Here is a 57,671-nt window from a genome sequence, read left to right on the forward strand (position 1 = left end):
TGTGCGTAGATCATGATGAATGCCTTTTTTGTTGTGGAGACGCCCTTGGTGCAGCAATGCCTGTACCAACTATAAAAGCTGCTTTTGCGACCAAAGTATTGTCTGACGACAGGCCGCACCAATACTGGCCGGTGCCGGGTGTGACCGGTTATCCGGCAAGGTATTTGTTATGTAAATGTCGACGGGGACTGGGTAAACTGTTCAAAAACCGGCAAACCTGCCTGTGCAGGTGTTCATTTTTTCAACAGGAGTACTCCTTGTGGACGGCTTCCTGCCCGACAAACTTGATGACTCGCTGATAGACAGCTCATGGCGACGCAGCCAGGGCCACGGGCTGCGGGCCGGTAGCCAGGCTGATTTGCGTTATCTGAGTCGTGGCCAGCTCAATAGCCGCAAGCAGCAATACCGGCAGGTGCTGGATCACCTGGAAGATTACACGGGTCTGTTCGAACGCTGGCCGGGCGGCAAGCAGAGCCGGCTGATTTTTGCCGACAGCACCGGCTCTATTCTGCACAGCAGTGGTTGCCGGAGCTTTGGCAGCAAGGCCAGCCGCCTCATGCTGGAGCCGGGCGCCTGCTGGGAAGAGGCAGCCATGGGGACCAATGCCATTGGTACCGCGCTGTTCCGGCAGGCTGACATGCAGGTGCTGGGGGCGCAACACTTTCTGCAGGCCAACCATGGCATCAGCTGCAGTGCCAGTCCGGTATTTGACCCGCATGGCCAGTTGCTGGGCGTGCTGGACATTTCCAGTGACAGAAGCCGGCACGGCCAGAGCATGATGCTGGGGGCGCGATTGCTGGCGCTATGCGTTGAAAACGCATTGATCGCCGACCAGGCAGACACACACTGGTTGCTGAATCTGGCAGCTGTCGGTGTACACATGCAGCAACCCTGGTCCGGGCTGGTGGCGCTAAATGAAGCGGGACAAGTCATAGGTGCCAACCGGATTGCCAGACAATGGTTGCCCGCCCTGCAGACGGAGCGCTTGCTGGCAGAGCTGGTACCTGGCCAGATTACCCGCTGGGGCAAGGGGAGTGCCTTGCTGACCCGCAAGGTTGCCGGGGGCAAGTCACGGCCCGCGCGGCTAGCCGGGCGGTTGCAGCCGGTAGCACAACCCGGCGTGGACTCCAGGGCGCTGGCATTGCTTAATGCTGGTATCAGCCTGCTGGTCCAGGGCGAGACCGGAGTGGGCAAGGATCACCTGATACGCCAGTTGCATGCGCACAGTCAGCGCCGCAAGGGGCCGCTGGTGGCGGTCAATTGTGGAGCATTGCCGGCGGAGCTGGTCGAGGCCGAACTGTTCGGCTATCAGGCCGGGGCTTTCACCGGCAGTGATCGCAACGGTCGGCTGGGTTATGTGCGTGCCGCCGACAAGGGCATTCTTTTCCTTGACGAGGTTGGCGAGTTGCCGCTGACGGCGCAAACCCGGCTGCTGCGGGTATTACAGGAAAAAAGTGTCACTCCGGTAGGCAGCCATGTGGCTGAGCCGGTTGATTTTCATGTGCTGGCTGCGACCAACCAGAATCTGCAGCAGATGGTGGCCGAGGGGCGTTTCCGGGAAGACCTGTATTACCGGATCAACGGATTTTTGTTGCAGTTGCCACCCCTGCGCGACTACGGCTTTACCGAGTTCTGTGCGCTGGCTGAGCGATTGCTGGCGCAAACCGCGAGCGCGCCAGTGATGAAGCCCGGCGAGCAGCTGTTGCAGCAGCTGTTTGCCTGCCCGTGGCCGGGCAACATCCGTCAGCTGAAACAGGCGCTGGAAGTGGCGGTGATACTGGCCGATGGCGCACCGCTGACACTTGAGCACTTTCCCGGCCTACAGCCGGCTGTGCGGCAGGACTCAACCGCAGGGGCGGTGCAGGGCAGCTTGCGGGAAAGAAACATCGCCCATGCCTTGCGTGTGCTCGACAGCCATCAGGGCAACGTCAGCGCCGCCGCCCGCGAGCTGGGCATCAGCCGCACCACGCTATACAGCTACATGAAAGAGTGAGCGGTGTAGGTGTTGGCCCCCTGTAGGTCCGGATTTATCCGGACAGAGCCCGACAACGCCGGGCCACATGGATGTGTGTGCGAATAAATTCGCACCTTGGGGCCGGGTTGCAGAATCCACATGTGCGCACAACAAAACGGCCAGGCACAGGCCCTGCAGGACCCCTCAAAGACTTACCAGGAATAAATCTGCCAGGACGGGATGCGCAGCTCGGGCTTACCGGAGTGGATGAAGGCGTCCTCGCCATCGGCACGCACCAAAAAGTATGGTTTACCCTTTTCCGGGATGACCTTGACCGCATACAGAAAACCGTTGATGCGGTATTCCTCGATGGTTTTGTCGCCCTGCTGGGTAATGGTCACTTCCGGCTCGCCGGCCGGATTGTCATCTGCCGCCAGGGCGGGAGCGGTGTTGAATGCCAGCAGCATGGCCAGCAACAGTGATGAAAGAATATTACGCATGGCAAAACCCTCCGGAGCGGCGAAAGCGCGACAGCCGGTGGCTGCCGGATGAAGGCGGGCAGGTCTGCACGCCGTGTTTCTAGTATAGTCTGCAACCAGCAGGCACGTCAGCAGCGTTTGTTTGCCGCACCCGCTGCGACTGCGCACCTATTCAATACAAGGGGTCAAACTCAAGATGTCGGATGCACCACTGGTTCTGGTTGATGGTTCTTCTTATCTGTATCGCGCCTACCACGCGCTGCCACCGCTGACGACATCGACGGGGCAGCCGACCGGTGCGGTCAAGGGCGTGCTCAACATGCTGCGCAGCCTGCGCAAGGATTATCCGGCCAGCGTCATAGTGGTGGTGTTCGATGCCAAGGGGCCAACCTTCCGCGACCACATGTTCGAGGAATACAAGGCCCAGCGCCCGCCGATGCCGGATGACCTGCGCAGCCAGATCGAACCGCTGCACCAGTGCGTGCAGGCGCTGGGTTTCCCGCTGCTCTGCGTGGAAGGTGTGGAAGCGGACGACGTCATCGGTACCCTGGCGCTGCAGGGCGGCAACAATGGCCAGCAGGTGGTGATCTCCACCGGCGACAAGGACATGGCCCAGCTGGTCACCGAACGGGTCACCCTGGTCAACACCATGTACCGCACCGCCACCGATATTGCCGCCGTGCACGAGAAATACGGTATTGGCCCCGAGCTGATCATCGATTTTCTCGCCCTGATGGGTGACAAGGCCGACAACATTCCGGGCGTGCCCGGGGTGGGCGAGAAGACCGCCACCGGCCTGCTGCAGGGGCTGGGTGACATGGATGCCATCTACGCCAATCTGGACAAGGTGGCGGAGCTGCCGATTCGTGGCGCGAAAAGCCTGGGTGCCAAACTGGAAGAACACCGCGATGTGGCCTATCTGTCACGTCAGCTAGCCACCATCAAGACCGATGTCGAGCTGGAAGGTTGCGCTGCCACACTGGCCATGCAACAGCCCGACTATGCGCAGCTGCGCGAGCTGTACCAGCAGATGGAATTCAGAAGCTGGTTGAACGAGGTGGAACAGGAAGCAGAAGAGGCCGGCGAACCGGTTGTAGCGGCTGAAGAACAGGCCGAGGCCAGCTACAGCACCTTGCTGGAATGGAGCGAGCTGGATGCCTGGCTGGAGCGTCTGCAGCAAGCGAAAATCTTCGCCTTTGATACCGAAACCACCAGCATCGATGCCCAGCAGGCGCAGCTGGTCGGCATGTCGTTTTCCATCAAGCCGGGCGAGGCCGCCTATTTGCCGCTGGCGCACAGCTACATGGGCGTGCCGCAGCAGCTGCCGTTCCAGGAAGCGCTGGAGCGCATGCGCCCGCTGCTGGAAAACCCCGACATCATCAAGGTGTGCCAGAACGGCAAGTACGACATCAACGTGCTGTACCACCACGGCATCAGTCTGCAGGGCGTCCTGCACGACAGCATGCTGGCGTCCTATGTGCTCAACTCGACCGTCACGCGTCATAACATGGACGACCTGGCGCAGCACTATCTGAACCGCACCACCATCCCCTTTGAAAGCATTGCCGGCAAGGGTGCCAAACAGCTGACCTTCGACCAGCTGGACCTTGCGATGGCCGCACCCTATGCGGCGGAAGATGCCGACATCACACTGCAGCTGCACAGCGCCCTGCAGGAAAGACTGGACGAGATCCCGTCGCTGGCCAGCGTCTATCGCGATATCGAGATGCCGCTGATGCCGGTGCTGGCGCGTATCGAGCGTACCGGTGCGCTGGTCGATGCCAACCTGCTGGGTCGCCAGAGCCAGGAGCTGGGCGACAAGCTGACCGCCATCGAGCGCGAGGTGTTCGAGATCGCCGGCCAGCCATTCAACCTGGCCTCGCCCAAGCAGCTGGGCGAAATTCTCTATGACAAGCTGGGCCTGCCGGTGCTGGCGAAAACCGCCAAGGGCCAGCCCAGCACCGCCGAAGCCGTGCTGCAACAATTGGCTGATGACGGCCATGAACTGCCGGTGCTGCTGATGGAATACCGCAGCCTGAGCAAGCTGAAAAGCACCTACACCGACCGCTTGCCCGAGCAGGTCAACCCGCGCACCGGCCGCATTCACACCAGCTACCACCAGGCGGTTACCGCCACCGGGCGGCTGTCATCCAGCGACCCCAACCTGCAGAACATTCCGGTGCGTACCGCCGAGGGGCGGCGTATTCGCCAGGCCTTCATCGCGCCGCCGGAGCACGTGCTGGTGTCGGCCGACTATTCGCAGATCGAGCTGCGCATCATGGCCCATCTGGCGCAGGACTCCGGCCTGCTGGAAGCCTTCCGTAACGACCGCGACGTTCACAAGGCCACCGCTGCCGAGGTGTTCGGCGTGCCGCTGGACGAGGTTTCCAGCGATCAGCGCCGCAACGCCAAGGCGATCAACTTCGGCCTGATCTACGGCATGAGCGCCCATGGCCTGGCCAAGCAGATCGGCACCGACCGTGTGGAGGCGCAGGCCTACATCGACCGTTACTTCGTGCGCTATCCGGGCGTGCTCGACTACATGGAGCGCACCCGCAAGCAGGCCGCCGAGCTGGGCTATGTCGAAACCCTGTTTGGCCGCCGCCTCTACCTACCCGAGATCAAGGCGAAAAACCCGATGATCCGCCGCGCCGCCGAGCGCACCGCGATCAACGCGCCGATGCAGGGCAGTGCCGCCGACATCATCAAGCGGGCGATGATCGAGATCGATGCATGGCTGCAGGGCTCCGGCCTGCGCGCGCAAGTAGTGATGCAGGTGCATGACGAGCTGGTGCTGGAAGTGCATCGAGACGATGTCGAAAAGCTCAAGGAAGGCCTGATCCCGCGCATGAGCGCCGCAGCCGAGCTGGATGTGCCCCTGCTGGTGGAAGCCGGAGTTGGCAATAACTGGGACGAAGCCCACTGACGTCCGGACAATTGGCATTCTGCGCTGTTGTAGGTGCGAATTTATTCGCACAATTGCGCAGCGTGACCGGGTTTCTTGTGGGTGCGAATTTATTCGCACAATAGTGCAGGGTGGCCGGATTTCTTGTAGGTGCGAATTTATTCGCACAATAGCGCCAGTTGTTCGTGTGCGAATGAATTCGCACCTACAGGTGTGGTGTTAAAACCGGCCTGCCCGTAATGCAACCCACCGCCATTTCGCTGTGACGGGAAGCGTGTTCAGGACAACGGTTTACAGGCCGGGCTTTGAATGTGCAGTTTTTCCGTGCCCGGGGTTTTCCGGCTATCTCAGTTTTTTGCAGAAAAATTGAACTTCTCCCGCCGGAGCTGTTCTCATCTTGTGTCTGCTTCTGGCAGACAGTTCTCTCCGAACAGATGCGATGAGTTAAGTTGGCAGATCCGCAGTGTTTTCCCTGTCACTGCGATCCTTGAACTCCGGACCACGCCACTCCCCCGGCGGTATCCGGAGTTTTTTTTGCCTGTGTTGTGTACTTAAGTCGCAGCTCTTATTTATCCCTGTATTTTTCGCTTCGTTCATGTAGTATGAAACACTTTGCACTACATGGCTTCCCGGCCATGTTTTTTGAGGCTTTCATAGCAGTGAGTGAGGCAATAATGACCGAACGCGTACAAGTAGGCGGCTTGCAAGTCGCCAAAGTCCTTTATGACTTCGTGAATGAACAGGCCATCCCCGGCACCGGCCTTGACGCCGGCAAGTTCTGGGAAGGTGCTGCACAGGTGTTCAAGGACCTGGCACCGAAAAATCGCGCCCTGCTGGAAAAACGTGACGCCTTGCAAGCAAAAATTGACGAGTGGCACCTGGCACGCAAAGGCCAGTCCCACGATGCAGCGGCATATAAAGCCTTCCTGCAAGAGATTGGATATTTGCTGCCAGAAGCAGCGGATTTCCAGGCCAGCACACAGAATGTTGACGAAGAAATTGCGAGCATGGCCGGCCCACAGCTGGTGGTTCCGGTAACCAACGCACGTTTTGCCCTGAACGCGGCCAACGCCCGCTGGGGTTCCCTGTATGACGCGCTGTACGGCACCGATGCCATCAGCGAGGAAGGTGGCGCTGAAGTCACCAAAGGCTACAACAAGGTGCGTGGCGACAAGGTCATCGCCTGGGGCCGCAACTTCCTGGATACCGCCGTGCCACTGGCTGCCGGCTCCCATGCCGATGCTGCCGGTTATCGCATCGAGGGCGGCAAACTGATCGTTGCCATGAAAGGCGGCAGCAACAGCGGCCTGCGCAACGATGCCCAGCTGATTGGCTATAACGGCGAAGCAGGTGCACCCACGTCCGTGCTGCTGAAGAACAACGGCCTGCACATCGAGATCCAGATCGATGCCAACAGCCCGATTGGCCAGACCGATGCCGCCGGCGTCAAGGACATCATCCTGGAAGCCGCCATCACCACCATCATCGACTGTGAAGACTCTGTCGCTGCCGTGGATGCCGACGACAAGACGCTGGTCTACCGCAACTGGCTGGGCCTGATGAAGGGCGATCTGGCCGAGAGCGTAACCAAGGGCGACAAGACCTTCACCCGCGCCATGAACCCGGATCGCGAATACACCGGCCTGAACGGCGATAAAGTTGTTCTGCATGGCCGCTCCCTGCTGTTTGTGCGTAATGTTGGCCACCTGATGACCAACCCGGCGATTCTCGACGAGCAGGGCAACGAGCTGCCCGAAGGCATCATGGACGGGCTGTTCACCGGCCTGATTGCCCTGCACAACCTGAACGGCAACACCAGCCGTGCCAACAGCCGCAAAGGCAGCATGTACATCGTCAAGCCGAAGATGCACGGACCGGAAGAGGTCGCCTTCGCCAACGAGCTGTTTGCCCGTATCGAAGACGTGCTGGGCATGCAGCGCAATACCCTGAAAATGGGCATCATGGACGAAGAGCGCCGCACCACCGTCAACCTGAAAGCCTGTATCGCTGCCGCCAAAGAGCGTGTGGTGTTCATCAATACCGGCTTCCTCGACCGTACCGGTGACGAAATCCATACCTCCATGGAAGCCGGTGCGATGGTGCGCAAGACCGCCATGCGTGGCGAGAAGTGGATTGCCACCTACGAAGACTGGAACGTGGACGTTGGTCTGGCCACCGGCCTGCCCGGCAAGGCACAGATCGGTAAAGGCATGTGGGCCATGCCGGACCTGATGGCAGCCATGCTGGAGCAGAAGATCGGTCACGTGAAGGCCGGTGCCAACACCGCCTGGGTTCCATCGCCGACTGCGGCCACCCTGCACGCCACCCACTACCACCAGTACGACGTGTTCGCCCTGCAGCAAGAGCTGAAGACGCGCCCGCACGCCAACCTGGACGACATCCTGACCATTCCGCTGGCCAAGGACACCAACTGGAGTGCCGAGGAAATCCGCAATGAGCTGGACAACAACGCGCAAGGCATCCTGGGTTACGTTGTACGCTGGGTCGAGCAGAGCGTCGGCTGTTCCAAGGTGCCGGACATCAACGATGTCGGCCTGATGGAAGACCGCGCCACCCTGCGCATTTCCAGCCAGCACATGGCCAACTGGCTGCGCCACGGTATCGTTACCGAAGAGCAGATTGTTGAAGCCATGAAGCGCATGGCCGAGGTGGTTGACCGTCAGAACGCCGGTGACCCCGAGTACCGCAACATGGCGCCGAACTTCGACGACAGCATCGGCTTCCAGGCCGGTCTGGAGCTGGTTCTTGAAGGTCGCGCCCAGCCCAATGGCTACACCGAGCCGGTCCTGCACCGTCGCCGCCGCGAGTACAAGGCCAAAAACGGCCTGTAATCGCCGGTTGCACATGCAGTAATCAAAAGCCGCCCGCAGTAATGCCGGCGGCTTTTTTGTGCCCGTGCGCTTTGCACCTGTAGGTGCGAATTCATTCGCACATGCTCTTATGCTGCCCGGCTGCGCCGGGCTTGTTCGAATAAATTCGAACCTACAGATACTCCTCGTACAAAAGCCGGCATGATCCCTGGCGGCACCAATATGATTTCAAAGCCTTGCAACTTACGTCCAATGGGGCGCGCTTTCATTGATGCGTAGCATGTCGTCGTTATGCGTGGAGGAAAGCCAATGAGCCGTCAGGATGCCTTTGCCAAGGCCGGTCGTGATGCTGTGCAACAAAACATTCAGGGTACGCTGGATTTTTTCCGGCAGTTTCCGCCGTTCGACGCCATGGAGCCCGCCGAACTCGGTCTGCTGGTAGAAAATTGCGTGCTGCGGTTTTATGCCCAGGGCGAGAGCGTGATCAGCCCGGCTGACGGCCCGGTCGAGCACCTGTACATCATCAAGCAGGGGCGGGTGTATGGCGAGCGTAGCAAGGGCCAGGACGTCGGTGACGAGACGATCTTCGAACTGGGTGTCGGCGAATGCTTCCCCATGGCCGCCTTGCTGGGTGAACGGGCGACACGCACCCTGCATACGGCGGACGAGGACACCTTCTGCTTTTTGCTGACCAAGGACGCCTTTGTCAAACTGATGTCACGTAGTGACACCTTCCGTGATTTTTGTGTACGTGGCATCAGCAGCCTGCTCGACCAGGTCAACGTACAGGTACAGAACCGCGCAGCAGAATCCCTCGGTTCGCAGATTTCCATGGATACACCACTGTCCCAGCTGTCATCGATGCGCGAGCCGGTCACCTGTCCGGCATCGACTCCGCTGCATGAAGCGGTCCAGACCATGCATGAAGCCCAGGTTGGCAGCATCATGATCGCCAACGAACTGCTACAGCCTCAGGGCATCTTCACCCTGCGTGATCTGCGCCGGGTGATTGCCGATCCCAATACCGACCTGCGCCAGCCGATGCAACAGGTCATGACCCCGAATCCGTTCAGCCTGTCACCGGACGCCACCGCTTTTGATGCCGCCCTGGCGATGACCGAGCGGCACATTGCCCATGTCTGTCTGGTGCGTGACGGCAAGCTGGTCGGCATGGTATCCGAGCGTGACCTGTTCTCGTTACGCCGGGTCGATCTGGTCAGTCTGGCCCGTACCGTGCGTACCGCGCCCAGTCTGGAAAAGCTGGTGCAGATGCGCCAGGACGTGAAAGCGATGGTTGAGCGCATGATTGCCCATGGTGCCAGCCCCGAGCAGGTAACCCGGCTGATCACCCTGCTTAACGATCACACCAGCTGCCGGATCATCGAGCTAGTGCTGGAAAAACACGGCAACCCGGACATCAAATTCAGCTGGATGGTGTTTGGCAGCGAGGGTCGCAAGGAACAGACCCTGCATACCGACCAGGACAATGGCATCCTGTTCGAGGCGGCCAGTATCGAAGAGGCCAATGCAATCCGCCAGAAGCTGTTGCCGATCGCCCGCGAGATCAACGTGGCGCTGGATGATTGTGGTTTTACCCTGTGCCGGGGCAACTTCATGGCCGGCAATGCCGAGTTCTGCCTGTCACGCCGGGAGTGGCTGGTCCGTTACCAGAAAATGATGCGCGACGCGACCGCACAGAACATGCAGTTTGCCGGTGTGCACTTTGACCTGCGCTGTATTTGGGGGCCGGAGCAACCCTGTGTCGAGCTGCACCGCCAGGTGGTTGCCATGGTTGCCGCTGATAGCGTCTTCCAGCGTGTGCTGGCGGAAAGCGCCCTGCTCAACCGCCCGCCACTGGGCGGGCTGTTCCGCAATTTCACCCTGAGCAAGAAGGGTGCCGAAAAAGACAGCCTCGACCTCAAGGTCAAGGGGCTGGCACCCTTTGTCGAAAGCATGCGGGTGCTGGCCCTGAGCCAGGGTATCGAAGCCACCAGTACGCTGGAGCGCATCCGCCAGCTGGTGGGGCGTGGCATCATCGACCGGCTGGATGGCGACGCTTATGCCGAAGCCTATCATTTCATCCAGCTGATCCGCATGCAGCAGCATCACCAGCAGGCAGCCCAGGGGCTGACCTATAGCAACCTGATCTACCCGGACGAGCTCAACACTCTGGACCGCAGGATCTTGCGCGAGTCGTTCCGTCAGGCGCAGCGAATCCAGAACAGCCTGGCGCTCAGGTACCAGCTGTGAGCCTGCTCAAGTGGTTGTTCCGTCGTCCCGAAGTCAACCAGCAGGACCAGCAGCGCTTGCAGGCATTGCCGGCGGCAGCGATGCCGGGCGAGCAATTGTTGACGCAGCAGCGTTTTGTGGTGGTTGATCTTGAGGCGACCGGCCTGCATACCGGGCGGGACAAGATACTGTCGATTGGCGCGGTTACCGTAGAGCACAACGGCATCGCGATGGGCCAGCAGTTCGAGCGTACCCTCAAGCGCCGTGAGGTCAAGGTCAACGAGGCGGTGCTGATTCATCAGATCGCGCCCAGCGAGCTGGCCACCGGCATTCGGCCCAAGACCGCACTGCTGGATTTTCTTGAATTTGTTGATGATTGCCCGCTGGTGGCGTTTCATGCCGGTTTTGACCAGCGTCTGCTGCAGCGGGAATTGAGGGACTTTTTTGGCTACAACTTCAAGCATCCCTTCTTTGATCTGGCCGAGGTTGCACCGCTGCTCAATCCGGATCACTGCATGCGCCAGCCGCGCATGGATGACTGGATCGACTACTTCAAGCTGAACGTGATGCAAAGGCACAATGCAGCAGCGGATGCGTTGGCCACCGCCGAATTGCTGCTGATTTTCATCAACCAGGCACAGAAACAGGGAATCCTGACCCTCAAGCAGCTGGACACAGCCTTGCATAACTGGCGCCGGCGCCAGGGCAGCAGCATGTAATCAGCCTGTATTTTTTCTCCGGCCTGCCGATAACCTGATGCGAGAATGATATCAGGGCAATGCCCCAGAGGTTATGGCAATGCACATAGTTGCCAGTGACGGATTGCAGTTCCGTACCGAACATTCCAAGGTGTTTGGCCGCGAAGTCAGTGAAACGCTGGACTTCAGCAGCGGCAACCAGCGGATTCAATACCAGCGCCACGAGCGGGAAACCTTTGCCAGTGCCGAGTTGCGTGAAGCCTCGGTCAGTTTCGGCGAGCCGAAAATTTCGCGGCAGGCGCTTGAGCGCTATGCCGACAGCCTGCCAGCGGCTAGTGCCAGCACTGAAGAAGAAAATCTGCTTGATTTTGATCTGGATGAGGCCGAGCTGGGAAACCTGCGCCTGTTGTTGGCCGCTCTGGCACGGCTTAATGGCGAGTTTGAGCGCTTTGCCGGCATGTACGAAAGCGCCGTCAGCAGCCATCAGCTGGGAGCCTCACTGGGCTCTGCTGGCAGCACGGCAGCTGTTGCGCCTGCCGCACGGGGTGGTGCGCCAGGCGCATCCCTGAGCTACGACTACCACGTCACCCAATGGCAGGAAGAACAGCTCAAATTCAGCGGCTCGGGGCAGGTAACCACCGCAGACGGCCGCACCATCGATATGAGCCTCGAGCTGCAGATGCAGCACAGCCAGTACAGTCACGAATCGGTCAGCATCCGCGCCGGTGCCCGCCTGCAGGACCCTCTGGTCATCAACTATGGTGGTAATGCCGTCGGCCTGACCAGCCAGACCATGCAGTTCGATCTGGATGCCGATGGCCGCAAGGACACACTGGCGATGCTGGCCAATGGTAGCGCCTACCTTGCGCTGGACAAGAATGGCAATGGCAAGATTGACGATGGCCGTGAACTGTTTGGTGCCATCACCGGCAATGGCTTTACCGAGCTGGCTGGCCATGACGATGACGGCAACGGTTTCATCGACAGTGGTGATGCGGTATTCGAGAGCCTGAAATTGTGGATTCCCGACCAGAACGGCCAGGGCCGGCTGATCGGCCTGAAGGAAGCCGGCATCGGCGCACTGGCGCTAAAGCATGCCGAAGGCGGCTTTGACCTGATTGCCAATGGCGAGCTGCAGGGCCAGGTGCGTAGTACCGGGCTATTCCTCTTCGAAGACGGCCGGGTCGGCAGCATGCAGCAGATTGACCTTGTGATGTGAGATCCGTAGGTGCGAATTTATTCGCACACCCGCACAACGTCATGTGTGCGAATGAATTCGCAGTTGCGTGCGGCTGCCGGGATATTGTTGTAGGTACGAATTTATTCGTACATGAAAGCGGCTCGCCGGTACTGTGCGAAGGCGGCTCGCTGGTATTGTGCGAATGAATTCGCACCTACATTTTTAGCCCCACTGTTCCATGTATTGGTCAAAATCCATCTGTGGCTCGGCCTCGATGGCCTGCTGGGCGGCGATGGAATCGGTTGCCAACTGGTGATAACGGGCCCGAATATCCTCGTCCAGCGGCATGCTGCGCAACCGGTCGGCATGCTCGCGGCTCAGTTGCAGGGCCAGCTCGGCAAAGCTGCAGTTGCGCTGGCGCATGTTTTCCAGCACCTGTGCCGAAGGCGTCAGGCTGGCATCGTCCAGTCGCGCCCGCAGCGGCGCCAGGCTCTGCACGTGCCCGTCGGTGCCATAGGCGCGGTCGAGCAGTTCGGCACAGGGCTGAATGGCATCCAGCAGCTGCTGTCCCCAGTCCGCCAGCGCCACTGGCTGGCCATTGTTGTCCACCAGTTGCAGGCCCGGCTCGCGGCCACGGTTGACCACATCCATGAAGTTCTGGCGGATCTGCGGGCAATCGTTGCCAGCCAGCAGCGGGCTGTCCTCCAGGGCGCAATACAGCAGGAAACTGTCCATGAAGCGTGCCTGCTCAAGGTCGATGCCCAGCGGCAGGAAGGGGTTGATGTCGACGCAGCGGGCTTCCACGTACTGGATGCCGCGCTTGATCAGCGCCTCCACCGGACGCTCGTCACCCTCGGTGATGCGCTTGGGACGGATGGTCGAGTAGTACTCGTTCTCGATCTGCAGGATGTTGGTGTTGATCTGCTGCCACTGCCCGTCGGCATCATGGGTGCCCATGGCGACATAGCCGGGGTAGGGGGTGCTGACGGCCTTGAGCAGGCTGTCGGTGTAGTTCTGCAGGTTGTTGTAGCAGGGCGTGATGCCGGCCTGGGCGTTGCTCTGGTAGCCCAGATCGCTCATGCGCAGGCTGGTGGCCCAGGGCAGGTAGAAGGTCTCGTCATCGAAACGCTCGAGCTTGTGCCCGGGAATGTCGCGTACAAAACTGGCATCCACCGCCGGCGAGGCGCCGAACAGGTACATCAGCAGCCAGCTGTAGCGGCGGAAGTTGCGCGTCATGGCGATGTAGCGTTCGGACTGGTAGTCCTGCAGTGATTGCGCGTCACCGTCGGCCTGCTGCAGGCGCGCCCACAGCTGTTCGGGAATGGAGAAGTTGTAATGGATGCCGGCAATGCACTGCATGGTCTTGCCATAGCGCAGCGCCAGGCCGAGACGGTACAGATACTTGAATTTGCCAACCGTGGAGTCGCCATAACGGGCGATCGGGATATCCGCTTCCGGTGGCAGCCGGCAGGGCATCGACGGGCTCCACAGCAGCTCCTCACCCAGCACGCTGTGAGTGAAACGGTGGATCTGCTCCAGCTCGTCCAGTGTGGTGGCCGAGTCCGGATAGGCTTTGGTGATGAATTCAAGCAGGGGCTCGGCGTAGTCGGTGGTGATGCTGGCGTGGGTCAGGGTGGAGCCCAAGGCGGCCGGATGGCCGGTCAGGGCCAGATCGCCGTTGCCGGTCACGCGCAGGGATTCGCGCTCGATGCCATGCAGGCAGCCGCGCAGCAGTGGGGTGATGTCGCTTTGCTGCAGCAGCTGCAGACGCTGGGAATAGGTGGAATGCAAAGGAACTTCCTCGAATCACTACGGTGCCGGCTGCCACTGTACCAGCGAAGTGCTGCAGTGACAGCCGTGGCGGTTATTTTTTCTTGATTTTTCCGGCGTTGGCGAACAGTGAGGCCATGGTGCCGCCACCACTGTTTTTGTCGCTGGCGGGACGTGTGCGCGGGCTCTCGTTGCGCTGCCGGTTCTCGCGGGGAGGTCGCTGTGACGGGCTGTTGCGCGACTCGCCGGGCTCGTCCGACAGGCGCATGCTCAGAGCGATGCGTTTGCGTGGAATGTCCACCTCCATCACCCTGACCTTGACGATGTCGCCGGCCTTGACCACCGTGTGCGGGTCCTGCACGAAGCGGTCAGCCAGAGCCGAGATATGTACCAGACCGTCCTGATGCACGCCGATATCGACAAAGGCACCGAAGTTGGTGACGTTGGTGACCACGCCCTCCAGCAGCATGCCGGGCTTCAGGTCTTTCAGATCCTCGACGCCATCCTGGAAGGCGGCGGTCTTGAACTCGGGGCGCGGGTCGCGGCCGGGCTTGTCCAGCTCGGCCAGAATGTCGGTGACGGTGGGCAGGCCGAAGCTTTCGTCAGTGAACCGTTTTGGATCGAGCTGCTTCAGAAACGCCGAATCGCCAATCAGCGAACGGATGTCACGCCCGGTATCCTCGGCAATGCGCTTGACCAGCGGATAGGCTTCCGGGTGCACGGCGGAGGCATCCAGCGGGTTGCTGCCGTTCATCACGCGCAAAAAGCCCGCCGCCTGCTCAAAGGTCTTTTCGCCCAGCCGGGGCACCTTTTTCAGCTGGCTGCGGCTGGTGAAAGCGCCGTTGGCATCGCGAAACTCCACTATATTGTTGGCCAGTGTGCTGTTCAGACCGGAAATACGGGTCAGCAGCGCCGCCGAGGCGGTGTTCACATCTACCCCCACGGCGTTCACACAGTCCTCCACCGTGGCATCCAGCGACCGGGCCAGCTGCACCTGTGACACATCGTGCTGGTACTGGCCTACACCAATGGATTTGGGGTCGATCTTGACCAGCTCGGCCAGCGGATCTTGCAGGCGACGGCCAATGGACACCGCACCGCGCAGCGAAACGTCCAGCTCGGGAAATTCCTTCGCCGCCAGCTCGGAAGCGGAATACACCGAAGCTCCAGCCTCGCTGACCATGATTTTCTGCATGCGTAGCTGCGGCATGCCCTTGACCAGTTCGCCCGCCAGTTTGTCGGTTTCGCGGCTGGCGGTACCGTTGCCGATGGCGATTAGCTCCACCTGATGCTGCTGGCACAGTGCGCCCAGCGTAGCCAGACTCTGGTTCCACTTGTTCTGGGGTGCATGGGGGAAAATGGTATCGGTGGCCAGCAGCTTGCCGGTCTCGTCCATCACCGCCACCTTGCAGCCGGTACGCAGGCCGGGGTCGAGCGCCAAAGTGCGGCGTGGACCAGCTGGGGCGGCCAGCAACAGGTCGTGCAGGTTACGGGCGAATACGCTAATGGCTTCGGTCTCGGCCTGCTCGCGCAGGCTGCCGAACAGGTCGGTTTCCAGATGGGTGGACAGCTTGATGCGCCAGGTCCAGCGCACCACCTCGGCCAGCCAGGCATCGGCGGGACGGCCGTGGTTCTCGATACCAAACTGTTTGGCGACCATCGCTTCACAGGGATGCATGATGGCGTCCGGCTCGCCCAGTACCAGCGACAGGCTGAGGATGCCCTCGTTGCGGCCACGGAACATCGCCAGCGCGCGGTGTGATGGCACCGACTTGAGCGGCTCGTCATGCTCGAAATAGTCGGCAAATTTGGCACCTTCCTGCTCCTTGCCGGTAGCCACACGGCTGCTCAGCCTGGCATCGCTGTGCAAGGTGTTGCGCAGGCGCTCCAGCAGATCGGCGTCCTCGGCAAAGCGCTCCATCAGGATGTACTTGGCACCTTCCAGCACGGCTTTCACATCGGCAAAGCCGTTGTCGGGCTGGATGAAGCGTTCGGCTTCGGTCTCGGGGTGCAGGGTCGGGTCGGCAAACAACGCATCGGCCAGCTCGCCCAGACCGGCTTCCAGCGCGATCTGGCCCTTGGTACGACGCTTTTTCTTGTAGGGCAGGTAAAGGTCTTCCAGGCGCACCTTGGTGTCGGCGGCAAGAATGTCGTTTTTCAGCCCGGGGGTCAGCTTGCCCTGCTCGTCGATGCTGGCCAGAATGCTGACGCGGCGTTCTTCCAGTTCGCGCAGGTAGCGCAGCCGCTCTTCCAGCGTGCGCAGCTGGGTATCGTCCAGGCTGCCGGTGACTTCTTTGCGGTAACGGGCGATGAAGGGCACGGTCGAGCCTTCGTCCAGCAATGCTACTGCGGCGGCCACATTGCGGGTGACCACGCCCAGCTCTTCGGCGATTTTGGCATTGATGTCGAGCATGAAAAACCTGTGTGTCAGAACGAAACCGGCAATTATAGGCCAGCCCCGGGGTTTTGAGTAGCAACAACCGGGGCCGGGCAGTTTGCGCAGGGTGGCAACCGGCGGGGCACCCGGGTGACTCAATCGATGCTCCGGGCGAGTGGACATGAGCCATTTACCGGCCTGTAAGATTTGCTAACAAAGGTTGCTGCCGGACACTGCCTGTTTGCAGGCATAATTGTTCCTTTTATAGCCGGAAGGCCGGACGATTTGCGGGCTGGCAGTACTATTGAGGGCGTAACATGAGCGACGGTGAAAAAATCCTGATCGTGGATGACGATGCACGTTTGCGCGGTTTGCTGGAGCGCTTTCTGGACGAGCATGGTTATCGTGTGCGCAGCGTCGAGAATGTAGGGCAAATGGAACGCATCCTGCAGCGCGAACACTTCAATCTGCTGGTGCTGGACCTGATGCTGCCCGATGAGGACGGGCTCTCCGCCTGCCGCCGTTTGCGCGCATCCGGCAACCGCATTCCGGTCATCATGCTGACTGCCCGGGGTGATGAGTCCAGCCGTATCGAGGGGCTGGAGCTTGGTGCTGACGACTATCTGGCCAAGCCGTTCAACCCCCGCGAGCTGCTGGCACGAATCCGCGCCGTGTTGCGACGGCTGGAGAACGACGTGCCGGGCGCGCCGACCACCAGCGAGCAGGAAGTCACCTTTGGCGAATACCGGCTGTCGCTGTCCACACGCGAACTGCACAAGGGTGATGACTCCCCCTACATGTTGACCACTGGCGAATTTGCCGTACTCAAGGTGCTGGTGCAGCACCCGCGTGAAACCCTGAGCCGTGATAAACTGATGAACCTGGCGCGCGGCCGCGAATGGGATGCGCTGGAGCGCTCGATTGACGTGCAGATTTCCCGTCTGCGCCGGGTCATCGAGCCCGACCCTTCAAGGCCGCGCTATATCCAGACTGTCTGGGGCGCGGGCTATGTCTTTGTGCCCGACGGAGACTGACCCTTGGTCGTCTGGTATCCGCGCAGTTTCTTTGGTCGCCTGCTTGGCATGGTGTTGCTGGCGGTGCTGTTTTCCAAGGCGCTGACGCTGATCTATCTGCTGCTCAATGATGATGTGCTGGTTGACCGGCAATACAGTCATGGTGCGGCCCTGACCCTGCGCGCCTACTGGGCGGCACCGGCCAGCGAACAGCAGGGCGTGGCCGAGGCTGCCGGCTTGCAGCTGGTGCGTGAGCACCATGTGCCGGAAGGCGAGCGGCAATGGCCCTATAGCGATATTTTCATTGAGCAGATGAAGGCCGAGCTGGGCGAGGACACGCGTGTACGCATCAGCGTGCAGACGCCGCCCTCGTTGTATGTCAATGCGCCTTCGCTGGGGCCGGACTGGATCCGCATTCCCCTGTATCCGCACCCGTTGCGCGGCCAGCGTTTGTGGAACCTGTTTGGCTGGTTTCTCGGCATCGGCGTGTTGTCCACCGCGGCGGCCTGGCTGTTTGTGCGCCAGTTCAGTGCGCCACTCAAGCGGCTGGTGATCGTGGCCCGGCAATTCGGTGAGGGGCGCAGCGTGCGCTTGCCGGTGGAGGCCGATACCGCCAGCGAGATGGCCGAGGTGTATCACGCCTTCAACCAGATGACCGACAACATCGAGCAGTCCAACCGCGAGCGCGAACTGATGCTGGCCGGCATCTCCCATGACTTGCGCACCCCTTTGACCCGCATGCGGCTGGCTCTGGCGCTGCTGGGCGAGGAAAGCGAACTGGCGCGCGACATGGTTCACGACATCGAGGACATGGACGCAATCCTGGAGCAGTTTTTGGCTTTCATCCGTGACGGTCGTGACGAGGCCAGCCAGGTCTGCGACCTGAGCGCACTGGTGCGGGAGGTGGTGCAGCCCTATCACCAGCAGGGTTACGATATCGGGCTGCAGTTGCAGGACGGCATCACTGCGCCGCTGCGCCGCCTGTCGTTCAAGCGCATGCTGGTCAATCTGATCGAAAATGCCATTCGTTATGGCGGCTCGCGAATGCATATCACCCTTGTTGTGGACCACCAGGATTCATCCGGTCAGGCCGTGCTGACTGTACGTGATACCGGGCCGGGCATTGCCTCAAGCGATCTGTCGGGCATCTTCAATCCGTTCATCCGTGGCGACCAGGCCCGCGGCGGGCAGGGTGCGGGTCTGGGGCTGGCCATTGTGGAGCGTATTATCCGTTTGCATGCGGGGCATATCGAATTGCGCAACCATCCGGCCGGAGGGCTTGAAGTGCAGGTCAGCCTGCCACTTGAAAACCGGCAGCAGCGGCCCAAGCTCAGGTACAAGCCAAAACCGGCAAAGAAATGGAAACGTAATGGATAAGGTTCGTATCGACAAATGGCTCTGGGCCGCCCGCTTTTTCAAGACCCGCAACCTGGCTAAAACCGCCATTGAGGGCGGCAAGGTGCATTGCCGTGGTGAGCGCTGCAAGCCGGCCCGTGACCTGCGCATTGGTGACGAGCTGCAGATCCGCTGCGGCTACGACCTGCGTACCGTGGTGGTCGAGGCGCTGAGCGAGGTGCGCCGAGGTGCACCGGAGGCGCAACTGCTTTACCGTGAAACCGAGGACAGCATCCGCAAGCGCGAAGAGGAAGCGCAATTGCGCAAGGCCGGAGCCCTCGGTATCCAGACCGACGGTCGTCCCAACAAGAAACAGCGCCGCCAGCTTGATCAGTGGCTTGACCAGTGTTGAATGACTGACAACTGTAGGTTCGAATTTATTCGAACAAATCAGGCTGTTGTCAGGCCCACACCTATTTAAACAAGCCGCATATCGTCAGGGGTACAGCGTTTCATGTGCGAATAAATTCGCACCTACATATAATTCATGTCCCGGCACTGTACGCACCCGTTTTTTATATCAAAACTATTCTCCAGGTACCCCATGACTGACACCGACTTCACCCAGCGTTTCATCTTCGACAACCACGATGCCCGTGGCGAACTGGCCACCCTGGAACAAAGCTACGCCCATGTGCTGGCCAAGCACGACTACCCGGAACCGGTGGCGATCCTGCTCGGTGAACTGATGGCCGCCGCCGCATTGCTGGTCGGCAGCCTCAAGTTTGACGGCCTGCTCACCCTGCAGGTACGCGGCGAGGGGCCCCTGTCGTTGCTGGTGGTCGAATGCTCCAGCGAGCGCGAAATTCGTGGGCTGGCCCGTTATGACGCAGGCCGTATCGAAATCGGCGCAACCCTGCAGGAACTGATGCCCAGCGGCGTGCTGGCCATGACCATTGATCCGGCCGGCGGCCAGCGCTACCAGGGGCTGGTTGCCCTCGACGGAGACAGCCTGGCCGACTGCCTGAATGCCTACTTTGCCAGCTCCGAACAGCTGGAGAGCCGTTTCATCCTGCATGCCGACGGTCGCCGTGCCCGTGGTTTCCTGCTGCAACAGCTGCCGGTCGCACAGGTGCCGCAGGGCGAACAGCGCGAAGCCAGCTGGCAGCACCTTACCACCCTGGCCCAGACCCTGAGTGCGGAAGAGCTGCTGGGGCTCGACAACATCACAATTCTGCACCGGCTGTACCATGAAGAGCAGGTGCGGCTATTTGACGCGCAAGGCGTCAGCTTCAGTTGCAGCTGCTCGCGCGAGCGCTCACAAAACGCACTGCTCAGCCTCGGTGAGCAGGATGTTCTGGCTCTGCTGGAGGAGCAAAACGGCCAGATCGAAATGGACTGCCAGTTCTGCAACCAGCGTTATCATTTCAGCGGCGATGATATTCGCCGGATCTTTGGCCTGGATCACAGGAATGATGGTTTATCTACCGTGCATTAATTAAAAAGCTCAGGCATAATAAGCGGATCTTTTTTTAACCTTGTAGTGTTTTGTGCGAAGCACTACATTTTTGAACAAACGGCGGGGCCGTTGGGGATCGACATGACGCAAGCAAACATCAATGTGTACACTGACATCAGTGCTGCTGAACTTATTGAACAGGCCGTTCAGCGCGGTGAGGGCAAGCTGGCCGACAACGGCTCGCTGGTGGTGGAAACCGGTCACCGCACCGGCCGCTCCCCGGCCGACCGCTTCATCGTCAAGGAGCCCAGCACCGAAGCGCAGATCTCCTGGGGTGCGGTCAACCGCCCGGTCGAGCCGACAGTGTTCGACGCCCTGTGGGAGCGTGTCCAGGCCTATGTTGCCGAGCGCGACAGCTTCGTTTCCCATGTACATGTAGGTTCCGATCCCCGCTACTACCTGCCGGTCAAGATGACCACCACCACTGCCTGGCACAACCTGTTCGGCCGCTGCCTGTTCATCACTCCCGAGCAGTACAACCCGTCCAGCAAGTCCGAGTGGCAGATCATCAACGCGCCGTTCTTCGAGTGCGTGCCCGAGCGTGACGGCACCAACTCCGACGGCACCGTCATGATCAACTTTGCTGCCAAGAAAGTCCTGATCGCCGGCATGCGTTACGCCGGTGAAATGAAGAAGTCCATGTTCTCCGTGCAAAACTTCCTGCTGCCAGAGCAGGACGTACTGCCCATGCACTGCGCCGCCAACGTTGGCGAAGACGGTGATACCACCCTGTTCTTCGGCCTGTCCGGCACCGGTAAAACCACCCTGTCCGCCGACGAAAGCCGCTACCTGATTGGTGACGACGAGCACGGCTGGGGTGTTGGCACCGTATTCAACATCGAGGGCGGCTGCTACGCCAAGTGCATCGACCTGTCCGAGAAAAACGAGCCGGTCATCTGGAAAGCCATCAAGTTTGGCGCCGTGCTGGAAAACGTCGTACTCAACGACAAGCGCACGCCTGATTACAAGGACGACAGCCTGACCCAGAACACCCGTGCCGCCTACCCGCTGGCCAACGTGGAAAAGGTCACGGCCGAAAACCGTGCCGGCGAGCCCAACGCCATCATCTTCCTGACCTGCGACCTGACCGGCGTACTGCCTCCGGTGTCCATCCTCAACAACGAGCAGGCGGCCTACCACTTCCTGTCCGGTTACACCGCATTGGTCGGCTCTACCGAAATGGGTTCCGGCGGCGGCATCAAGTCCACCTTCTCCACCTGCTTCGGTGCGCCTTTCTTCCCGCGTCCTGCCGGTGTCTACGCCGAGCTGCTGATCAAGCGCATCAACGCCTTCGGCTCCAAGGTGTATCTGGTCAACACCGGCTGGACCGGTGGCGGCTATGGTGTCGGCAAGCGTTTCGACATCCCGACCACCCGTGGCGTGATTGCCGCCATCCAGAGTGGCGCCATCGCCAATGCCGAAACCGAGCACCTGGACATCATCAACCTGGACGTGCCAACAGCCGTTCCCGGTGTCGAGACCAACCTGCTCAACCCGCGCAACACCTGGGCTGACAAGGATGCCTACGACGCGGCTGCCAAAGAACTGGCCGGCAAGTTCATCGAGAACTTCAAGAAGTTCGAGGTGTCCGACGCCATCCGCACAGCAGGTCCCAAGCTGTAACAGCTGACGACTGCCAAAAAACCGCTCTCCGGGGCGGTTTTTTGTGCCAGTCACAAAAGCTGCTTCGGTGCATTTTACCGTAGGTTCGAATTTATTCGAACATGAAAGCGATCCGCGAGTTTTGCAATAAAGGGGTCAGGTGCATTTTACAGAGGAAATATGTACCTGACCCTTTAATTGCAGATGCTGCTGTGCGAATAAATTCGCACCTACAGTTGGGTCCGTCATTCTGAACATTTCTTCCCTGTCACCTTTTCCAAGCGGGACGCGTCCATGTAGTGTAAAATCCATGCCACTACAGCCAGGCAGCCTAATTGAGAGAGCAGAGTGAACCTGTTAAACCACATCAAGGAAACCCGTCCGGAACTGCGCAAGTCAGAGCTGAAAGTCGCCGAGTATGTGCTCTGCGAGCCGGCTTTGGTGATGCATAGCTCCATGGCGGATGTTGCCCAGGCTGTGGGCGTCAGCGAACCGACCATCGTGCGCTTCTGTCGTGCCATTGGCTGTCAGGGTTTCCAGGACCTGAAACTCAAGCTGGCACAAAGCCTGGTGGCCGGTGCCAGCTTCGGTCAGTTTGCCATTCACGAGGAAGATCGGGTCGCCGATGTCGCCCTGAAGATCTTCGATACCACCCTGCATACCCTGATCGATGTGCGTGAGAGCCTGGACACCAGCGCGCTGGAGCAGGCGATCAGCATGATCGCGGCCGCGCCACGGGTCGAGTTCTATGGTTTTGGCGCTTCGGGCGCAGTGGCGGCGGATGCCCAGCACAAGTTTTTCCGCCTGTTGTTGACGGCGGCGGCCTACAGCGACCCGCACATGCAGGCGATGTCGGCGGTGACGCTGACGGAAGGCGATGTCGCCATCTGCATTTCCCAGTCCGGCCGCTCCCGCGACCTGCTGACCACCGCCAACCTGGTGCGTGAAACCGGTGCCGGCCTGATCACCCTGTGCCCCAGCCAGACCCCGCTGGCCGAGCTGGCTACTGTCAACCTGGCGATCGACGTGCAGGAAGATACCGAGATCTACACCCCGCTGACCTCGCGCATCGCCCACTTGGTGGTGATTGATGTGCTGGCCATGGGTGTGGCCATGGCGCGCGGACCGGATCTGGTTGATCATCTGAAAAGCGTCAAGCGCAGTCTGCGCAGCTTGCGCCTGTCACCCAAGGCTGCTGCCCGCCCGATTGGTGACAAAGCAGACCAGTAAAGGAAGGGTGGACCCTGCGCTGCGCGCCGGGTGAGACATTGAGCTGTAGGTGCGAATTTATTCGCACAGCCGCGCCAGAGATCCAATGTCCGAATAAATTCGAACAGAAGCGGTCACAACAGATATTTGGTTGCGAAGCGATACGTCAAATAACCATCCAGTACTGAGTTTGGCGCAGTCGCAGACTCTATAGTCACCTGCCAGCAGTAAGCCAGCTAACCCCTTTGTCGGCTTTATTTCCCTGCCATAGCTTCCAAAAAATGACCAAAAGTGGCACTATCGCACCTCTATTTTATGCATGCATACCGGCCAGTTGCCTTTTATCCGCGCAAACTGGCCCGGGCCCGGTACGCTAAACGCCTGACCGGGCCGTTTTGACGAGGTCATTTATGACGCAATCCACTCCGGCCGCGGCTACACCGGCCCTGGAAGTGCGCGATCTGCACAAAAGCTATGGCGATCTTGAGGTCATCAAGGGTATATCGCTGGCTGCCCACGACGGCGATGTCATTTCCATCCTGGGTTCGTCCGGTTCGGGCAAATCCACCTTCCTGCGCTGCCTGAATCTGCTGGAAAACCCGCACAAGGGCCAGATTTTCTTCTCTGGCGAAGAGTTGCAGCTGAAAGCCGACAAGACCGGCGCGCTGCAAGCCGTGCGCAACGAACAGATCAACCGCCTGCGCACCCAGGTCGGTTTCGTGTTCCAGAACTTCAACCTCTGGCCGCACATGACAGTGCTCGACAACATCATCGAGGCACCGCGCCGGGTACTGGGCCAGAGCAAGGCCGAGGCCATCGCGACCGCAGAGGCCCTGCTGGCCAAGGTCGGTATTGCCGACAAGCGCCACAACTATCCCAACCAGCTGTCCGGCGGCCAGCAGCAGCGTGCGGCCATTGCCCGTACGCTGGCCATGCAGCCCAAGGTCATCCTGTTTGACGAGCCCACCTCGGCACTCGACCCGGAAATGGTCCAGGAAGTGCTGGGCGTTATTCGTGGTCTGGCCGACGAAGGCTGCACCATGCTGCTGGTCACCCACGAGCTGAGCTTTGCCCGCCAGGTATCCAGCCAGATAATGTTCTTTCATCAGGGACGGATTGAAGAGCAAGGCACACCCGAAGAGGTGTTCGAACGGCCGCAATCCGAGCGTTGCCGTCAATTTATGTCCAGTCACTACCTGTGAGGTCTGACCCATGAAAAACTACAAGAAAATCCTTCTCGCAGCTGCCACCAGCCTGGCTTTGAGCACCGGTGCCATGGCCGCCGACAAACTGCGCATCGGTACCGAGGGTGCCTATCCTCCGTTTAACCTGCTGGATGCCAACGGCCAGGCCGTGGGTTTTGACCTGGATATTGCCCAGGCGCTGTGCGACAAGATGGGCGCCGAGTGTTCGGTAGTCCTGTCCGACTGGGACGGCATCATCCCGGCCCTGAACGCCAAGAAATTCGACTTCCTGGTCGCTTCCATGTCGATCACCGAAGAGCGCAAGATGGCCGTCGATTTCACCGACCGCTACTACAGCAACGGACTGCAATTCATCGCGCCGAAAAGCGTCGACTTCAAGGTTGACGCCGCCAGTCTGAAAGGCAAGGTGATCGGTGCCCAGCGTGCCACCATCGCCGGCAACTGGCTGGAAGACAACCACGGCCGCAACGTTTCCATCAAGTTGTACGATACCAACGAAAACGCCTACCTGGACCTGGCTGCCGGCCGTCTGGACGGTGTACTGGCTGACAAGTTCGTCAACTGGGAATGGCTGGAAAGCGACGCCGGTAAAGACTTCGAGTTCAAGGGTGATCCTGTGTTTGAAGACGACGAAATCGCCATTGCCGTACGCAAGGGCAACAAGCAGCTGGTCGAGCGCCTGAACAAGGCCCTGCAGGAAATCCGTGAAGACGGTACCTACAAGCAGATCAACGACAAGTACTTCCCGTTCGATATTTACTGATCGGGCAGGGTTGTCGCTCTACAGACTTTAAAACCTGTAGGTGCGAATTCATTCGCACAAAAGACGGCGGTAATGTGCGAATGAATTCGCACCTACGCTAATCTGTCAGAGTGGGGAACGAGCGGCATGGCATTGGCGTTACCCTGTAGGTGCGAATTTATTCGCACAAAAAATGACGGTAATGTACGAATGAATTCCACCTATATTAATCTGCCGCCCTGCGTGAAAACGCAGGGCCCATAAAATGCAAAACGACAAAACACCAATTTTTATCAACACCCATACGACCCTGCCGAAAATATTTTCCACATGATTTTTGATTTACACGGTTTTGGCCCCGCCTTGCTGGCCGGAACCTGGATGACCATCAAGCTGGCGCTAGCCTCCCTTGTGGTGGGCCTGATCCTCGGCCTGCTGGGTGCCCTGGCCAAAACCTCCCCCTATCGGGCGCTGCGCTGGCTGGGTGACGCCTATTCCACCCTGGTGCGCGGCGTGCCCGAGCTGCTCTGGGTATTGCTCATCTATTACGGCTCGGTCGGTACCGTGCAGGCATTTGGCGAAATGATCGGCCAGCCCGAGCTGGAACTGAGCCCCTTTGCCGCCGGCGTGCTGGCGCTGGGCCTGTGTTTTGGCTCCTACGCTACCGAAGTGTTCCGTGGTGCCCTGTTGTCGATCCCGCGTGGCCAACGCGAAGCCGGCCTGGCGCTGGGCCTGTCACGCAAGCGCATCCTCTGGCAGCTGGTACTGCCGCAGATGTGGCGCGTCGCCCTGCCAGGTCTGGGTAACCTCTACATGATCCTGATGAAAGACACCGCACTGGTCTCGGTGATCGGCCTCAATGAAGTCATGCGTCAGACACAGATTGCTGTCACCGCCTCCAAGCAGCCGTTCACCTTCTTCATGGTTGCCGCCATCATCTATTTGAGCCTGACCGTGCTCAGCATGCTGGCGCTGCAATGGTTCGAGCGCCGTGCCAACCGTGGCTTCAGCAGGAGCAGGGCATGAACTGGGAACTGATCTGGAAATACCTGCCCAAGCTGGGCGAGGGTGCCTGGCTCACGCTGGAACTGGTCGGCATCGCCGTGGTGGTCGGCCTGGTACTGGCCATTCCGCTGGGCCTGGCCCGCACCTCACGCCACTGGTACGTGCAAGCTGTGCCTTACAGCTATATCTTCTTCTTCCGTGGGACACCGCTGCTGCTGCAGCTGTTCCTGGTGTACTACGGACTGGCCCAGTTTGACGCCATCCGTCAGGGCCCACTCTGGCCCTACCTGCGTGACCCCTACTGGTGTGCGCTGATCGCCATGACCATGCACACCTCGGCCTACATCGCCGAGATCATCCGTGGCGCCATCCAGTCGGTGCCGACCGGTGAAGTGGAAGCGGCCCGTGCACTGGGCATGTCGCGCCTGCAAACCGTCTGGCACATCGTTCTGCCACGGGCGGCGCGCATCGGCCTGCCGGCCTACAGCAACGAAGTGATCCTGATGCTCAAGGCCAGCTCGCTGGCCAGTACCGTCACCCTGCTGGAACTGACCGGCATGGCGCGCACCATCATCGCCCGCACCTACATGCCGGTAGAAATCTTCTTCGCCGCCGGCCTGTTTTATCTGGTCATGACCTTCATCCTAGTACAGATCTTCCGCCTGCTGGAACGCTGGCTGCGCGTAGACATGCTGCAGGGTCGTTGATGCTCCACCCAAAATGTAGGTGCGAATTTATTCGCACAAACCGTACTCATGTACGAATAAATTCGTACCTACAGAAAAATGCAGCAGACAACTGAGCAACTCGACGAGCGCTTCACCGCCCTCGACCAGCTCCTGCTCGACCACCAATCCCTGTGGCACAACCAGCCCTTCACCCAGCAAACCCTGGCCTGGGAAGCTGACCTCCCAGAACTATCCGCCTGGCTACGCGCACAGAGCCTCGAACACGCCGAACAGCACCAGCTGGAGCCATGGAAAGCATTAAAGGCACCATTAAAGGGGTCAGGTACATTTTTCGCAGAAAATATATACCTGACCCCTTTAATGCAGCTACCCCGCCATCCAGTCAAGCGACTCCCCGAAGCCATGTCCCGCGGCATTCCGGGTCGTAAATGGCAACAGATAGAAGCCTTCGCCGCCTGCCTGCCGCCACACTGGCAAGGCAGCCGCTGGCTCGACTGGTGTGCCGGCAAGGGCCACCTGGGCCGCCGACTGGCCTGGCCAAACGACTGCCTGTGCTGCATTGAACACGATGCCCAGCTGATCAAGGACGGCCAGCAGCTCAGCGAGCAATGGCAGGTACAGGCCAGTCACCAGCACTGCGATGCCCTCAGCGAGCAGGCCATTTCTCACCTGGCCACCAGTGACACCTGGACAGCACTGCATGCCTGTGGCGACCTGCACACCAGCTTGCTACGGCACACAACAGGGCAGGGCGTACGCCGGCTGGCCATTGCCCCCTGCTGTTATAACCGTATCCGTGCCGGCCACTACCAGCCGCTATCCGCTCAAGGCAAGGCGTCCAAACTGCGGCTGGACCGCACCATGCTCGGCTTGCCACTGCAAGCTACAGTCACCGCCGGCGCAGCCGAAGTACGCAAGCGCAACCGCAACATGGCCTGGCGGCTGGGCTTTGATCTGCTGCAGCGTCAGTGGCGCGATGTGGACGAATACTTGCCAGTACCCTCGATGGCCAACCGCTGGCAGCACGACAACTTTGCCGGCTGGTGCCAAGCCGCCGCCGAACTCAAAGGTATCGAAACCAAACCGGTAAGCGACTGGCGGGCAGCAGAACAGGCTGGATGGCAGCGACTGGCCGAAGTGCGCAACCTTGAACTGGTACAAGGCCTGTTCCGCCGACCGCTGGAGCTATGGCTGCTGTTCGACATGGCCTTGCTCCTGCAAGAGCAGGGCTTTTCCGTACAGCTGGGCGAATTCTGCCCGCAGGAACTGACTCCAAGAAACCTGCTATTGCTCGCAGAAAGATAGAGGTAATAAAGGGACAGTCGCTGCTCCTGTAGGTACGAATTTATTCGTACATGAGGTAACGCCGGCGCTGTGCGAATAAATTCGCACCTACATCCCACCCCAGGGCAATCGCATGAAAGTAGCGAAGGGTGAAGAAACTGCCCGCAGGAGGTGAAAACCGGTGTAATGTCCCGTTTTTTACCGGGATGCCGCGATGCAACAGGAAGAAAGGCTGAGCCTGTCAGAGGTATTTGTCACGGTCGATGATCCACGCCAGTCAGGCAAGGTGGAGCACGATCTGGTGGAGTTGCTGGTGGTTGCTGTCAGTGCGGTACTTTCAGGAGCAGATACCTTTGTGGAAATCGAGGAGTGGGCCACGGAGAAGCTGCCGTGGTTGCGCCAACACTTGAAACTCGCCCATGGCATTGCCTCGCACGACACGTTTGCACGGGTCTTCAGCCTGATTGATCCGGAACAGTTCGAGGCTGCGTTCCGCCGCTGGGTGGTCTCAATTCTGCCGGTCCTTGATGCCCAGGTGGTGGCTATAGACGGCAAGACCAGTCGACGATCGGGCAAGGCCAATAGCGCGCCTTTACATCTGGTCAGTGCGTTTGCCGCTGGTGCCAACCTGGTACTGGGTCAGCGGGCTGTAGCAAAAAAATCCAATGAGAAGACCACGATTCCTGAATTGCTGGCAGTGCTCTCGCTGCAGGGCTGCATCGTCACACTCGATGCCATGGGTACCCAGGCCAACATCGCTCAGGCGATCCGTGATCGAGGTGCGGACTATGTGCTGGCGGTCAAGGATAACCAGCCAACGCTGGCTGACGCGATCCGGGATTTCTTCGTGCTGTTCAAGCAAGCCCCGCAACACACGCCTCACACGATGTCGGAGACAGTAGAAAAGAATCACGGCCGCCTGGAAATACGCCGTTGCTACGCTTTCGACGCCCTGCAGTGCCTGCCGCGCAAGGAGCAGTGGCCGGATCTGGCCTCATTCGTGGTCATCGAGTCTGAGCGATCAATACAGAACAAAACCAGTATCGAACAGCGTCTGTATATCAGCAGCCTGCCAGCTCAGGCTGAACGCATTGCCACTGCAATCCGCCAGCACTGGTCTGTCGAAAACAACCTGCACTGGTGCATGGACGTGGTCTTTGCCGATGACCAGATGCGCGCAAGGACTGATCATGCCGGCCACAACATGGCGCTACTCAAGCAACTTGCCCTGAACTTGCTGAGAACTGACCCTACCGCCAGAAAGGGAAGCCTTAAGACCAAACGCCTCATCGCCGCGACCTCCGATACCTATCGCGCCGCACTGCTTGGCCTGAGCTGACTTTCATGCGATTGCCCTGCATCCCACCCAAACAGGCCTTTACAAGATAAAATCTGCCGCTATAATGGCGCACATTGCCGGTATAGCTCAGCAGGTAGAGCAACTGACTTGTAATCAGTAGGTCCCGCGTTCGATTCGTGGTGCCGGCACCATAACATCAAAAGGCTCGCAGAATTGCGGGCCTTTTTGTTTTTACAGTTTCGTTCCTGCCTTGAATGTATCGCACTGTGCCATATCTCCGCTATCAAACCCGCGCTTGAACCAGCGCATGCGCTGTTCCGATGTGCCGTGAGTGAAGCTGTCGGGAGTGACGGTACCGGTGGCCTGTTTTTGCAGGCGGTCGTCGCCGATTGCGGCGGCTGCGTTCAGGGCTTGTTGCATTTCGCCCGGGGCGAGCATTTGGCGATGGCGGTCAGCATGATGGCCCCAGACACCGGCGAAACAGTCGGCCTGTAGCTCCTGGCGTACAGATAGCTGGTTTTGCTGTGCTTTGGACAGGCCCTGTTGGGCCTTGCGTACTTCGGCAGAAATGCCGGTGATGGTCTGGATGTGGTGGCCGACCTCGTGGGCGATCACGTAGGCCTGGGCGAAGTCGCCGGGTGCTTTGTAGCGGGTTTTCAGGTCGTGGTAGAACGACAGGTCGATGTAGACCTTGCGGTCGGCCGGGCAGTAGAAGGGGCCGACGGCGGCGCTGGCCGAACCACAGGCAGACTGCACATGGCCACTGAACAGCACCAGGGTTGGTGCCGGGTAGCGCTGGCCCTGTTTGGCGAAGATCTCTGTCCAGGTGTCTTCGGTGTCGGCCAGGATTACCGAGACGAATTCGCCCAGACGCTGCTGTTCTGCACTCAGCTGGGCCGGTGTGCTGCTGGTGCTGACCTGTTCGCCGGTCAGTAGCGGCATCAGGTCGATGCCGAGCATGCGTGCGCCAAAGAAGGCCAGTACGCCCAGCAACAGCAGGGTACGGCCGCCTTTGGTTTTGAGCAGTACCGGTAGTAGGCGCATGGCGATGCCGCCGCCCATGGCGGCATTGATTGGTGAGCTTTTTTGGCCGCGACGGTCATCCACGTTGTCGCTACGGCGACGGTCTTCCCAGCGCATATGGTGTCTCCTGTTTATGTGGACCCTGCGACTACGCTTCACTTCGCGCAGGATGACAGTGCTGGTACAGTTCAGCGTTGCACATGTAGGTCCGAATTTATTCGGACAGGCCCGGCAAGGCCGGGCTGCATATACCATGTTCGAATAAATTCGAACCTACAGAAGCGCATATAAAAACGTTGTGCGAAGGGGCTTGCCTCTGAGAAAACCTGTGTCTTCTATCGGGGGCAAGCCCCCTCATACAAAAGCAAGTCCTTCATACAACAGGCAGCACGAGCCAGCGAGTCGTATGTGTTTGTTAGTCTTCTTCGATAACCATGTCTTCCGGCAGTTCGGGCTCGATCAGTTGTAGCCAGGCGGCCAGCTGATCGTAGGCTTCGTCGGTGCCGATGCGCTTGGTGGCGGAAAACAGCTGGATGCCGGCAATGTCGCCCCACTCATCCTGCAGCTGCTTGCGGGTTTTCTGCAGGGCGCTGCGACCGGCGCCGGGCGTCAGTTTGTCGCATTTGGTCAGCAGGACATGCACTGGCATGCCGGCGCCTTTGGCCCAGTCCAGCATCATGCGGTCGAAGGGGCTGAAGGGGTGACGGATGTCCATCATCAGCACCACGCCGGTCAGACAGTCGCGCCGGCTCAGGTAGGCTTCCAGGTGCTTCTGCCAGTGCTGTTTGAGCGGAATCGGCACCTTGGCGTAGCCGTAGCCAGGCAAGTCGACCAGCCGGCGCTGCTCATCCAGGCTGAAGAAGTTGAGCAGCTGGGTGCGCCCGGGAGTTTTCGAGGTGCGAGCCAGGCTGGCACGGGTCAATGTATTGATCGCGCTGGATTTGCCCGAGTTGGAACGGCCGACAAAGGCGACCTCAAGGCCCTCGTCCGGCGGGCACTGTTCAACCTTGGCGGCGCTGATCAGGAATTGCGCCTTTTGACACAGGCCGGGAAGCGGGTTTTTTTGCTGCATGACATCTCCAAGTGATTTTGATCATCCCAGAACGTTTCAGTTTTATGGCTGGCAGTATATAATGCCGCCAATTTTGTGCATACATTGCATCGTATTGGCCTACACATTGGGTTTTGTAGGGTTTATGCTGATAGCTGCATGATTACGTGCCGGGCAGGACAGGATGACACAGAGCGACCGTATCTGCCCCGGATAAATTTACTTTTGCCGTTGTTGGAATGAGCTGATGAACAAACTAGTCGTAAGTCTGCTGCTGAGCCTGGGCATTACTGGCCTTGCGCATGCGGCCGGTGATGCAGAAGCCGGAAAAAACAAGATCCTGATGTGCCAGGCCTGTCACGGTGCTGATGGTAATACCACGTTGATGCCGACCTATCCGAAGCTTGGCGGCCAGGGTGCGAACTACCTGTTCAAACAGATGCTGGACATCAAGACTGGCGAACGTCCGGTCGTGGAAATGACCGGCATGCTGGATGCGATGTCGGATCAGGACATGAAAGACATCGCGGCATGGTATGCCAGCCAGAAAGGCACTACCGGCTACGCCGACCCCGAGCTGGCCGAGCGTGGTGAAGCATTGTTCCGTGGCGGCAAGCTGGCTGATGGCATGCCTGCCTGTAGCGGTTGTCACTCGCCTGATGGTGCCGGCCTCGATCTGGCCCGGTATCCCAAGCTGAGCGGCCAGCATGCCGACTATATTGCCAAGCAGCTGACCGACTTCCGCGAAGGCGACCGTTACAATGACGGTGATGCCATGACCATGCGTGATGTGGCTGAAAAGCTGAGCAACAAGGACATCAAGGCGCTGGCGAGCTACATTCAGGGCCTGCACTGACCCGGGCTGTCAACCGCAGACAAAACGCCACCGCGCAGTTGCCGGTGGCGTTTTTCGTTGTAAAACTGATTGCAGACAAGTTTGGCCAACCACCGATAGCCAGCTTGGTGTATGGTTGACCCCGTTAGTGGGATATTAAATAAGGAGCTCACCATGCAGCTGATGGACAGGTCCAAGGCACTGGGCATTACGCCTTTTTTGCGTCTGGGATTTCGACCTTTCTTCTTCTTCGGCGTGCTGCTGGCAATGCTGGCAGTTCCTGTCTGGGTAATGGCGTTGACCGGGCATGTCGAGTCCTGGCAGCCGGTTGGAGGCTGGCTGGCCTGGCACCGACATGAGTTGCTGTTCGGCTTTGCCGGTGCCATCGTTGCCGGCTTTTTGCTGACCGCAGTCCAGACCTGGACCGGAGTGCCCGGCCTGTCGGGCAAGCTTTTGCTCGGGTTGACGGTGATCTGGCTACTGGCTCGCCTGAGCTGGCTGGCCGGCATGCCGCTGGGCTGGGTGATCCTGTTCAATGGTCTGTTCATGCCGCTGGTGGCGTTGCAAATGGCGCGCAGCGTCTGGCCGGTACGTCAGGTGCGCAACTATCCGCTGGTGGTGGTGCTGGTCGCCCTGTCGTTGCTGGAGTTGCTGGTGCTGTATGGTGTGGCCAAGGGTGATGATGCCCTGCAGCGTCAGGGTGTATTGGGCGGTGTCTGGGCGGTAGGCGCACTGATGAGCATTATTGGTGGCCGGGTCATTCCGTTTTTCACCCAGCGCGGTTTGCTGCGCCCCAGGCAGGTTGCACCGATCAACTGGCTGGAGCAGGCCTTGCAGTTGGGCACGGCGGTAATCATCCTGTCTTTTGCCGCAGGCTGGGCGCTTGAGCGCAATGCCTTTCTGGGCGTGATTTTCATTGCCATGGGTGTCGGGCACGGTGTGCGCGTGGGACGCTGGCATGATGCCGGGCTGTGGAAGGTGCCGCTACTGTGGTCGCTGCACCTTGCCTACTACTGGTTTGTGGTGGCGTTTCTGGCCATGGGGCTGTGGCATCTTGAGTGGATCGACAACTTCAGCGTGGCGGTACACGCGTTGACGGTTGGCGGCATGGCGGGCCTGATTCTTGGAATGATTGCCCGCGTCACTCTGGGCCATACCGGACGCATGCTGAATCCGCCAAAAGCGATGGTGATCGGTTTTGCCATCTTCAACGCTGGCGCGCTGTTCCGGGTGTTCGGGGTGGGCGTGGCTTACATCGGCTTTTTGTGGCTGGCCGCGTTGTGCTGGTTTGTTGCGCTGCTGATCTATCTGGTCAATTACGGCCCGATGTTGTGGAAGGCGCGCGTGGATGGGGCGCCGGGTTAGTGGTTGGCTGTTTATGTTTTGTAGGTCCGAATTTATTCGGACAGCCCGGGCAAGGTCGTGCGGCGGTGTGGATGTGCGAATGAATTCGCACCCACAGTTGGTGTTTTGCAGGAAGAGGCTTTCTCAGGGGCAAGCCCCTTCGCACAATCAGCTTTGCGGCTGCGTGTAGCATCAGGGCTTCATGCAGCCATCACGCAAACATGAAGGAGTATCGGCCAGCCAACAGGATGGGCTGGCGGCAGGGAACAGGGGGCGAAATCGACCTTTGTATAGCTGTTAAAAACTGGTGGGGCCCTAGAATGGAAAAATAAGCAGCGTCCTGTCCGGAGCACAACCCCCGAACGGCACGCATCATCGGCCTATCAGGCTGGTGGGCAAGTGCGGCACAAACTCATATGAACCGTATTTTTTGAGGTGATTTTCATGACGCAGGATTTGAGCAAGTTCATTCGTAAACCCGAGTTTCTGGAGAAGGTGGTATCTGCAGAAGAGGCGGCATCCTGGATTGATGACGGCATGACGCTGGGCATGAGTGGCTTCACCCTGTTCGGTGAACCGAAAGAGTTCCCGATGGCTCTGGCCGAGCGCGGCAAGAAAGAGAAGTTCAAGGTCAACCTGTTCACCGGTGCCTCCATGGGCCCTGCTGCTGACGGCTCCATGGCCGAAGCCGGCATCATCAACCTGCGCTTCCCGTACAACGCCAACCCCATCCTGCGCAAGCAGATCAACGAAGGCGAAGCGTTCTACATTGACCAGCACCTGTCCCACAACGCGGAATACGTGCGTCAGGGTGTGCTGCCACGCATCGACTACGCGATCATTGAAGCCGCTGCCATCACCGAAGACGGCGACATCATCCCGACCGGTTCCGTGGGCAACTCCCCAATCTACGTCGAGACCGCCAAACACGTCATCATCGAAGTGAACGTGTCCGCGCCTGCCGCCTATGAAGGCATGCACGACATCTATATCCCCGGTCCTGCCGGTGAAAACGCCCGTTGCGACATTCCGCTGTGTGAAATCAGCCAGCGCATCGGCACCAAGGGCATCAAGGTAGACCCTGCCAAGGTGCGCGGTATCGTGATCTCCAGCCAGCCAGACATTCCGTCCCCGCTGTTCGAGCCAAACGAGGAAACCCAGCAGATTGCCGACAACCTGCTGCACTTCCTGCACGAGGAAGTACGCAAGGGTCGTCTGCCAAACAACCTGGCTCCGCTGCAGTCTGGTGTCGGCTCCGTGGCCAACGCGGTTCTGAACGGCATGCAGAAATCCGGCTTCAAGGATGTCATTGTTGCATCCGAAGTACTGCAGGATGGCGTGTTCGACCTGATTGATGCTGGCGTGGTCAAGTTCGCTGCCGGTACCGCCCTGTCGCTGTCCAAAAAGCGCGTCGATACCCTGGCCGAAGACCTGGAGAAGTACGCTGGCAAGGTAATCTTCCGTCCGCAGGAAATCTCCAACCACCCCGAGCTGATCCGTCGTCTGGGCGTGATCTCTTTCAACACTGCGCTGGAAATCGATATCTACGGCAACATCAACTCCACCCACGTCAGCGGTACCCACATGATGAACGGTATCGGCGGCTCCGGCGACTTCGCCCGTAACGCCCGTATCACCATGTTCGTGACTGCGTCCACCGCCAAAAACGGCGCGATCTCTTCGATCGTTCCTTTCGTCACCCATGTTGACCACACCAACCACGACGTTGACGTGATCATCACCGAACAGGGCTACGCCGACCTGCGTGGTCTGGCTCCTCGTCAGGCTGCCGAAGCGATCATCGAGAACTGCATGCACCCAAGCTACAAGCAGCAGGCCCGTGATTACTTCGAGGAAGCCAAAGCCAAGCGCGGCGGTCACACCCCGCACCTGCTGGACAAGGCCTTCTCCTGGCACATCAACCTGGCCGAGAAGGGCACCATGAAGCTGGACGACTAAAACCGGTTTTGTGACGTGATAAAGAGAAGGGCTTCCGCAAGGAAGCCCTTCTTGTTTGTGGGCTGTTTTATCGTTGTGCGTCTAATTAACGAAATCACATGCATCTGTAGGTGCGAATTTATTCGCACACCTGCTGTAGTGATGGTTTTTGTACGAATGAATTCGCACATACGGCCAACCCCTACTGATGGGTGTTTTGTAGATTCGAATTTATTCGAACAAGCCGGGCAAAAGCGGGTAGTAGTGGGGATGTGCGAATAAATTCGCACGAGCGGTTTCAGGTTTCTATCAGCGGCAGGCCCAGCTTGTCCTGCAGGCGTTGCTGGGCATGGCATGGCTTTTCATCAGGTTGCGGTTGCAGGCGTACATAGCTGCCGTCGCTCTGCAATAGCCAGGCATGGGTATTGTCACGCAGGTATTGCCCCAGCTCTTTCTTGACTCGTCTGATCATTTTTGCGTCCGTCAGCGGAAAGCAGGCTTCAATACGCTTGTCGAGGTTACGCTCCATCCAGTCGGCGCTGGCCAGAAACAGCTTTTCTTCGCCGCCGCTATTGAGAAAGTAATACACCCGGCTGTGCTCCAGCTGACGACCGATGATCGAGCGTACCTGGATGTTGTCGGAAATGCCGGAAATGCCGGGGCGCAGGCAACACATGCCGCGCACAATCAGGTCGATCCGTACACCGGCCTGGCTGGCACGGTACAGCGCACGGATGATTTTGTCGTCGGTCAGGGCGTTAACCTTGATCACGATGTGGGACGGCAGGCCGGCCAGCGCGTTGCTTTCTTCCTGGATGATCATTTCGTTCAGGGCGTGACGCAGGGTAAAGGGTGCATGCAGCATGCAGTGCATCGCTTTGGCCTTGCCCATGCCAACCAGCTGGTTGAACAGGCTGGAGATGTCTTCGCACAGTTCGCGGTTACCGGTGAGCAGGCTGTAGTCGGTGTACAGCCGGGCGTTGCCGGCGTGGTAGTTACCGGTACCCAGATGTGCGTAGCGTACCAGTGTGTCCTGTTCGCGGCGCAACACCAGGGCGAGTTTGGCGTGGGTCTTGAAACCGAGCATGCCATAGATGACCACGGCACCGGCGGCTTGCAGGCGGCTGGCCAGAGCGAGGTTGGACTCTTCGTCAAAGCGGGCGCGCAGTTCGATGACGACGGTCACCTCTTTGCCGTTGCGGGCAGCCTCGACCAGCGCATCGACAATTTCCGAGTCAGCGCCGGAGCGATACAGGGTCTGTTTGATGGCCAGTACCGCCGGGTCCTGGGCAGCGCGACGCAGAAAATCGATCACCGGGGTAAAGGATTCGTAGGGGTGATAGAGCAGTACGTCCTGCCGGGCGATGGCCTGGAACAGGCTTTCGGACTTGAGCAGCGCCTTGGGGATGGCGGGTGTGAAAGGCACAAAACGCAGGTGCGGATGGCTGGTAAGCTCGGTAATGGCAAACAGGCGGGTCAGGTTGACCGGCCCGTTCACCAGGTACAGCTCGTCCGGGCCGAGATTGAATTGTTGCAGCAGATATTCAACCAGGTGTGGCGGACAGTTGTCGGCAACTTCCAGGCGTACCGCGTCACCAAAACGCCGGGCGTAGAGTTCGCCGCGCAGGGCGCTGGCCAGGTCGGCAACATCGTCAACCTCCATCGACAGGTCGGCGTTGCGGGTGAGGCGAAACTGGTAGCAACTCTTGACGCTCATGCCGTGAAACAGGTCATCGGCATGGGCATGGATCATGGATGACAGGAATACATGCTGCACGCCGCCGCTGGTCAGCTCGTCGGGAATGCGGATCAGGCGTGGCAGACTGCGCGGGGCCGGCAGGATGGCCAGCCCGGAGTCACGACCGAAGGCATCAACCCCTTCCAGCTCGACGATGAAGTTGAGGCTCTTGTTGGCCAGCAGCGGGAAGGGATGGGCCGAGTCCAGGCCGATGGGCGTGACCACTGGCGCGACCTCGGCGTTGAAAAACTCGGCAACCCAGTTGCGGATGGCTGGCGTCCAGTAACGCCGGCGCACGAAACGGATACCTTCTTCGGCCAGTGCCGGCAGCAGGGTCTGGTTGAGAATGTGGTACTGGCGCTCGACCTGTTCATGCACGATTTCGGCAATCCGGGCCAGTGCCTGCTGGGGCTGGATACCGTCGGCGTCAATGCGCGGGCGCGAATAGGCCACCTGGCGCTTGAGGCCGGCTACCCTGATTTCAAAGAACTCGTCCATGTTGCTGGAGAAGATCAGCAGGAATTTCAGCCGCTCCAGCAGTGGCACCGATTCGTCGAGTGCCTGCTCCAGCACACGGATGTTGAATTGCAGCTGGGACAGCTCACGGTTGATGTACAGACTGCTGTCATCCAGGGCGATGCTGGCGGGGGCGGGGCTGTCTGGCTGCATGTTGATTTGTCCTGTAGCTGCTGGAAATCACCGCATCAGACGCGGTGATGACGTATTTGACGGTGATGAGACTGCAGATTACATACCTGTAGGTACGAATTTGTTTGTACAAAAAATGCCCATATATCAAAGGTGCGAATAAATTGGCAGCACATCAAATGTGCGAATAAATTCGCACCTACAGGAGGAGCTATTGTTGCTGCAGCAGTTCGGCGACGCGTGCGGCGAAGTAAGTGAGGATGCCGTCGGCACCGGCGCGCTTGAATGCCAGCAGGGACTCCATGATGACTTCTTCACCCAGCCAGCCGTTCTGGATCGCGGCCATGTGCATGGCGTACTCGCCGCTGACCTGATAGGCAAAGGTGGGCGCCTTGAACTCTTCCTTCACGCGCCAGACGATGTCCAGGTAAGGCATGCCGGGCTTGACCATGACCATGTCGGCGCCTTCGGCCAGGTCGGTGGCCACTTCATGCAGGGCTTCGTTGCCGTTGGCCGGGTCCATCTGGTAGGTGAATTTATTGGCCTTGCCGAGGTTGGCTGCCGAGCCGACGGCGTCGCGGAAGGGACCGTAGTAGGCGCTGGCGTACTTGGCCGAATAGGCCATGATGCGGGTGTTGGTGTGGCCGGCATTTTCCAGTGCTTCACGAATGGCCATGATGCGGCCGTCCATCATGTCGGACGGAGCCACCACCTGGGCGCCGGCTTCGGCGTGGGACAATGCCTGGCGTACCAGTGCGTCAACAGTTTCGTCGTTCAGGACGTAGCCGTTGTCGTCCAGAATGCCGTCCTGGCCGTGGGTGGTGAAGGGGTCCAGTGCCACGTCGGTGATGATGCCCAGCTCGGGGAATTTCTGGCGCAGGGCACGGGTGGCACGCTGGGCAATACCGTCTGGATCCCAGGCTGCGGCGGCGTCCAGTGACTTGTGCTCGGGTGGCGTGACCGGAAACAGTGCCAGGGCAGGAATGCCCAATGCCACCCAGCGTTCGGCTTCCTGCAGCAACAGGTCGATGGACAGGCGCTCGACGCCGGGCATGGAGTGCACTGCCTCACGCTGGTTTTCACCGTCCAGCACAAAAACCGGCAGGATCAGGTCGTCCACGCTCAGGCGGTTTTCACATACCAGGCGACGGGAGAACTCGTCGCGGCGATTGCGGCGCAGGCGGGTGGCGGGAAACAGGCGTTGGGCAGTATTGGTCACGATAAACTCCTAGTGTTACGGTGCGTAGCGGGCAGGCACCGAGAAAAGACCTGTCTATTTAACCACAAACAACGAATATTTCCTTGCATGTGGCGCATCCTCTGGTATCATTTGCGCCCTTGTCGTGTGCGGTATTCAACAATGGGGTTGGATGGCGGCACAATTTCATATTTGAGGACACACCATGAAAGCTGATATTCACCCAAATTATGCCGACATTAGCGCTACCTGCAGCTGCGGTAATGTCATCAAGACCCGTTCTACCCTGGCACAAGACATCAGCATCGATGTTTGTTCCGAATGCCACCCTTTCTACACCGGCAAGCAAAAAGTGCTGGACGTTGGTGGCCGCATCGACCGCTTCAAACAGCGTTTTGGCGGTTTTGCCAGCAAGTAAGCAACTGTGTTATCAAAAAAGCGCCTTCATCGGGCGCTTTTTTTATGTCCGGACAGTCGTTGGCAGGCTTATTGTCGCACTTGTCGGGACGTCCTATCTTGCGTATGCTCATTACCCTAAAAATAAAGGAACGGCTGCCAGCGTGTCAGCCAGCTCCACCCTCTTTTTTCTAGTGGAACGCCCATCATGTCAGACCTTAAAGCTGCAGCCCTCGAGTACCATATGTCGCCACGCCCAGGCAAAACCAGCGTCGAGCTGACCAAGCCGACGTCCAGTGCCCGCGACCTGGCGCTGGCCTACAGTCCGGGTGTGGCCGAGCCGGTGCGCGAAATTGCCGATGATCCTGCGCTGGCCTACAAGTACACCAACAAGGGTAACCTGGTGGCCGTGGTCTCCGATGGCACGGCGGTGCTGGGGCTGGGTGATACCGGTCCGCTGGCTTCAAAGCCGGTCATGGAAGGCAAGGCGGTACTGTTCAAGCGCTTTGCCGGAGTTGATGTGTTCGACATCGAGGTGGCATCGGAGAGCCCGCAGGCGTTCATCGATACCGTGCGCCGTATTTCCATCACTTTCGGCGGCATCAACCTGGAAGACATCAAGGCGCCCGAGTGTTTTGACATTGAGCGCGCGCTGATCGAGCAGTGTGATATCCCGGTGTTTCACGACGACCAGCACGGTACTGCCATTGTGACTGCGGCCGGCATGCTCAATGCGCTGGATATTGCCGGTAAAAAACTTGAGGATGCGAAAATTGTCTGTTTGGGGGCGGGTGCGGCAGCCACTGCCTGCATGAAACTCCTGATCAGTCTGGGTGCGAAGCTGGAAAATATCTATATGGTTGACCGCAAGGGAGTCATCCATAGTGGTCGTGACGATCTCAACCAGTACAAGGCGGCTTTTGCACATGCCACTGACCAGCACACGCTGGAGCAGGCGATGGAGGGGGCCGACGTGTTCGTCGGCTTGTCCGGACCGAACTTGCTGAGCGCCGAGAACCTCAAGCGCATGGCCGACAACCCGATCGTCTTTGCCTCGTCCAACCCCGATCCGGAAATCCGCCCCGAGCTGGCGCATGCGACGCGCTCTGATGTCATCATGGCGACCGGGCGTTCAGATTATCCGAACCAGGTCAATAACGTCCTGTGTTTCCCCTTCATTTTCCGTGGTGCCCTGGATGTGCGGGCGACCCGTATCAACGAAGAAATGAAGATTGCAGCCGTCCATGCTGTTCGCGAACTGGCGAAGCTGCCGTGTCCGGCGGAAGTCTGTGCCGCTTATGGCCTGGAGAAGCTGGAGTTTGGTCGCAACTACATTCTGCCCAAGCCGATAGATTCTCGCTTGATCACCCTGGTTGCTGATGCTGTTGCCCGCGCTGCGATTGATAGCGGTGTAGCCACGCTGCCTTATCCGGAAAACTATCCGCTGCAGTCGGTTGATGATGTGTTCAAGTTCTGACGGCGCATTCAACGGGCAACAAAAAACCGGCATTGCCGGTTTTTTGTTGCCCGTTGAATGCGCCTAGAACAGGTCGAACAGGTTGTCTTGAGGAGTCTGCGCGGGTGCTTCTCCACTGTCCTGGCCGAAGTCGAAGACCGGGCTGAATTCGTCCATGCGTGGGGGCGTATCCTCCTGCTTGAACAGCTCGAAGTAGCTGTTGGCGCTGTTGGCGGAGGCCAGTCTGCCACTTTCACGGTCAACCCGCAAAACGCTCAGGCCACGCGGCTCGGGCTGGTTGCTGGCCGGTGAGTCGGCCAGCGCCTGGCCCATGTAGTCAACCCAGATCGGCAATGAGATGGTGGCGCCGTATTCGCGCCGGCCGAGGGTTTCCGGCTGATCGAAGCCGGCCCAGACCGAGGTCAGCAGGCTGTAATTGTAGCCGATGAACCAGCTGTCAAAGGAGTCGTTGGTGGTACCGGTCTTGCCGGCCAGGTCGGTGCGCTTCAGGCTCAGGGCGCGACGGCCGGTGCCGTGCTTGATCACGTCCTTGAGGATATCTGTCATGAGGTAGGCGGTGCGCTCGTCGATCACCGCTTCGGCCAGTACCGGCTTGCTGTCGGGGTCGTCCGTCTTGCGGGTCTGGGCCAGTTGCGGGGTGACGGCCGGGCTGGCTGCATAGATGGTGCGCTCGTCCCGGTCACTGATGCTCTGGATGATGTAAGGGTCAACCTTGTAGCCGCCGTTGGCGAACACTGCCCAGGCTATGGTCAGGTCGATGGGAGTCAGGGTCGCCGAGCCAAGCGATAGTGACAGATTGGGCGGCAGGTCGGTTTTTTTCAGGCCGAAGTGGCTGATGTAATCACGGGTGTAGGGGATGCCAATATCCTGCAGGATCCGGATGGACACCATATTGCGTGAGCGATACAGGCCTTCGCGCAAGCGGATCGGGCCGAGGAAGTTGTTGTCGGAGTTTTTTGGCCGCCAGACTTCTTTCATGCCGGCTTCAAAGATTTCGATGGGTGCGTCATTGATCAGGGTCGCCGGAGTGTAGCCTGCATCCAGTGCTGCGCTGTAAATGAACGGCTTGAAGCTTGAGCCGGGCTGACGCTGTGCCTGGGTGGCCCGGTTGTAGTGGCTGTGCTCGAAGGACAGGCCGCCGACCAGCGCGCGAATGGCTCCGTCATGGGGATTGAGGGATACCAGTGAAGCCTGGATTTTCGGCAGCTGGGAGAAGGCCAGTTTGCCATCTGCGCCTTGCTCAACGCGAATCAGGTCGCCGACGCTGGCGACAGCGGCGGGATTGCGTGGTGACGCGCCACGACTGGAGTTGCTGAGGAAAGGAGCTGCCCAGCGCATGCTTTGCCAGTCAACATGCTCTTCGCTGCCGTCGGCCAGCATGACAAAAATCCCGTCGCTGGCCACCGCACTGACAATGGCCGGAATGAACTGGTTGATGCGTTTGGTGTTGCGCAGCGCGCTTTGCCAGTCGCCGCGTTTTTCTATCCTGGCTTCCGGTCCGCGATAACCGTGGCGCCGGTCATAGTCGGTGAGGCCACGAAAAACTGCCTGCTGGGCATGGTTTTGCAGGTCGGCGGGTACGGTGGTACGCACATTGAGGCCGTCGGTGTAGGCATCGCTGCCGTACCGGTTGATCATTTCAAGGCGTACCATCTCCGCGACATAGGGGGCATAGACATCGGGGCTTTTGATGTGTAGCTTGGCATCCTGTTCGGCATTTACCGCTTCTTCGTACTGCTGCTGGTCGATGTGCCCGAGCCTCAGCATGCGACCGAGAATCCAGTCGCGCCGCTCCATGCTGCGTGCAGGGTTGGCAAGCGGGTTATAGCGCGAAGGCGCTTTCGGCAAGCCGGCGAGCATGGCCATTTGTGCCAGGCTTAGATCTTTTATTGACTTGCCGTAATACACGTTGGCTGCCGCTTCGATACCATAGGCGCGGTTGCCCAGGTAGATCTTGTTGACGTACAACTCAAGGATTTCGTTTTTGCTCAGTTCACGCTCGATTTGCAGGGCCAGAAGGATTTCATTGGCCTTGCGGGAAAAACTGCGCTCACTGGTCAAAAAGAAGTTTTTCGCCACCTGCATGGTGATGGTGCTGCCGCCAGTCTGGATACGACCAGTCTTGACCAGCTGGGCTGCTGCCCGCAAAAGGCTGCCTGGATCAACGCCATGGTGTTTAGTGAAGTTGTCGTCTTCTGCTGACAGCAAAGCATTGATAAAATCCTGCGGGACTTCATCAAAGCGGATCGGAGTGCGGCGCATTTCGCCAAACTCCTCGATAAGCTGGTCGTCTTCGCTGTAGACTCGCAAAGGCATCTGTAGTTCCACGTGACGCAGCGATTCGACAGATGGCAAATTGGGGCTGAGATAGAGGTAGGCACCTGCCAAACTGAGTACTACTCCGCAAATTAAAGCAATGGCTAGCGCGAACAGGGACTTTACGACGAGTATCAAGGTAGATTTATTCCCAATAAAAATGAATGGGTTAGAGGGGCTAGGGGTGCGAGATACAAAATTACGGCACATTATAAGCGCTTTTTTTGTCCGGAAGCCATTTGCGATTCGGCTCAGAGTGGTATTTAATGTGGATAACCATAAAACGTCTGTAAGTGACGGATGCTGATAGGAATTCGGTCGTGCTAGGGCTCTTAAAAAAGAAATCAAAAACCATGCTGGGGATTGATATCAGTTCAACCTCGGCCAAGCTCATTGAATTGAGCCGCACAGGCGCCGGCTATAAGGTAGAGGCTTTTGCCGTCGAGCCACTGCCACCCAATGCCATTGTTGACAAGAATATTGCCGAGTTGGAACTGGTCGGACAGGTGGTGAGCCGGCTGGTGGCCAAGTCGCGCAGCAATCTGAAAGAGGCGGCGGTGGCAGTTTCGGGTGCAGCCGTGATCACCAAGCAGATCCTGATGGAGCGTGGCTTGAGTGATGATGAACTCGAAACCCAGCTGCGGCTCGAGGCGGACCAGTACATTCCGTATCCGATTGACGAGGTTGCCATTGATTTCGAGGTCCTCGGGCCATCCACCACTCCGGACCGGGACATGGTATTGCTGGCCGCCTGCCGGCGTGAAAACGTCGAGATCAGGGAGGCTGCCCTGGCGCTGGCCGGACTCAAGGCTCGAGTGGTCGAAGTCGAGGCCTATGCGCTGGAGCGGGCCTTCGGTCTGGTTGCCGAGCAGCTGGAAGGGCGTGGCGAGGAGCTGACCGTGGCAGTGGTGGATATTGGTGCCACCACCATGACCCTGAGCGTGATGCACAAGGGCGAGACCATTTACACTCGCGAGCAGATGTTTGGCGGCAAGCAGTTGACCGATGAAATCCAGCGCCGTTATGGCCTGTCCTATGAAGAGGCAGGACTGGCGAAAAAACGCGGCGGCTTGCCTGATGACTACGAACAGGAAGTTCTGGAACCATTCAAGGAAACCATCGCGCAACAAATTTCCCGCGCGCTGCAGTTTTTCTTTGCTACCGGCCAGCTGACCGAAGTGGACTATATCCTGCTGGCAGGAGGCTCCTCGGCCATTACCGGGCTGGATGTGCTGGTACAACAGAGCATCGGCACCCCGACAGTGATTGCCAACCCCTTCGCCAACATGACGGTGGACAGCAAGGTCAATGTTGAGGCGCTGGCCAGTGATGCGCCTGCCTTGCTGATCGCATGTGGCTTGGCAATGAGGAGTTTTGACTGATGGCACGTATAAACCTATTGCCCTGGCGGGAACAGCTGAGGGAACAACGCAAGCAACAGTTCATCGCGACACTGGTGGGCGTGTTATTGCTGGGGGCGGCGGTAGTTTTTCTGGCCGACCAGGCATTCAACCACATGATTGACCAGCAGCGGGCACGCAATAATTTCATTCGCCAGGAAATCACGGCGCTTGATGCCCGCATCAAGGAAATCAGCGAGCTGCGCAAGAAACGCCAGGAGCTGATCGATCGTACCAAGGTGATCCAGGATCTGCAGGGTAACCGCCCGATCGTGTCTCGCGTGTTTGACCAGCTGGTGCGTACCATACCGGACGGGGTTTTCTTCACTTCGGTGAAAATGACCGGCAAGAATGTCGCCATTGAAGGAACTGCTGAAAGTAATAACTTGATTTCCAGCCTGATGCGCAACCAGGATGCTTCGGACTGGCTGGCTGCGCCGAATCTGGCGGAAGTCAAGACGGTTGAGGCCCGTGAGGCGGACGGCCAGGAGCTGAGCAAGTTCCGTTTGTCGGTGCAGCAAACCAAGCCTGCCGATGAGGAACAAGGACAAGGAGCACGGCAATGAGCCTGAAAGATTCGCTGAAAAGCCTCAACGAGATCGACTTCAACGATTTGGATCTCAATAATCTTGGCTCATGGCCTGCTCCGGTCAAGGTCATCAGCGCCATTTTGTTGCTGGTCATTGTTCTGGTGGCCGGCTACTTCATGCACGTGCAGGACTTGCAGGACGAGCTGACCCGCCAGCAGGCCGAAGAAGTCACACTCAAGCAGCAGTTCGAGTCCAAGGTGCGCCAGGCGGCGAACCTCGAAGCCTACAAGGAGCAGATGGTGCTGATGGAGGCGTCGTTTGACAAGCTGTTGCGCCAGCTGCCCAGTGACACCGAGGTGCCGGGCTTGCTGGAAGATATTACCAGCGCAGGTCTGAATTCAGGGCTGGAGTTCGAGGAAATCAGATTGCTGCAGGAAGTGGCACAGCAGTTCTATATCGAGCTGCCAATCCAGATCAAGGTCGTGGGTGGCTATCATGAGCTGGCGACCTTTGTCAGCGCGGTGGCCAGCATGCCGCGAATCGTGACATTGCACGACTTCCAGATCGTACCGGACAAGAGTGGCAGTGCTTCACGCCTGGCAATGAATATCCAGGTTAAAACTTACCGTTATAACGATCAGGGACAGGCACGATGAAAAAGATCATTCGTCTGGGCTTGCTGGCCATGTTGGGCGCCGGCGTGGCTGGCTGTGACGGCTCCTATGCGGATTTGCAGGCATACATGGACGAGGTGCGCGCGCAGCCGCGCGGCAGGATCGAGCCCATGCCCAAAGAGGTCGTTTACGAGCCTTTCACTTACAAGGCGTCCGGCTTGCGCAGTCCGTTCCAGCCTCCGATGAAGCTTGAACTGGCCCGGCAGGAGCGGGGGCGCAGTGATATCAGACCGGATGAAACCAGGATCAAGGAGTTTCTTGAAGGATTCAATCTGGAAAGTTTTGTGATGGTCGGTACCCTGGCCAACAAGGGGGGATCCTTTGCCCTGATGCGTGGTGGCGATGGCGTGCATCGCGTACGTGTCGGCGATTACATGGGGCGTAATCACGGGCGGATCGTTTCAATTACGGCGGATGCTGTAGAAGTGGTGGAGCTTGTGCCGGATGGTGAGGGTGGCTGGCTGGAGCGGCCGCGTACCCTGGCCCTGAAGGAGCGCTCGTAAGGTGAAACACTATGCTTAAGATTAACTGGAAAAAACAACGGAACTGGACCATGAAAACTCAACTATTGTCACGTGCGCTGGCAACCCTGATGGCGGTAAGTGCACCGGCCATTCTTGCCGCAGACCTGAATGCGCTTGATGTTGCCAGCTTGCCGGGTGACAGGGTCGAGCTGAAACTTACCTTTGACGAGCCGGTCGACCTGCCGCGCGGCTATACCATTGAACAGCCGGCCCGCATCGCGCTGGACCTGCCGGGGGTCAGCAACAAGCTCAAAAGCAAGCACCAGGAGCTGGGCTCGGGCAATGCCCGCAGTGTGACCGTGGTCGAGGCCAAGGAACGCACCAGGGTCATCATCAACCTGACCAATTTGACCGGTTACAATACCCGGGCAGAAGGCAATAATCTGTATGTCGTGGTTGGCGATGGCGTGGCCCGCAACGAGGCCCAGGCACCCGCCCAGGTGACCCGACAAGCTTCGGCACCTGCTCGTCGTGCGGTACAGAATATCGATTTCCAGCGTGGTGAGCAGGGTGAAGGCAACGTGGTGATTGATCTGAGCGCCACCGCTGGCAGCCCGAGTATCCAGGAGCGCGGCAACCGCATCGAGCTGAATTTCCCGAAAACCGCATTGCCTGACGAGTTGCGTGTCCGCCTTGACGTGAAAGATTTTGCCACGCCGGTGAACTTCATCAGTGCGACCGAAAAGGCTGGTGGTACTGCCATTGTCATCGAGTCGGCAGGAGACTTCGATTATCTGGCCTATCAGACCGACAACCGCATGACCGTCAGCGTCAAGCCGATGAGCAAGCAGGAAAAGGAAAAGCGTGATGCCGACCGCTTCACCTATACCGGCGAAAAGCTATCGCTCAACTTCCAGGATATTGACGTGCGTTCGGTCCTGCAGCTGATTGCCGACTTCACGGACCTCAATCTGGTGGCCAGTGATACGGTCCAGGGCAACATTACCCTGCGCCTGCAGAATGTTCCCTGGGATCAGGCGTTGGAGCTGGTGCTGAAGACCAAGGGTCTGGCCCAGCGCAAGGTGGGCAACGTCTTGCTGGTCGCACCGGCTGACGAAATTGCCGCCCGTGAGCGCCAGGAACTGGAGGCCCAGCAGCAAATTGCCGAACTGGCCCCGCTGCGTCGCGAGCTGATCCAGGTCAACTATGCCAAGGCATCGCAGATCGCCGCCCTGTTCCAGTCGGTCACCAGCGGCCAGGACTCGGCAGACCGTGGTTCGGTCACTGTGGATGACCGTACCAACAGCATCATCGCCTATCAGACCCAGGAACGCCTGGACGAACTGCGCCGTGTAGTGGCCCAGCTGGATATTCCGGTCCGTCAGGTGATGATCGAGGCGCGGATTGTCGAAGCGGATGTCAACTACGACAAGGAGCTTGGTGTGCGCTGGGGTGGCAGCATGGGCCGTTCGGCTGGCAGCACTGCCAGTACCCGCTGGAGTGCCAATGGTGCGTTGGCCGGCAACAACTTTGTCGACCTGGGTGCCACCGGGGCTACCTCGGGTATCGGCATCGGTTTCCTGACCAACCATGTCTTGCTTGACCTGCAGCTGTCGGCGATGGAAAAGACCGGTCATGGCGAGGTGGTTTCCCAGCCCAAGGTGGTCACCTCCGACAAGGAAACTGCCAAGATCATGAAGGGTGCCGAGGTTCCCTATCAGGAAGCCAGCTCCAGTGGTTCGACCAGCACATCCTTCAAGGAAGCTGCCCTGTCGCTGGAAGTGACTCCGCAGATCACACCGGACAACCGCATCATCATGGACGTCAAGGTAACCAAGGACGAGCCTGATTTCGCCAATGCGCTGGACGGCGTGCCGCCGATCAAGAAAAACGAGGTCAACGCAAAGGTTCTGGTATCCGACGGCGAGACCATCGTGATTGGCGGCGTGTTCTCCAACCAGCAGCAGCGTTCGGTCGAGAAGGTGCCGTTCCTGGGTGACGTGCCGGTTATCGGCCGCCTGTTCAAGCGCAACCTGGTCAGCGATACCAAGTCCGAATTGCTGGTCTTCATCACGCCGCGCATCCTGGCCAACCAGGCTGTTAGCCTGAATCATTGATGCGCCAGCGCAACCTGACCCTGGTCGGTCCGATGGGTGCCGGTAAAAGCACCATCGGCCGGCTATTGGCCAAAGAGCTGGGGCTGCTCTTCCAGGACTCGGACCGGATTATTGAAGAGCGCACCGGCGCCGGTATTCCGCTGATTTTCGAGCTGGAGGGCGAAGCCGGATTCCGCGAGCGCGAGCAGCTGGTCATCGGCGAGCTGATGCAACAGCGGGGGATGGTTCTGGCTACTGGTGGCGGTGCCGTGCTTAGGCCGGAAAATCGTGCGGCTCTGGCCGCCGGCAGCCTGGTGATTTATCTGCATGCATCGGTTGAGCACCAGCTGGAACGCACGGCACGGGATCGCAACCGGCCATTGTTGCAGACTGAAAACCCCGGGCAGGTGCTGCAGGACTTGCTGGCGGTGCGTGAGCCTCTTTACCGTGAAATAGCCGACATCATCATCGAGACTGATACCCGGCCGCCGCGCATGGTGGTACAGGAAATCCTGGCACAACTTGATTTGTAAAGCTGCAGCTGTGATTATCAGTGGCTTGATTTGTCCCTTACGGTAACTCCCATGCGAACCCTCACCGTTGATCTGGCTGAACGCAGCTATCCCATTCATATCGGAGCCGGCATTCTGGAGAATCCGGAGCTGTTCGGCCCGCATCTGCAAAGCCGCAAGGTGGCCATTGTCAGCAACACCACTGTCGCGCCCCTGTATCTGGAGCGTGTGCGTAATGCCCTGCGCGGACACGAACTGACCGAAATCATTCTGCCGGATGGCGAGGCGTACAAGGACTGGCCGACCCTGCAGATGATTTTTGACGGGCTGCTGAAGGACCGGCATGACCGCAAGACCACCCTGATTGCCCTGGGTGGTGGAGTGACCGGAGACATGACCGGTTTTGCTGCCGCCTGTTATCAGCGCGGGGTGGGCTTTATCCAGGTGCCGACTACCCTGTTGTCGCAAGTGGATTCGTCGGTGGGTGGCAAAACCGGCATCAACCACCCGCTGGGCAAAAACATGATCGGGGCTTTTTACCAGCCCAAAGCGGTAATCATCGATACCGCGACATTGACGACCCTGCCGCCAAGAGAATTGGCCGCCGGGCTGGCCGAAGTGATCAAGTATGGCCTGATCTGTGATGCGGATTTCCTCGGGTGGCTTGAGCGCCACATGCAGGATCTGAACCGGCTTGAACCTGAAGCCCTCACCGAAGCGATAGAGCGCTCCTGTCAGGCCAAGGCTCGTGTTGTGGCGGAAGACGAGCGAGAGTCCGGTATTCGCGCCATCCTCAATCTGGGGCATACATTCGGGCATGCGATTGAAACCGAGATGGGCTATGGCAACTGGCTGCATGGCGAGGCGGTCGCGGCAGGCACCGTCATGGCCCTGCACATGTCGCAGCAGCTGGGCTGGATTACCGATGAGGCTGTCCGGCGTGCAGTAGCACTGCTGAAGCAGGCAAAGCTGCCGGTAGTGCCACCTGCCGGCATGCAAGCGGCTGATTTTCTGCGGCATATGGCGGTTGACAAGAAGGCACTGGACGGCCAGATCCGGCTGGTGCTGCTGGAACGAATCGGTGAGGCGCTGGTGACTGCAGATTACCCTGCCGCGTTGCTTGCAGCAGTGCTGCAGGCCGACTATGAAACGCTGACAGCCGCGTGTTGAACAGGTAGAGCCCTGAGTATGGATATCCGACAGGACAATGGCGCTTTTGCCGCTCATTTTGGTCTGCAACACAACCCGTTTGCCGCTGCCAGCAGCTTCCAGTTCTACAAGCCCCGGCGCCGGGTTGTGCTCGAACAGCTGATCCATTTTTCCCGTTACAGCGAACTGGTTTTGGCTGTGACCGGCCCCTGGGGCAGTGGCAAGACCGTGCTGCGGCATGCGATGGCCGCTGCGGGCAAGGAATCCGTGCTGAGTGTAGTGGTATCGGCATTGAAAAGTGGCGATGCTGCAGGCATTGCTCAGCAGATCGCATATGCCCTGCAGATCACCCATGCAGATATCATGGGCTTGTTGCATGCCGTTGAGCAGTCAGTGCTGGCCGGCAAGGATGTGCACTTGCTGGTTGATGACGCAGAGGCGCTGGATGCGTCGGCCCTGCTGCTGCTGCAGCGGCTTGCGTCCGGCAACGGGCGAGCCCGCTGCAAGGTGTTCCTGTTTGGCGAGCCGGCCTTGCAGAGCATGCTGCAGGACATGGCCGGTGCAGATGGCGGAGCAGACTACCATTTGATCGAACTCGAGCCCTGGACTGTCGAAGAGGCTGAAGGTTATGTGCAGCAGCGCTTGCAGTCTGCCGGGCGCGGCCTTGACCTGTTCACTGGCCAGGAGCTGGGCGCCCTGCTCGAGCGGGGACTGGGCTGGCCGGGAGTGATCAACCAGCAGGCGCAGGAGTTGCTGCTGGAGCGGCTGTCCGCCGACGAGCGGTCCAAACCGGCTGCTGCCCCCCTGCAGCGCGGAAAAGCTGTTTTGCCTTACCGTCACCTGGTGGCACTGCTGGTGGTTACATTTCTGTTCATCTTTGCCTGGTATCAGCTGGATGACAGCAAGGACAAACCAGACCGGGCCGGCCTGACGGAGCCAGTCAGCACCAGCCCCGGACAGAAAGGGCCGACAGCGCAGAAACGCGTCATGCTGGACTTGCCGGCCAGCGAACCTGCCGCCGCATCCCGGCCGGCTCTGCAGCCGCAACAGGTTGCTGTTGAGCGGCAAGCGGCACTGGTACCACCGCCACCACCGGTTGAGGAGCCGGTGACGGCTGTACCAGAGCCGGTCGTGGCCGCGCCTGTACCGCCCCCCGCACCTCAGGTTGCTGCCGCGCAACAGGTTCCCGAAACCCCGGCAGCGCCTCCTGCAGTGCAACCTGAGCCGGCCAGAGCACCGGCAAAACCGGCCGAGCCGCCCAAGCCCAAGGTGGCAGCTGCAGTCGCCGAGCGTCGGGCGGCTACTGCCGACAACTGGTACGCCGCGCAGCCGGCGCAAGGCTATACGCTACAGCTGTTCGCCACTGCCAGTGAACAGAATGCGCGCCAGTTTGTGCAGGCCAACGGTAACCAGTTTCACTACTTCCGCAAGGTGCATCAGGGGCAGCAGCTGTTTGTTGTCACCCATGGCCGTTTTGACAATGCGACTGCTGCGAAGGCTGCCATTGAGCGCTTGCCCGAGTCGCTACGCCGGAACAAGCCCTGGCCGCGCACGTTTGCCAGCATCCGGCAGGAAATGCGCTAACCGGATACCTTTGCGTCAGACCAGATACCACCGTGGCCATATCAGCCATGGCCATTTTTTGTGGAGAAGCAGGATGTTGCGTAAGTTTTTTGTGCTGTTGCCGCTGATGTTGACCGGAAATGCCCTGGCCGGTGAGTATCTGCGTGATCAGGCCGAGGTTGAAGCCCTGCTCAAGGGGGCCACTCTGGACGGGACCTATTTGCGCACCCATTCGGATTACAGGCTGGTATTCCGTGCGGACGGCACGCTGGAGGATGGCCGTGAGGCAGGCGCGCGCTGGTGGGTCAGCGAGCAGGGGCAATATTGCCGTGAGTGGTTGAGCGGCCCGCTGGCCGGCAACGAGGGCTGCATGGACCTGCGCCTCGATGACGGGCGTATCCAGCTGTTCTTTGACGGCAGGCAGGTTGCTGAAGGTGTTTTGCGCCACTAGTGGCTGGTTGACTCGGAGCTGGTCAAGGCGGAGCAGGGTTGTGCCGGCGAGCTGTCCCAGTTGCCGAACATGCCGCTGAGCAGGATATCGAGATAGGGCTGGATATTGCTGGCGTCGAGCAGGTGCGGGTCGCGCAGCCAGTCACTGAGCAGGCCGACAAAGAGCGAATGCAGTGTCACTGCGGCCATGCGCGGGCTGATGCCCGGCCGCAGCTGTGCGGTTACGTGTGGTTCGGCAAACAGTGCGGTGCACAGGTCGATGAATTCGTTGATGAAGACCTCGTGCTGCTGCTCGGCTTCGAGCATTTCGTCGGTGAACTCACACCGGCGCAACAGAATGGTGAAGATCTGCCGTTTGCTCGGCTCGCGCACCAGGGTAGCCATGGCTTCGGTGCACAGGTTGCGCAGGCCGACAATGGGGTTTTCCGGATCACACAGCTTGACCCGCTGTGCGATCAGCTCGGCGGGCAGGCGCACCTGGCTGAGCATGGCATGGAACAGGTCAGCCTTGTTCTTGAAATGCCAGTACACCGCACCACGGGTCACGCCTGCCTGCCGGGCGATTTGCTCCAGTGAAGTGTGCGCCACCCCTTGCCGCAGAAACAGGGTCTCGGCGGCTTCCAGGATGGCGGAGCGGGTCTTGTCGGCGTCTTGTTTGGTTCTGCGCATGGTCTGCTGTGTGTCAACGGAGTTATGCCAAGTTTACCGCTTGTCGCGTCAGCTTTGCACTTGCCAGGCCGGTTGTGACAGCGAATCAAACAAATTTTGCGAAAAGCCTTGACGGCAATCGAATGTCTGGTAATATAGCGCGCCATCAGCAGGCAACAACGCAACAAGGTTGCTTGATGATTCAGTTCCGCGATAGCTCAGTCGGCAGAGCACACGACTGTTAATCGTTAGGTCCCTGGTTCGAGCCCAGGTCGCGGAGCCAAATTTCGGGGTATAGCGCAGTCCGGTAGCGCGCCTGCTTTGGGAGCAGGATGTCGGGAGTTCGAATCTCTCTACCCCGACCATATATGGGTCGTTAGCTCAGCGGTAGAGCAGTTGGCTTTTAACCAATTGGTCGCAGGTTCGAACCCCGCACGACCCACCATACAAGAAACGCCCAGTACATAGTGCTGGGCGTTTTTTTATGTTCAATAAAGGGGCGCAGGCTCGCCTGTCGCTGTAGGTGCGAATTTATTCGCACAAAACCGGGCGTGTAATTTTTGCGAATAAATTCGCACCTACAGAGAGCGGACTCAGTGTGAGCGTTGCACGATGTAGTCGGCCAGCTGTCGCAGGATGTCGGCCTTGTCGTCAAAAACCTCCAGTGCCTGCAGGGCGTCGTTGCGCAACTGCCCGGCATAGGTGCGGGCCTGTTCCAGACCCAGCAGGGCCGGATAGGTGGACTTGTCGTGCTGCAAGTCGCTGCCTTGCTGCTTGCCCAGGGTTTCCGTATTGCTGACCACATCAAGAATGTCGTCCTGCACCTGGAACGCCAGGCCGATGGCATCGGCATAGCGGGTCAGGGCAGCCAGTGCGCGGTCATCGGCCCGGCCGCTGGCCAGAGCGCCCAGCTGTACGCTGGCGCTGATCAGGGCGCCGGTCTTGTGCCGGTGCATGCGCTCGAGATGAGACTGGTCGACACGCTGGCCGGTAGCGGCGAGATCTATCGCCTGTCCGCCGACCATGCCGGCGGCGCCGGAAGCGCGGGCCAGGAGCCTGATCATCTGCAGGCGGTTGCTGTCGTCAGCCGGAGCCAGCTTGTCATCACTGAGCACTTCGAAAGCCAGGGTTTGCAGGGCATCACCGGCAAGGATGGCACTGGCCTCGTCGAAAGCGATATGAGTGGTGGGTTGTCCGCGTCTCAGATTGTCGTCATCCATGGCCGGCAAGTCGTCGTGCACCAGCGAGTAGGCATGAATGAGCTCGACGGCGCAGGCCGGGGCGATGGCGTCCTGTGCCTGGCCTTCGAGAGCCAGGCAGCTGGCCATGACCAGTAGCGGGCGAACCCGTTTGCCACCATTCATCACGCTATAGCGCATGGCCTGGTAAAGGCGCTGCATGTCGGGATGGGGGGCGACAAACATCTGCTCCAGTGCCGGATTGATGTGTTTGTCACAGAATGTCTGGAAACGGTGCAGCTCAGAAGGGAATGTCATCGGATTTGCTACCGGTGCGGCTTGGGGAAACATCATCCTGCAGAGGTGCTTCCTGCAGTTCACCATTCTGCTCCAGCAACATGGTGATGCGTTGCCGGGCATTATCAAGGGCTTGCTGGCAATCGCGGGTAAGCCCGATGCCTTTTTCAAACGCCTGCAGTGCTTCATCCAGGCCCAGGTCGCCGCTTTCCAGCTGCTCGACAGTGGCTTGCAGGGTGTTGAGTGACTGTTCAAAATCAAAAGGCTGTTTCTTGGTGGTCATGCCGGCTGCCTGTCAATGATCTGTATGAAAAAGCCGGCAACTGGGCCGGCTTTTGTCTGGCGGTTACTTGCCGAATGCGGCAACAGCCCTGGTGATGGCGTCGCGGGCGGCGGCGGCATTGTCCCAGCCTTCCACCTTGACCCACTTGCCTTTTTCCAGGTCCTTGTAGTTCTCGAAGAAATGCTTGATCTGCTCCAGCAGCAGTGCGGGCAGGTCGGTGTATTCGTGAATGTCGTTGTACAGCTGGGTCAGCTTTTCGTGGGGAACGGCAATTAGCTTGGCATCGCCACCGGCTTCGTCGGTCATGTTCAGCACACCGACGGCGCGGGCGCGAATCACGGAGCCCGGAGCAACCGGATAGGGTGTTACCACCAGCACATCCAGCGGGTCGCCGTCATCGGCCAGGGTGTTGGGGATGAAGCCGTAGTTGGCCGGGTAGAACATCGGGGTGGCCATGAAACGGTCAACCATCAGGCAGTCGATTTCGGTGTCGACTTCGTACTTGATGGGTGCGTGGTTGGCAGGAATTTCGATGATGACGTTGATGTCGCCAGGCAGGTCTTTGCCGGCAGGAACCTTGCTGTAGCTCATGAGGGAGTCCGTGTCTGAGTAAAATGTGCCGGAATTATAATGGCAGCCACGGTTAAAGACAAAGGCTCTCTGGCCATGCCGCTGGCTGTATGTGAGGCGGCCGACATGTTGCGCACAGCCAAACAATAAAAACTCGGGTAGACTTGAAACGACTGCCGCAGGCTTTCATTTTTGCATGCTGATAGAGACAAACATGACCAAACACATCCACATATTGGGTATCTGCGGAACCTTCATGGGCTCGCTGGCGATACTGGCCAAGCAGCTGGGTTACCGGGTTACCGGCTCCGACGCCAATGTATACCCGCCGATGAGTACCCAGCTTGAGCAGCAGGGCATCGGTCTGATGCAAGGCTATCTGCCGGAACACCTGCAGCCTGCACCGGACCTGGTGGTGATCGGCAATGCCCTGTCGCGCGGTAACCCGGCAGTGGAGCATGTGCTGAACTCCGGCCTGGCCTATGTGTCCGGCCCGCAATGGCTGGCCGAGCATGTCCTGCAGGGAAAATGGGTGCTGGCGGTGGCCGGAACCCATGGCAAGACCACCACCTCGAGCATGCTGGCCTGGATCCTGGAGCATGCCGGCATGCAGCCGGGCTTCCTGATCGGCGGTGTGCCGCAGAATTTTGGTGTATCGGCGCGGCTGGGTGAAACGGATTTTTTCGTGGTCGAGGCCGATGAATATGACAGCGCTTTCTTCGACAAGCGCTCCAAGTTTGTCCATTACCGGCCGCGCACGCTGGTGATGAACAATATGGAGTTTGATCATGCCGACATCTTTGCCGATCTGGCGGCGATCCAGACCCAGTTTCATCACCTGCTGCGCACCGTGCCCGGTAACGGGCTGGTGATCCATCCGCAAGCTGATACCGCGCTGCAACAAACCCTTGAGCGCGGTTGCTGGACGGAGCGCCAGACCACCGGCGCGCAGGGTCAGTGGCGCGCGCAGCGGCACTGTGCTGATGGCAGCGACTTCAGCGTGATGCATGAGGGCATTGAGCAGGGGCGGGTGCAGTGGGGCCTGACGGGAGAGCACAATGTGGCCAATGCGCTGGCAGCCATTGCCGCTGCACGGCATGTTGGCGTTTTGCCGGAGCAGGCGGCCGCAGCGCTGTCACAGTTTGGCAGCGTCAAGCGGCGCATGGAGTTGCTGGCGGACAGCCGGGGCGTGCGCCTGTATGACGATTTCGCCCATCATCCGACGGCCATTGCCACTACTCTGGAGGGGTTGCGCAACCAGGTGGGAGACGAGCAGATCATTGCCGTGATCGAACCCCGTTCCAACTCGATGAAGCTTGGTGCCCACCGTGAGGGGCTGGCCCCGTCAACCGCAGCGGCCGACCAGGTGCTCTGGTTTGCTCCGCCGGGTTTGGGCTGGGACTTGGCCGCTGCGGTGCAGGATGCTCCGGTACCGACGCAGGTGCTGAATGATGTGGACGCCATTGTTGCCGAGGTGTTGCGTTTGCGCCGGCCGGGTACTCATGTGGTGCTGATGAGCAACGGGGGCTTTGCCGGCTTGCCGCAACGTCTCAGGTACGAGCTGGAGGGCTGAGATGAGTGGTCCGCAACAAGTCACCCTGGCCATGACCGGTGCTTCCGGTGCCCTGTATGGCCTGCGCTTGCTGGACTGCCTGGTGCAGGAAGAGCGCGAGGTGCATTTTCTGGTCTCGAAGGCGGCATTGCTGGTGGCAGCCACCGAGACCGATGTCCGCCTGCCGCCACGGGCGCAGGACATGCAGCATTTTCTGACCGAATACACCGGCGCGGCCGATGGGCAGATCCGGGTGCATGGCCTGGAGGACTGGATGGCGCCGGTGGCGTCCGGCTCGGGTGCGCCGGCGGCGATGGTGGTGGTGCCCTGTTCCATGGGAACCTTGTCGGCGATTGCCACGGGCGCGAGCAACAACCTGATCGAGCGTGCAGCCGACGTGGCACTGAAAGAGCGTCGCCAGCTGATTCTGGTACCGCGCGAGGCACCGTTTTCCAGCATTCACCTGGAAAACATGCTCAAGCTGAGTCAGGCCGGTGCCGTGATTCTGCCGGCTTCGCCGGGTTTCTATCACCAGCCGGAGTCGGTGGATGACCTGGTCGATTTCGTTGTCGCCCGCATCCTCAACCTGCTGCAGGTCCCGCAGGACATGCTGCCGAGGTGGGGGGAGGGGTAGGTTTTTGTTACGTGCTGCGTGTGTTTTGGTTTCATGCAGATGGTTCCGGAGTGTTGGTCACTTCGCACTGGGTTGGGGTGGAGAGATGATGCCGACCTGTAGGTCCGGATTTATCCGGACAAACCCGGCAACGCCGGGTAGCTAGAGGGAGGTGTGCGAATAAATTCGCACCTGCAGCTGTCTGGTGCATGTATACGATTGCGGCGTGTTTGTTCTACCCTTGGTCCGCTGATACTTGCAGCTAGCCAGCAAAAAACATCCTGACCTGTGCATGCCGCGTCGCTTCCAGTATAATGGCAGCTTTATTTTCGCAACCACGCTACCGGAAAACAGGATGCCCATGATTTTCGGGCGTGGTTTATTGTTTGGGCTGTAACACAG

45 protein-coding genes, 4 tRNA genes and 1 pseudogene are annotated in these 57,671 nt (G+C 59.3%); 38 read left to right on the forward strand and 12 right to left on the reverse strand.

Features of this window, described 5'->3' with window-relative positions; genetic code table 11:
- Nucleotides 1-259 precede the first annotated feature (259 nt).
- A complete protein-coding gene (locus AR306_RS00005) occupies nucleotides 260-1,993 on the forward strand; it encodes a sigma-54-dependent Fis family transcriptional regulator (RefSeq protein ID WP_101495503.1) in 1,734 nt (577 codons plus the stop codon).
- Between the two features lie 173 nt (nucleotides 1,994-2,166).
- Here the strand turns inward: AR306_RS00005 and AR306_RS00010 are convergent, their stop codons facing one another.
- Nucleotides 2,167-2,454, reverse strand: a complete 288-nt coding sequence (locus AR306_RS00010; RefSeq protein ID WP_101495504.1) for a DUF2782 domain-containing protein — start codon at nucleotides 2,452-2,454, stop codon at nucleotides 2,167-2,169.
- A 175-nt stretch (nucleotides 2,455-2,629) separates the two neighbouring features.
- Between AR306_RS00010 and polA the strand changes: the two genes are divergently transcribed.
- The 5 genes from polA (at nucleotide 2,630) to AR306_RS00035 (ending at nucleotide 12,315) form a co-directional block, all read left to right on the forward strand.
- A complete protein-coding gene (gene polA, locus AR306_RS00015) occupies nucleotides 2,630-5,359 on the forward strand; it encodes a DNA polymerase I (RefSeq protein ID WP_101495562.1) in 2,730 nt (909 codons plus the stop codon).
- Between the two features lie 653 nt (nucleotides 5,360-6,012).
- A complete protein-coding gene (locus AR306_RS00020) occupies nucleotides 6,013-8,190 on the forward strand; it encodes a malate synthase G (protein WP_101495505.1) in 2,178 nt (725 codons plus the stop codon).
- Nucleotides 8,191-8,478: 288 nt separating this feature from the next.
- Entirely contained in the window at nucleotides 8,479-10,419 is a 1,941-nt protein-coding gene (locus tag AR306_RS00025; protein ID WP_101495506.1) for a putative nucleotidyltransferase substrate binding domain-containing protein, read from the forward strand.
- Nucleotides 10,416-11,117 carry a 3'-5' exonuclease gene (locus tag AR306_RS00030; protein ID WP_240622441.1) on the forward strand — a complete coding sequence of 234 codons (702 nt, stop codon included), beginning with the start codon at nucleotides 10,416-10,418 and terminating at the stop codon, nucleotides 11,115-11,117. Before AR306_RS00025 ends, AR306_RS00030 begins: the two co-directional genes overlap by 4 nt.
- Nucleotides 11,118-11,196: 79 nt before the next feature.
- Nucleotides 11,197-12,315, forward strand: a complete 1,119-nt coding sequence (locus AR306_RS00035) for a hypothetical protein (protein WP_240622442.1) — start codon at nucleotides 11,197-11,199, stop codon at nucleotides 12,313-12,315.
- Nucleotides 12,316-12,498: 183 nt separating this feature from the next.
- Here the strand turns inward: AR306_RS00035 and gshA are convergent, their stop codons facing one another.
- Nucleotides 12,499-14,067, reverse strand: coding sequence for a glutamate--cysteine ligase (gene gshA, locus AR306_RS00040; protein WP_101495507.1), 1,569 nt, complete (start codon nucleotides 14,065-14,067; stop codon nucleotides 12,499-12,501).
- Nucleotides 14,068-14,140: 73 nt separating this feature from the next.
- Nucleotides 14,141-16,459, reverse strand: a complete 2,319-nt coding sequence (locus AR306_RS00045; protein ID WP_101495508.1) for a Tex family protein — start codon at nucleotides 16,457-16,459, stop codon at nucleotides 14,141-14,143.
- A gap of 281 nt (nucleotides 16,460-16,740) precedes the next feature.
- On the opposite strand from AR306_RS00045, the gene ompR reads away from it, so the two are divergent.
- The 13 genes from ompR (at nucleotide 16,741) to AR306_RS00110 (ending at nucleotide 29,517) form a co-directional block, all read left to right on the forward strand.
- Nucleotides 16,741-17,457, forward strand: a complete 717-nt coding sequence (ompR, locus tag AR306_RS00050) for an osmolarity response regulator transcription factor OmpR (protein ID WP_101495509.1) — start codon at nucleotides 16,741-16,743, stop codon at nucleotides 17,455-17,457.
- A gap of 48 nt (nucleotides 17,458-17,505) precedes the next feature.
- Nucleotides 17,506-18,813 carry an ATP-binding protein gene (locus tag AR306_RS00055; protein ID WP_101495565.1) on the forward strand — a complete coding sequence of 436 codons (1,308 nt, stop codon included), beginning with the start codon at nucleotides 17,506-17,508 and terminating at the stop codon, nucleotides 18,811-18,813.
- Nucleotides 18,806-19,183 carry an RNA-binding S4 domain-containing protein gene (locus AR306_RS00060; RefSeq protein ID WP_101495510.1) on the forward strand — a complete coding sequence of 126 codons (378 nt, stop codon included), beginning with the start codon at nucleotides 18,806-18,808 and terminating at the stop codon, nucleotides 19,181-19,183. Before AR306_RS00055 ends, AR306_RS00060 begins: the two co-directional genes overlap by 8 nt.
- A 192-nt stretch (nucleotides 19,184-19,375) precedes the next feature.
- On the forward strand, nucleotides 19,376-20,269 hold the full coding sequence (hslO, locus tag AR306_RS00065; protein WP_101495511.1) for an Hsp33 family molecular chaperone HslO: 894 nt from the start codon (nucleotides 19,376-19,378) through the stop codon (nucleotides 20,267-20,269).
- 102 nt (nucleotides 20,270-20,371) lie between these two features.
- Entirely contained in the window at nucleotides 20,372-21,913 is a 1,542-nt protein-coding gene (locus AR306_RS00070; RefSeq protein WP_101495566.1) for a phosphoenolpyruvate carboxykinase, read from the forward strand.
- A gap of 327 nt (nucleotides 21,914-22,240) precedes the next feature.
- The gene (hexR, locus tag AR306_RS00075; protein ID WP_101495512.1) at nucleotides 22,241-23,122 is read left to right on the forward strand and encodes a transcriptional regulator HexR; all 882 of its coding nucleotides are present in this window, start codon (nucleotides 22,241-22,243) and stop codon (nucleotides 23,120-23,122) included.
- Between the two features lie 389 nt (nucleotides 23,123-23,511).
- Complete coding sequence (locus AR306_RS00080; RefSeq protein WP_101495513.1) at nucleotides 23,512-24,303, forward strand: ABC transporter ATP-binding protein; 792 nt, start codon at nucleotides 23,512-23,514, stop codon at nucleotides 24,301-24,303.
- 10 nt (nucleotides 24,304-24,313) lie between these two features.
- A complete protein-coding gene (locus AR306_RS00085; protein ID WP_101495514.1) occupies nucleotides 24,314-25,069 on the forward strand; it encodes an ABC transporter substrate-binding protein in 756 nt (251 codons plus the stop codon).
- A gap of 309 nt (nucleotides 25,070-25,378) precedes the next feature.
- The gene (locus tag AR306_RS00090; protein WP_101495515.1) at nucleotides 25,379-26,074 is read left to right on the forward strand and encodes an ABC transporter permease; all 696 of its coding nucleotides are present in this window, start codon (nucleotides 25,379-25,381) and stop codon (nucleotides 26,072-26,074) included.
- Complete coding sequence (locus tag AR306_RS00095) at nucleotides 26,071-26,760, forward strand: ABC transporter permease (protein ID WP_101495516.1); 690 nt, start codon at nucleotides 26,071-26,073, stop codon at nucleotides 26,758-26,760. Before AR306_RS00090 ends, AR306_RS00095 begins: the two co-directional genes overlap by 4 nt.
- A gap of 78 nt (nucleotides 26,761-26,838) precedes the next feature.
- Nucleotides 26,839-28,047, forward strand: coding sequence for a methyltransferase (locus AR306_RS00100; RefSeq protein WP_101495517.1), 1,209 nt, complete (start codon nucleotides 26,839-26,841; stop codon nucleotides 28,045-28,047).
- Between the two features lie 193 nt (nucleotides 28,048-28,240).
- Nucleotides 28,241-29,365 carry an ISAs1 family transposase gene (locus tag AR306_RS00105; protein WP_101495518.1) on the forward strand — a complete coding sequence of 375 codons (1,125 nt, stop codon included), beginning with the start codon at nucleotides 28,241-28,243 and terminating at the stop codon, nucleotides 29,363-29,365.
- A gap of 76 nt (nucleotides 29,366-29,441) precedes the next feature.
- Nucleotides 29,442-29,517 (forward strand) — tRNA-Thr (locus AR306_RS00110).
- A gap of 40 nt (nucleotides 29,518-29,557) precedes the next feature.
- On the opposite strand, the gene ypfJ is transcribed toward AR306_RS00110, so the two are convergent.
- Both ypfJ and yihA read right to left on the reverse strand, forming a co-directional pair.
- Complete coding sequence (gene ypfJ, locus AR306_RS00115) at nucleotides 29,558-30,466, reverse strand: KPN_02809 family neutral zinc metallopeptidase (protein ID WP_101495519.1); 909 nt, start codon at nucleotides 30,464-30,466, stop codon at nucleotides 29,558-29,560.
- A gap of 298 nt (nucleotides 30,467-30,764) precedes the next feature.
- A complete protein-coding gene (gene yihA / locus AR306_RS00120; protein ID WP_101495520.1) occupies nucleotides 30,765-31,421 on the reverse strand; it encodes a ribosome biogenesis GTP-binding protein YihA/YsxC in 657 nt (218 codons plus the stop codon).
- A 226-nt stretch (nucleotides 31,422-31,647) separates the two neighbouring features.
- On the opposite strand from yihA, the gene AR306_RS00125 reads away from it, so the two are divergent.
- From AR306_RS00125 to AR306_RS00135, 3 genes are all read left to right on the forward strand, one after another.
- Entirely contained in the window at nucleotides 31,648-32,256 is a 609-nt protein-coding gene (locus AR306_RS00125; protein ID WP_101495521.1) for a c-type cytochrome, read from the forward strand.
- Nucleotides 32,257-32,409: 153 nt separating this feature from the next.
- Nucleotides 32,410-33,600, forward strand: a complete 1,191-nt coding sequence (locus tag AR306_RS00130; RefSeq protein ID WP_101495522.1) for an NnrS family protein — start codon at nucleotides 32,410-32,412, stop codon at nucleotides 33,598-33,600.
- A 423-nt stretch (nucleotides 33,601-34,023) separates the two neighbouring features.
- Nucleotides 34,024-35,538: a succinate CoA transferase gene (locus AR306_RS00135; RefSeq protein ID WP_101495523.1), complete on the forward strand. Its 1,515-nt coding sequence runs from the start codon at nucleotides 34,024-34,026 to the stop codon at nucleotides 35,536-35,538.
- A gap of 277 nt (nucleotides 35,539-35,815) precedes the next feature.
- On the opposite strand, the pseudogene ppk1 reads toward AR306_RS00135, so the two are convergent.
- Both ppk1 and hemB read right to left on the reverse strand, forming a co-directional pair.
- Nucleotides 35,816-37,912, reverse strand: a pseudogene (gene ppk1 / locus AR306_RS00140) (polyphosphate kinase 1); the annotation flags it as partial.
- A 202-nt stretch (nucleotides 37,913-38,114) separates the two neighbouring features.
- Entirely contained in the window at nucleotides 38,115-39,122 is a 1,008-nt protein-coding gene (gene hemB / locus AR306_RS00145) for a porphobilinogen synthase (protein WP_407071169.1), read from the reverse strand.
- Nucleotides 39,123-39,306: 184 nt separating this feature from the next.
- Between hemB and rpmE the strand changes: the two genes are divergently transcribed.
- Nucleotides 39,307-39,519 (forward strand): 50S ribosomal protein L31, encoded by a 213-nt coding sequence (gene rpmE / locus AR306_RS00150; RefSeq protein ID WP_101495526.1) that lies wholly within the window; start codon nucleotides 39,307-39,309, stop codon nucleotides 39,517-39,519.
- 186 nt (nucleotides 39,520-39,705) lie between these two features.
- Nucleotides 39,706-40,974: a malic enzyme-like NAD(P)-binding protein gene (locus AR306_RS00155; RefSeq protein ID WP_101495527.1), complete on the forward strand. Its 1,269-nt coding sequence runs from the start codon at nucleotides 39,706-39,708 to the stop codon at nucleotides 40,972-40,974.
- A gap of 63 nt (nucleotides 40,975-41,037) precedes the next feature.
- On the opposite strand, the gene AR306_RS00160 is transcribed toward AR306_RS00155, so the two are convergent.
- A complete protein-coding gene (locus tag AR306_RS00160) occupies nucleotides 41,038-43,428 on the reverse strand; it encodes a penicillin-binding protein 1A (protein ID WP_240622443.1) in 2,391 nt (796 codons plus the stop codon).
- Between the two features lie 182 nt (nucleotides 43,429-43,610).
- Here AR306_RS00160 and AR306_RS00165 point away from each other — a divergent pair, with 182 nt between their 5' ends.
- The 9 genes from AR306_RS00165 to AR306_RS00205 all read left to right on the forward strand — a co-directional run bounded on the left by AR306_RS00165 (nucleotide 43,611) and on the right by AR306_RS00205 (nucleotide 52,129).
- On the forward strand, nucleotides 43,611-44,672 hold the full coding sequence (locus tag AR306_RS00165) for a pilus assembly protein PilM (RefSeq protein ID WP_166627903.1): 1,062 nt from the start codon (nucleotides 43,611-43,613) through the stop codon (nucleotides 44,670-44,672).
- Nucleotides 44,672-45,256 (forward strand): PilN domain-containing protein, encoded by a 585-nt coding sequence (locus tag AR306_RS00170; protein WP_101495530.1) that lies wholly within the window; start codon nucleotides 44,672-44,674, stop codon nucleotides 45,254-45,256. The genes AR306_RS00165 and AR306_RS00170 overlap by 1 nt, the downstream gene beginning before the upstream one ends.
- Complete coding sequence (gene pilO / locus AR306_RS00175) at nucleotides 45,253-45,876, forward strand: type 4a pilus biogenesis protein PilO (RefSeq protein ID WP_101495531.1); 624 nt, start codon at nucleotides 45,253-45,255, stop codon at nucleotides 45,874-45,876. The genes AR306_RS00170 and pilO overlap by 4 nt, the downstream gene beginning before the upstream one ends.
- Nucleotides 45,873-46,397, forward strand: coding sequence for a pilus assembly protein PilP (locus AR306_RS00180; protein ID WP_101495532.1), 525 nt, complete (start codon nucleotides 45,873-45,875; stop codon nucleotides 46,395-46,397). Before pilO ends, AR306_RS00180 begins: the two co-directional genes overlap by 4 nt.
- Before the next feature lie 50 nt (nucleotides 46,398-46,447).
- Entirely contained in the window at nucleotides 46,448-48,475 is a 2,028-nt protein-coding gene (gene pilQ / locus AR306_RS00185) for a type IV pilus secretin PilQ (protein WP_101495533.1), read from the forward strand.
- On the forward strand, nucleotides 48,475-48,987 hold the full coding sequence (gene aroK / locus AR306_RS00190; RefSeq protein ID WP_101495534.1) for a shikimate kinase AroK: 513 nt from the start codon (nucleotides 48,475-48,477) through the stop codon (nucleotides 48,985-48,987). Before pilQ ends, aroK begins: the two co-directional genes overlap by 1 nt.
- Nucleotides 48,988-49,038: 51 nt before the next feature.
- On the forward strand, nucleotides 49,039-50,136 hold the full coding sequence (aroB, locus tag AR306_RS00195) for a 3-dehydroquinate synthase (RefSeq protein ID WP_101495535.1): 1,098 nt from the start codon (nucleotides 49,039-49,041) through the stop codon (nucleotides 50,134-50,136).
- 18 nt (nucleotides 50,137-50,154) lie between these two features.
- A complete protein-coding gene (locus tag AR306_RS00200; RefSeq protein WP_101495536.1) occupies nucleotides 50,155-51,699 on the forward strand; it encodes an AAA family ATPase in 1,545 nt (514 codons plus the stop codon).
- Between the two features lie 73 nt (nucleotides 51,700-51,772).
- Nucleotides 51,773-52,129: a hypothetical protein gene (locus AR306_RS00205; protein ID WP_101495537.1), complete on the forward strand. Its 357-nt coding sequence runs from the start codon at nucleotides 51,773-51,775 to the stop codon at nucleotides 52,127-52,129.
- On the opposite strand, the gene AR306_RS00210 is transcribed toward AR306_RS00205, so the two are convergent.
- Complete coding sequence (locus tag AR306_RS00210) at nucleotides 52,126-52,797, reverse strand: TetR family transcriptional regulator (RefSeq protein WP_101495538.1); 672 nt, start codon at nucleotides 52,795-52,797, stop codon at nucleotides 52,126-52,128. The genes AR306_RS00205 and AR306_RS00210 overlap by 4 nt on opposite strands.
- Before the next feature lie 186 nt (nucleotides 52,798-52,983).
- Between AR306_RS00210 and AR306_RS00215 the strand changes: the two genes are divergently transcribed.
- From AR306_RS00215 to AR306_RS00225, 3 genes are all read left to right on the forward strand, one after another.
- A tRNA-Asn gene (locus AR306_RS00215) sits at nucleotides 52,984-53,059 on the forward strand.
- A gap of 5 nt (nucleotides 53,060-53,064) precedes the next feature.
- Nucleotides 53,065-53,141 (forward strand) — tRNA-Pro (locus AR306_RS00220).
- 5 nt (nucleotides 53,142-53,146) lie between these two features.
- Nucleotides 53,147-53,221: transfer RNA gene (locus AR306_RS00225), tRNA-Lys, on the forward strand.
- A 148-nt stretch (nucleotides 53,222-53,369) separates the two neighbouring features.
- Here AR306_RS00225 and ispA read toward each other — a convergent pair.
- The 3 genes from ispA to ppa all read right to left on the reverse strand — a co-directional run bounded on the left by ispA (nucleotide 53,370) and on the right by ppa (nucleotide 55,125).
- The gene (ispA, locus tag AR306_RS00230; RefSeq protein ID WP_101495539.1) at nucleotides 53,370-54,272 is read right to left on the reverse strand and encodes a (2E,6E)-farnesyl diphosphate synthase; all 903 of its coding nucleotides are present in this window, start codon (nucleotides 54,270-54,272) and stop codon (nucleotides 53,370-53,372) included.
- Nucleotides 54,256-54,534 (reverse strand): exodeoxyribonuclease VII small subunit, encoded by a 279-nt coding sequence (locus tag AR306_RS00235; protein WP_101495540.1) that lies wholly within the window; start codon nucleotides 54,532-54,534, stop codon nucleotides 54,256-54,258. Before AR306_RS00235 ends, ispA begins: the two co-directional genes overlap by 17 nt.
- A 63-nt stretch (nucleotides 54,535-54,597) precedes the next feature.
- Nucleotides 54,598-55,125 (reverse strand): inorganic diphosphatase, encoded by a 528-nt coding sequence (gene ppa, locus AR306_RS00240; protein ID WP_101495541.1) that lies wholly within the window; start codon nucleotides 55,123-55,125, stop codon nucleotides 54,598-54,600.
- Nucleotides 55,126-55,318: 193 nt separating this feature from the next.
- Here ppa and mpl point away from each other — a divergent pair, with 193 nt between their 5' ends.
- Both mpl and ubiX read left to right on the forward strand, forming a co-directional pair.
- Nucleotides 55,319-56,677, forward strand: a complete 1,359-nt coding sequence (gene mpl / locus AR306_RS00245) for a UDP-N-acetylmuramate:L-alanyl-gamma-D-glutamyl-meso-diaminopimelate ligase (RefSeq protein ID WP_101495542.1) — start codon at nucleotides 55,319-55,321, stop codon at nucleotides 56,675-56,677.
- 1 nt (nucleotide 56,678) lies between these two features.
- The gene (ubiX, locus tag AR306_RS00250) at nucleotides 56,679-57,290 is read left to right on the forward strand and encodes a flavin prenyltransferase UbiX (RefSeq protein ID WP_101495543.1); all 612 of its coding nucleotides are present in this window, start codon (nucleotides 56,679-56,681) and stop codon (nucleotides 57,288-57,290) included.
- The last annotated feature ends 381 nt before the right edge of the window (nucleotides 57,291-57,671 follow it).

This window comes from Thiopseudomonas denitrificans (genome assembly GCF_002866065.1).
Lineage (GTDB): Bacteria > Pseudomonadota > Gammaproteobacteria > Pseudomonadales > Pseudomonadaceae > Thiopseudomonas > Thiopseudomonas denitrificans.

Excerpts from the sequence above, each read along its gene's own strand:
- AR306_RS00010 (WP_101495504.1), bottom strand. The coding sequence starts at position 2,454 with ATGCGTAATATTCTTTCATCACTGTTGCTGGCCATGCTGCTGGCATTC.
- polA (WP_101495562.1), top strand. The coding sequence starts at position 2,630 with ATGTCGGATGCACCACTGGTTCTGGTTGATGGTTCTTCTTATCTGTAT.
- AR306_RS00020 (WP_101495505.1), top strand. The coding sequence starts at position 6,013 with ATGACCGAACGCGTACAAGTAGGCGGCTTGCAAGTCGCCAAAGTCCTT.
- AR306_RS00025 (WP_101495506.1), top strand. The coding sequence starts at position 8,479 with ATGAGCCGTCAGGATGCCTTTGCCAAGGCCGGTCGTGATGCTGTGCAA.
- AR306_RS00035 (WP_240622442.1), top strand. The coding sequence starts at position 11,197 with ATGCACATAGTTGCCAGTGACGGATTGCAGTTCCGTACCGAACATTCC.
- AR306_RS00045 (WP_101495508.1), bottom strand. The coding sequence starts at position 16,459 with ATGCTCGACATCAATGCCAAAATCGCCGAAGAGCTGGGCGTGGTCACC.
- ompR (WP_101495509.1), top strand. The coding sequence starts at position 16,741 with ATGAGCGACGGTGAAAAAATCCTGATCGTGGATGACGATGCACGTTTG.
- AR306_RS00055 (WP_101495565.1), top strand. The coding sequence starts at position 17,506 with ATGGTGTTGCTGGCGGTGCTGTTTTCCAAGGCGCTGACGCTGATCTAT.
- AR306_RS00060 (WP_101495510.1), top strand. The coding sequence starts at position 18,806 with ATGGATAAGGTTCGTATCGACAAATGGCTCTGGGCCGCCCGCTTTTTC.
- hslO (WP_101495511.1), top strand. The coding sequence starts at position 19,376 with ATGACTGACACCGACTTCACCCAGCGTTTCATCTTCGACAACCACGAT.
- AR306_RS00070 (WP_101495566.1), top strand. The coding sequence starts at position 20,372 with ATGACGCAAGCAAACATCAATGTGTACACTGACATCAGTGCTGCTGAA.
- AR306_RS00080 (WP_101495513.1), top strand. The coding sequence starts at position 23,512 with ATGACGCAATCCACTCCGGCCGCGGCTACACCGGCCCTGGAAGTGCGC.
- AR306_RS00085 (WP_101495514.1), top strand. The coding sequence starts at position 24,314 with ATGAAAAACTACAAGAAAATCCTTCTCGCAGCTGCCACCAGCCTGGCT.
- AR306_RS00090 (WP_101495515.1), top strand. The coding sequence starts at position 25,379 with ATGATTTTTGATTTACACGGTTTTGGCCCCGCCTTGCTGGCCGGAACC.
- AR306_RS00095 (WP_101495516.1), top strand. The coding sequence starts at position 26,071 with ATGAACTGGGAACTGATCTGGAAATACCTGCCCAAGCTGGGCGAGGGT.
- AR306_RS00100 (WP_101495517.1), top strand. The coding sequence starts at position 26,839 with ATGCAGCAGACAACTGAGCAACTCGACGAGCGCTTCACCGCCCTCGAC.
- AR306_RS00105 (WP_101495518.1), top strand. The coding sequence starts at position 28,241 with ATGCAACAGGAAGAAAGGCTGAGCCTGTCAGAGGTATTTGTCACGGTC.
- ypfJ (WP_101495519.1), bottom strand. The coding sequence starts at position 30,466 with ATGCGCTGGGAAGACCGTCGCCGTAGCGACAACGTGGATGACCGTCGC.
- yihA (WP_101495520.1), bottom strand. The coding sequence starts at position 31,421 with ATGCAGCAAAAAAACCCGCTTCCCGGCCTGTGTCAAAAGGCGCAATTC.
- AR306_RS00125 (WP_101495521.1), top strand. The coding sequence starts at position 31,648 with ATGAACAAACTAGTCGTAAGTCTGCTGCTGAGCCTGGGCATTACTGGC.
- AR306_RS00130 (WP_101495522.1), top strand. The coding sequence starts at position 32,410 with ATGCAGCTGATGGACAGGTCCAAGGCACTGGGCATTACGCCTTTTTTG.
- AR306_RS00135 (WP_101495523.1), top strand. The coding sequence starts at position 34,024 with ATGACGCAGGATTTGAGCAAGTTCATTCGTAAACCCGAGTTTCTGGAG.
- rpmE (WP_101495526.1), top strand. The coding sequence starts at position 39,307 with ATGAAAGCTGATATTCACCCAAATTATGCCGACATTAGCGCTACCTGC.
- AR306_RS00155 (WP_101495527.1), top strand. The coding sequence starts at position 39,706 with ATGTCAGACCTTAAAGCTGCAGCCCTCGAGTACCATATGTCGCCACGC.
- AR306_RS00170 (WP_101495530.1), top strand. The coding sequence starts at position 44,672 with ATGGCACGTATAAACCTATTGCCCTGGCGGGAACAGCTGAGGGAACAA.
- pilO (WP_101495531.1), top strand. The coding sequence starts at position 45,253 with ATGAGCCTGAAAGATTCGCTGAAAAGCCTCAACGAGATCGACTTCAAC.
- AR306_RS00180 (WP_101495532.1), top strand. The coding sequence starts at position 45,873 with ATGAAAAAGATCATTCGTCTGGGCTTGCTGGCCATGTTGGGCGCCGGC.
- pilQ (WP_101495533.1), top strand. The coding sequence starts at position 46,448 with ATGAAAACTCAACTATTGTCACGTGCGCTGGCAACCCTGATGGCGGTA.
- aroK (WP_101495534.1), top strand. The coding sequence starts at position 48,475 with ATGCGCCAGCGCAACCTGACCCTGGTCGGTCCGATGGGTGCCGGTAAA.
- aroB (WP_101495535.1), top strand. The coding sequence starts at position 49,039 with ATGCGAACCCTCACCGTTGATCTGGCTGAACGCAGCTATCCCATTCAT.
- AR306_RS00200 (WP_101495536.1), top strand. The coding sequence starts at position 50,155 with ATGGATATCCGACAGGACAATGGCGCTTTTGCCGCTCATTTTGGTCTG.
- AR306_RS00205 (WP_101495537.1), top strand. The coding sequence starts at position 51,773 with ATGTTGCGTAAGTTTTTTGTGCTGTTGCCGCTGATGTTGACCGGAAAT.
- AR306_RS00210 (WP_101495538.1), bottom strand. The coding sequence starts at position 52,797 with ATGCGCAGAACCAAACAAGACGCCGACAAGACCCGCTCCGCCATCCTG.
- ispA (WP_101495539.1), bottom strand. The coding sequence starts at position 54,272 with ATGACATTCCCTTCTGAGCTGCACCGTTTCCAGACATTCTGTGACAAA.
- AR306_RS00235 (WP_101495540.1), bottom strand. The coding sequence starts at position 54,534 with ATGACCACCAAGAAACAGCCTTTTGATTTTGAACAGTCACTCAACACC.
- ppa (WP_101495541.1), bottom strand. The coding sequence starts at position 55,125 with ATGAGCTACAGCAAGGTTCCTGCCGGCAAAGACCTGCCTGGCGACATC.
- mpl (WP_101495542.1), top strand. The coding sequence starts at position 55,319 with ATGACCAAACACATCCACATATTGGGTATCTGCGGAACCTTCATGGGC.
- ubiX (WP_101495543.1), top strand. The coding sequence starts at position 56,679 with ATGAGTGGTCCGCAACAAGTCACCCTGGCCATGACCGGTGCTTCCGGT.